Annotated in this window: 54 protein-coding genes, 1 tRNA gene and 1 pseudogene (1 of these 56 running past the window's edge); 38 read left to right on the top strand and 18 right to left on the bottom strand. The window is 49.8% G+C overall.

Going from position 1 to position 57671, the window contains the following annotated elements:
- Positions 1–218 carry the start of an ATP-dependent Clp endopeptidase proteolytic subunit ClpP gene (gene clpP / locus Q3970_RS05085; protein ID WP_303099523.1) on the bottom strand. The gene continues 406 nt to the left of window position 1, outside the view, so only the first 218 of its 624 coding nucleotides appear in the window; its start codon is at positions 216–218; the stop codon falls past the left edge of the window.
- Positions 219–241: 23 nt separating this feature from the next.
- Here clpP and Q3970_RS05080 point away from each other — a divergent pair.
- Positions 242–348: pseudogene (locus Q3970_RS05080) on the top strand (IS5/IS1182 family transposase); the annotation flags it as partial.
- Positions 349–416: 68 nt separating this feature from the next.
- Here the strand turns inward: Q3970_RS05080 and tig are convergent.
- Together tig and Q3970_RS05070 are read right to left on the bottom strand one after the other, a co-directional pair.
- Entirely contained in the window at positions 417–1727 is a 1311-nt protein-coding gene (gene tig, locus Q3970_RS05075) for a trigger factor (RefSeq protein WP_303099522.1), read from the bottom strand.
- A 243-nt stretch (positions 1728–1970) separates the two neighbouring features.
- Positions 1971–3098 (bottom strand): PilT/PilU family type 4a pilus ATPase, encoded by a 1128-nt coding sequence (locus tag Q3970_RS05070; protein ID WP_303099521.1) that lies wholly within the window; start codon positions 3096–3098, stop codon positions 1971–1973.
- Positions 3099–3409: 311 nt separating this feature from the next.
- Between Q3970_RS05070 and Q3970_RS05065 the strand changes: the two genes are divergently transcribed.
- Together Q3970_RS05065 and Q3970_RS05060 are read left to right on the top strand one after the other, a co-directional pair.
- A complete protein-coding gene (locus Q3970_RS05065) occupies positions 3410–4123 on the top strand; it encodes a 5'-methylthioadenosine/adenosylhomocysteine nucleosidase (RefSeq protein ID WP_303099520.1) in 714 nt (237 codons plus the stop codon).
- 173 nt (positions 4124–4296) lie between these two features.
- Positions 4297–5766, top strand: coding sequence for a DASS family sodium-coupled anion symporter (locus tag Q3970_RS05060; RefSeq protein ID WP_303099519.1), 1470 nt, complete (start codon positions 4297–4299; stop codon positions 5764–5766).
- Positions 5767–5859: 93 nt separating this feature from the next.
- Here Q3970_RS05060 and Q3970_RS05055 read toward each other — a convergent pair whose 3' ends face one another.
- Positions 5860–6879: a lysozyme inhibitor LprI family protein gene (locus Q3970_RS05055; RefSeq protein ID WP_303099518.1), complete on the bottom strand. Its 1020-nt coding sequence runs from the start codon at positions 6877–6879 to the stop codon at positions 5860–5862.
- Between the two features lie 96 nt (positions 6880–6975).
- Positions 6976–8214, bottom strand: coding sequence for a sodium/glutamate symporter (gene gltS / locus Q3970_RS05050; protein WP_303099517.1), 1239 nt, complete (start codon positions 8212–8214; stop codon positions 6976–6978).
- A gap of 247 nt (positions 8215–8461) precedes the next feature.
- Here gltS and truA point away from each other — a divergent pair, with 247 nt between their 5' ends.
- The 3 genes from truA to ispD all read left to right on the top strand — a co-directional run bounded on the left by truA (position 8462) and on the right by ispD (position 10887).
- Positions 8462–9298: a tRNA pseudouridine(38-40) synthase TruA gene (gene truA / locus Q3970_RS05045; protein ID WP_303099516.1), complete on the top strand. Its 837-nt coding sequence runs from the start codon at positions 8462–8464 to the stop codon at positions 9296–9298.
- 138 nt (positions 9299–9436) lie between these two features.
- The gene (gene dnaQ, locus Q3970_RS05040; protein ID WP_303099515.1) at positions 9437–10153 is read left to right on the top strand and encodes a DNA polymerase III subunit epsilon; all 717 of its coding nucleotides are present in this window, start codon (positions 9437–9439) and stop codon (positions 10151–10153) included.
- On the top strand, positions 10123–10887 hold the full coding sequence (gene ispD / locus Q3970_RS05035; RefSeq protein ID WP_303099514.1) for a 2-C-methyl-D-erythritol 4-phosphate cytidylyltransferase: 765 nt from the start codon (positions 10123–10125) through the stop codon (positions 10885–10887). The genes dnaQ and ispD overlap by 31 nt, the downstream gene beginning before the upstream one ends.
- Before the next feature lie 196 nt (positions 10888–11083).
- Here ispD and Q3970_RS05030 read toward each other — a convergent pair whose 3' ends face one another.
- The 6 genes from Q3970_RS05030 to Q3970_RS05005 form a co-directional block, all read right to left on the bottom strand.
- Positions 11084–13483, bottom strand: coding sequence for a DNA translocase FtsK (locus Q3970_RS05030; protein ID WP_303099513.1), 2400 nt, complete (start codon positions 13481–13483; stop codon positions 11084–11086).
- A 390-nt stretch (positions 13484–13873) separates the two neighbouring features.
- Positions 13874–14368: a DUF302 domain-containing protein gene (locus Q3970_RS05025; RefSeq protein ID WP_303099512.1), complete on the bottom strand. Its 495-nt coding sequence runs from the start codon at positions 14366–14368 to the stop codon at positions 13874–13876.
- Positions 14369–14463: 95 nt separating this feature from the next.
- Positions 14464–14931, bottom strand: a complete 468-nt coding sequence (locus Q3970_RS05020) for a low molecular weight protein-tyrosine-phosphatase (RefSeq protein ID WP_303099511.1) — start codon at positions 14929–14931, stop codon at positions 14464–14466.
- Complete coding sequence (locus Q3970_RS05015) at positions 14928–16019, bottom strand: conjugal transfer protein (protein ID WP_303099510.1); 1092 nt, start codon at positions 16017–16019, stop codon at positions 14928–14930. Before Q3970_RS05015 ends, Q3970_RS05020 begins: the two co-directional genes overlap by 4 nt.
- A gap of 345 nt (positions 16020–16364) precedes the next feature.
- On the bottom strand, positions 16365–16952 hold the full coding sequence (gene ribA, locus Q3970_RS05010) for a GTP cyclohydrolase II (protein ID WP_303099509.1): 588 nt from the start codon (positions 16950–16952) through the stop codon (positions 16365–16367).
- Entirely contained in the window at positions 16945–17613 is a 669-nt protein-coding gene (locus Q3970_RS05005) for a hypothetical protein (protein WP_303099508.1), read from the bottom strand. Before Q3970_RS05005 ends, ribA begins: the two co-directional genes overlap by 8 nt.
- Before the next feature lie 163 nt (positions 17614–17776).
- Between Q3970_RS05005 and Q3970_RS05000 the strand changes: the two genes are divergently transcribed.
- From Q3970_RS05000 to Q3970_RS04975, 6 genes are all read left to right on the top strand, one after another.
- Positions 17777–17861, top strand: a tRNA-Leu gene (locus tag Q3970_RS05000).
- A 314-nt stretch (positions 17862–18175) separates the two neighbouring features.
- On the top strand, positions 18176–18349 hold the full coding sequence (locus Q3970_RS04995) for a hypothetical protein (RefSeq protein ID WP_303099507.1): 174 nt from the start codon (positions 18176–18178) through the stop codon (positions 18347–18349).
- Positions 18342–18677, top strand: coding sequence for a type II toxin-antitoxin system HicA family toxin (locus Q3970_RS04990; protein ID WP_303099506.1), 336 nt, complete (start codon positions 18342–18344; stop codon positions 18675–18677). Before Q3970_RS04995 ends, Q3970_RS04990 begins: the two co-directional genes overlap by 8 nt.
- The gene (locus Q3970_RS04985; RefSeq protein ID WP_303099505.1) at positions 18674–19003 is read left to right on the top strand and encodes a type II toxin-antitoxin system HicB family antitoxin; all 330 of its coding nucleotides are present in this window, start codon (positions 18674–18676) and stop codon (positions 19001–19003) included. The genes Q3970_RS04990 and Q3970_RS04985 overlap by 4 nt, the downstream gene beginning before the upstream one ends.
- Positions 19004–19173: 170 nt before the next feature.
- Complete coding sequence (locus Q3970_RS04980) at positions 19174–19740, top strand: hypothetical protein (RefSeq protein WP_303099504.1); 567 nt, start codon at positions 19174–19176, stop codon at positions 19738–19740.
- A gap of 334 nt (positions 19741–20074) precedes the next feature.
- The gene (locus tag Q3970_RS04975) at positions 20075–20689 is read left to right on the top strand and encodes a phospholipid-binding protein MlaC (RefSeq protein WP_303099503.1); all 615 of its coding nucleotides are present in this window, start codon (positions 20075–20077) and stop codon (positions 20687–20689) included.
- A gap of 101 nt (positions 20690–20790) precedes the next feature.
- Here the strand turns inward: Q3970_RS04975 and Q3970_RS04970 are convergent, their stop codons facing one another.
- Together Q3970_RS04970 and Q3970_RS04965 are read right to left on the bottom strand one after the other, a co-directional pair.
- The gene (locus tag Q3970_RS04970; RefSeq protein WP_303099502.1) at positions 20791–21039 is read right to left on the bottom strand and encodes a hypothetical protein; all 249 of its coding nucleotides are present in this window, start codon (positions 21037–21039) and stop codon (positions 20791–20793) included.
- A 166-nt stretch (positions 21040–21205) separates the two neighbouring features.
- A complete protein-coding gene (locus tag Q3970_RS04965; protein WP_303099501.1) occupies positions 21206–22516 on the bottom strand; it encodes a sulfate adenylyltransferase subunit 1 in 1311 nt (436 codons plus the stop codon).
- Between the two features lie 359 nt (positions 22517–22875).
- Here Q3970_RS04965 and Q3970_RS04960 point away from each other — a divergent pair, with 359 nt between their 5' ends.
- On the top strand, positions 22876–24564 hold the full coding sequence (locus Q3970_RS04960; protein WP_303099500.1) for a glutamine--tRNA ligase/YqeY domain fusion protein: 1689 nt from the start codon (positions 22876–22878) through the stop codon (positions 24562–24564).
- Between the two features lie 108 nt (positions 24565–24672).
- Here Q3970_RS04960 and Q3970_RS04955 read toward each other — a convergent pair whose 3' ends face one another.
- Positions 24673–25329, bottom strand: coding sequence for an OmpA family protein (locus tag Q3970_RS04955; protein ID WP_303099499.1), 657 nt, complete (start codon positions 25327–25329; stop codon positions 24673–24675).
- A gap of 537 nt (positions 25330–25866) precedes the next feature.
- On the opposite strand from Q3970_RS04955, the gene Q3970_RS04950 reads away from it, so the two are divergent.
- The 21 genes from Q3970_RS04950 to Q3970_RS04850 all read left to right on the top strand — a co-directional run bounded on the left by Q3970_RS04950 (position 25867) and on the right by Q3970_RS04850 (position 50102).
- Positions 25867–26739 carry a diiron oxygenase gene (locus Q3970_RS04950; protein WP_303099498.1) on the top strand — a complete coding sequence of 291 codons (873 nt, stop codon included), beginning with the start codon at positions 25867–25869 and terminating at the stop codon, positions 26737–26739.
- 42 nt (positions 26740–26781) lie between these two features.
- The gene (locus Q3970_RS04945; protein ID WP_303099497.1) at positions 26782–27021 is read left to right on the top strand and encodes an acyl carrier protein; all 240 of its coding nucleotides are present in this window, start codon (positions 26782–26784) and stop codon (positions 27019–27021) included.
- Positions 27011–27679, top strand: a complete 669-nt coding sequence (locus Q3970_RS04940) for an RraA family protein (RefSeq protein WP_303099496.1) — start codon at positions 27011–27013, stop codon at positions 27677–27679. Before Q3970_RS04945 ends, Q3970_RS04940 begins: the two co-directional genes overlap by 11 nt.
- 4 nt (positions 27680–27683) lie before the next feature.
- On the top strand, positions 27684–29255 hold the full coding sequence (locus Q3970_RS04935) for an AMP-binding protein (RefSeq protein ID WP_303099495.1): 1572 nt from the start codon (positions 27684–27686) through the stop codon (positions 29253–29255).
- Positions 29248–30306 (top strand): aminotransferase class IV, encoded by a 1059-nt coding sequence (locus Q3970_RS04930; protein WP_303099494.1) that lies wholly within the window; start codon positions 29248–29250, stop codon positions 30304–30306. The genes Q3970_RS04935 and Q3970_RS04930 overlap by 8 nt, the downstream gene beginning before the upstream one ends.
- Before the next feature lies 1 nt (position 30307).
- Positions 30308–31210 carry a hypothetical protein gene (locus tag Q3970_RS04925; protein ID WP_303099493.1) on the top strand — a complete coding sequence of 301 codons (903 nt, stop codon included), beginning with the start codon at positions 30308–30310 and terminating at the stop codon, positions 31208–31210.
- A 17-nt stretch (positions 31211–31227) separates the two neighbouring features.
- The gene (locus Q3970_RS04920) at positions 31228–32409 is read left to right on the top strand and encodes a fatty acid desaturase (protein WP_303099492.1); all 1182 of its coding nucleotides are present in this window, start codon (positions 31228–31230) and stop codon (positions 32407–32409) included.
- A 75-nt stretch (positions 32410–32484) separates the two neighbouring features.
- On the top strand, positions 32485–33072 hold the full coding sequence (locus tag Q3970_RS04915; protein ID WP_303099491.1) for an O-methyltransferase: 588 nt from the start codon (positions 32485–32487) through the stop codon (positions 33070–33072).
- Between the two features lie 39 nt (positions 33073–33111).
- The gene (locus Q3970_RS04910) at positions 33112–33447 is read left to right on the top strand and encodes an EamA family transporter (RefSeq protein WP_303099490.1); all 336 of its coding nucleotides are present in this window, start codon (positions 33112–33114) and stop codon (positions 33445–33447) included.
- Between the two features lie 48 nt (positions 33448–33495).
- Complete coding sequence (locus Q3970_RS04905) at positions 33496–34014, top strand: DMT family transporter (RefSeq protein ID WP_303099489.1); 519 nt, start codon at positions 33496–33498, stop codon at positions 34012–34014.
- 504 nt (positions 34015–34518) lie between these two features.
- Positions 34519–35424 carry a glycine--tRNA ligase subunit alpha gene (gene glyQ, locus Q3970_RS04900; protein ID WP_303099488.1) on the top strand — a complete coding sequence of 302 codons (906 nt, stop codon included), beginning with the start codon at positions 34519–34521 and terminating at the stop codon, positions 35422–35424.
- A 79-nt stretch (positions 35425–35503) separates the two neighbouring features.
- Positions 35504–37354, top strand: a complete 1851-nt coding sequence (gene msbA / locus Q3970_RS04895) for a lipid A export permease/ATP-binding protein MsbA (protein WP_303099487.1) — start codon at positions 35504–35506, stop codon at positions 37352–37354.
- Between the two features lie 62 nt (positions 37355–37416).
- Positions 37417–38235 (top strand): glycosyltransferase family A protein, encoded by an 819-nt coding sequence (locus tag Q3970_RS04890; protein ID WP_303099486.1) that lies wholly within the window; start codon positions 37417–37419, stop codon positions 38233–38235.
- Between the two features lie 119 nt (positions 38236–38354).
- Positions 38355–39368 carry a UDP-glucose 4-epimerase GalE gene (galE, locus tag Q3970_RS04885; RefSeq protein WP_303099485.1) on the top strand — a complete coding sequence of 338 codons (1014 nt, stop codon included), beginning with the start codon at positions 38355–38357 and terminating at the stop codon, positions 39366–39368.
- Positions 39369–39395: 27 nt separating this feature from the next.
- On the top strand, positions 39396–40139 hold the full coding sequence (locus Q3970_RS04880; protein WP_303099484.1) for a glycosyltransferase family A protein: 744 nt from the start codon (positions 39396–39398) through the stop codon (positions 40137–40139).
- Between the two features lie 42 nt (positions 40140–40181).
- The gene (locus Q3970_RS04875; protein ID WP_303099483.1) at positions 40182–41777 is read left to right on the top strand and encodes a glycosyltransferase family 4 protein; all 1596 of its coding nucleotides are present in this window, start codon (positions 40182–40184) and stop codon (positions 41775–41777) included.
- A gap of 122 nt (positions 41778–41899) precedes the next feature.
- A complete protein-coding gene (locus Q3970_RS04870; protein ID WP_303099482.1) occupies positions 41900–44620 on the top strand; it encodes a glycosyltransferase in 2721 nt (906 codons plus the stop codon).
- A 31-nt stretch (positions 44621–44651) separates the two neighbouring features.
- Positions 44652–46715 (top strand): glycine--tRNA ligase subunit beta, encoded by a 2064-nt coding sequence (gene glyS, locus Q3970_RS04865; protein WP_303099481.1) that lies wholly within the window; start codon positions 44652–44654, stop codon positions 46713–46715.
- A gap of 57 nt (positions 46716–46772) precedes the next feature.
- Complete coding sequence (locus Q3970_RS04860) at positions 46773–47876, top strand: glycosyltransferase family 9 protein (RefSeq protein WP_303099480.1); 1104 nt, start codon at positions 46773–46775, stop codon at positions 47874–47876.
- A complete protein-coding gene (locus tag Q3970_RS04855; RefSeq protein ID WP_303099479.1) occupies positions 47863–48885 on the top strand; it encodes a hypothetical protein in 1023 nt (340 codons plus the stop codon). Before Q3970_RS04860 ends, Q3970_RS04855 begins: the two co-directional genes overlap by 14 nt.
- A 197-nt stretch (positions 48886–49082) precedes the next feature.
- Positions 49083–50102 (top strand): hypothetical protein, encoded by a 1020-nt coding sequence (locus tag Q3970_RS04850; protein ID WP_303099478.1) that lies wholly within the window; start codon positions 49083–49085, stop codon positions 50100–50102.
- 199 nt (positions 50103–50301) lie between these two features.
- Here the strand turns inward: Q3970_RS04850 and Q3970_RS04845 are convergent, their stop codons facing one another.
- Together Q3970_RS04845 and ybeY are read right to left on the bottom strand one after the other, a co-directional pair.
- Complete coding sequence (locus Q3970_RS04845; RefSeq protein ID WP_303099477.1) at positions 50302–51132, bottom strand: HlyC/CorC family transporter; 831 nt, start codon at positions 51130–51132, stop codon at positions 50302–50304.
- A 17-nt stretch (positions 51133–51149) separates the two neighbouring features.
- Positions 51150–51653: an rRNA maturation RNase YbeY gene (ybeY, locus tag Q3970_RS04840; protein WP_303099476.1), complete on the bottom strand. Its 504-nt coding sequence runs from the start codon at positions 51651–51653 to the stop codon at positions 51150–51152.
- A gap of 233 nt (positions 51654–51886) precedes the next feature.
- Between ybeY and Q3970_RS04835 the strand changes: the two genes are divergently transcribed.
- From Q3970_RS04835 to aspA, 4 genes are all read left to right on the top strand, one after another.
- A complete protein-coding gene (locus tag Q3970_RS04835) occupies positions 51887–52315 on the top strand; it encodes a hypothetical protein (RefSeq protein ID WP_303099475.1) in 429 nt (142 codons plus the stop codon).
- Between the two features lie 40 nt (positions 52316–52355).
- Positions 52356–53300 carry a hydroxymethylbilane synthase gene (gene hemC / locus Q3970_RS04830; protein ID WP_303099474.1) on the top strand — a complete coding sequence of 315 codons (945 nt, stop codon included), beginning with the start codon at positions 52356–52358 and terminating at the stop codon, positions 53298–53300.
- A 274-nt stretch (positions 53301–53574) separates the two neighbouring features.
- Complete coding sequence (locus Q3970_RS04825; RefSeq protein ID WP_303099473.1) at positions 53575–54222, top strand: HAD family hydrolase; 648 nt, start codon at positions 53575–53577, stop codon at positions 54220–54222.
- A gap of 121 nt (positions 54223–54343) precedes the next feature.
- Complete coding sequence (gene aspA / locus Q3970_RS04820; RefSeq protein ID WP_303099472.1) at positions 54344–55762, top strand: aspartate ammonia-lyase; 1419 nt, start codon at positions 54344–54346, stop codon at positions 55760–55762.
- Between the two features lie 69 nt (positions 55763–55831).
- Here aspA and Q3970_RS04815 read toward each other — a convergent pair whose 3' ends face one another.
- Complete coding sequence (locus Q3970_RS04815) at positions 55832–55975, bottom strand: FeoB-associated Cys-rich membrane protein (RefSeq protein ID WP_303099471.1); 144 nt, start codon at positions 55973–55975, stop codon at positions 55832–55834.
- Positions 55975–57671: ferrous iron transport protein B (feoB, locus tag Q3970_RS04810; protein WP_303099470.1), on the bottom strand; the 1697-nt coding region annotated here is incomplete at its 5' end. The genes Q3970_RS04815 and feoB, both read right to left, overlap by 1 nt.

Below are 57671 nucleotides of genomic sequence, written 5' to 3'. Positions count from 1 at the left end.
GAGTTGATATACAGAAAAATATCTTTATCGGGGTTTTCGCTTTCCAAAAACAGCAGTTGCGCCACCACCAGATTGGCGCTGTCGTCGTTTACCGGCCCCACCAGAAACACGATGCGCTCTTTGAGCAGGCGCGAATAAATGTCGAAAGCGCGCTCGCCGCGGCCGCTTTGTTCGATAACGGTGGGTACCAGGTAGCCGTTGCGGATATCGGGAATCATCTTGTTCTCCTTATCGGAATATTCAGTATAGAGGGTTAAATTTAAAATAGGACAAGGCGATGCGCCGCAGACAGTGCAGGTAGTACGGCAAGGCGAGGTAACGCCGTACTATTTTAAATTTAACCCGCTATAAAAAGCACCAAAGCGCGGAAGGCTGCTTCGGTGCTTGTTGCGGGGTTCAGACGGCCTCAGGCGCGGTTAGGCCTGTGCGCCCATCACTTCGTCGAACGACAAAACTTTTTCGTTTACTTTGGCTTTGCCTAATACGAATTCTACCACGTTGGCTTCAACGGCCAGGGAAGTGGGGCCTTGCAGACGCTGTTTGTCGGCGAAATACCAGTCGATAACTTCCTGCGGGTCTTCGTAGCTTTCGGCGAAATCGCTTACCACGGCTTTGATTTGCTCTTCGGTCGGTTCCAGCTTGTTGTCGTCGACCAGTTTGGCCAAAATCAGACCCAAAGCCACGCGGCGCTCGGCCTGTTCTTTGAACATGTCGGCAGGCAGATCCAATTTGGCGGCATCGGCCATGCCTTGGTTGGTGAAATTCTGTTTCATTTCATCGGCCAAGCGGGCGGCTTCGTCGTCAACCAACACTTTGGGCAGCTGCACTTCAGTGGCTTTCAGCAGGGCTTCCATCACCGAATCTTTGGTTTGGCCCTCGGTGCGGCGCGCCACTTCGCGGGCCACGTTTTTGCGTACTTCTTCGCGCATTTTGGCTACGTCGCCGTCGGCGATGCCCAAGGCTTTGGCAAATTGCTCGTCTACTTCGGGCAGGGTGGGGGCAGATACGTTTTTCAGGCTGATAGCGAATACGGCGGTTTTACCGGCCACGTCTTTGCCGTGGTAGTCTTCGGGGAAAGTTACTTCAACGTCTTTGCTTTCGCCTTCCTTCAGACCCAATACGCCGGCTTCGAATTCGGGCAGCATTTGGCCGTTACCCAAAACGAAGGGGTAGTTTTGCGCACTGCCGCCGTCGAACGGGGTGCCGTCGATTTTGCCTTCGAAGTCGATAATCACGCGGTCGCCGTTTTGGGCTTCACGCTCGACGTGGTCGAAGCGGGTGCGCTGCTTGCGCAGGATTTCAACGGTTTTGTCCACTTCTGCATCACCCACTTCTGCGGTTACTTTCTCCACTTCCTGGGCAGACAAATCGCCTACGGTGATTTCGGGGAACACTTCAAACACGGCGGCGATTTTGAAGCTGTTTTCGTCGTCTTGCTCTTCAATGCCTTCAAAGCGGGGGAAGCCGGCCACTTTCAGGTTTTGGGCGACTGCAACGTCGTAGAATGCTTTTTGCACAAGCTCGTTGAGCACATCGTTTTGCACGCTTGCGCCATACATGGAAGCCACCATTTTCAGAGGCGCTTTACCCGGGCGGAAGCCGTCGATTTTCACGCGGCGTTGGGTTTGCTGCAAGCGTTTGTCGGTTTCTGCGTTGATTTCGCCCCACGGCAGAGACAACACTACTTTGCGTTCCAGATTTTCTAAAGTTTCTACAGTTACGCTCATCGTAAGCCCTTATTGAATATAAGTTTGTTTGTTAATTGGCGAAACGGGCAGGGTGGCCTGTTTCGGATGTTCGGAAATCGGAAATGAAGTTCAGCCGATGAGTATATCACACACGGGGTGGGGTTAAAATAGCGGGGCGGTGAATTTGCGGCTGCGGGCGTTTGGGGCTGCCTGGAAAGAACAGGGTGTTTTTTCAGACGGCCTTTGCGGTGTTTACCCGTTGGCACGGATGCGGCAAACGGGTTAAATCAGCTCCAGATCCGGCCCTGCGTTTTGGGCGCGGCGGCTGCGCAGTTGGATGTCGAGGCGCAGGTCGTGGGCGGAATCGGCGTTTTTGACGGCGTCTTGAAAGCTGATATGGCCGTTTTCATACAGCTCGTATAAGGCTTGGTCGAAGGTTTGCATGCCCATGCTCTGCGATTTTTTCATGATTTCTTTAATCGAGTGCACGTCGCCGTTGTGGATCAGTTCGGCAATCAGCGGCGAGTTGAGCAGCACTTCCACGGCGGCTACGCGGCCTTTGCCGCCTTCGCGCGGAATCAGGCGCTGCGAGATGAAGGCTTGCAGGTTGAGCGAAAGGTCGGTTAAGAGCTGCACGCGGCGCTCTTCGGGGAAGAAATTGATGATGCGGTCGAGTGCCTGGTTGGTGCTGTTGGCGTGCAGGGTGGCCATGCACAGGTGGCCGGTTTCGGCAAAGGCGATGGCGTAGTCCATGGTTTCACGGTCGCGGATTTCGCCGATCAGTATCACGTCGGGTGCCTGGCGGAGGGTGTTTTTCAGGGCGGCGAACCAGTTTTCGGTGTCTACGCCCACTTCGCGCTGGGTGATGATGCAGTTTTTGTGCTGGTGCACGAATTCGATAGGGTCTTCGATGGTGATGATGTGGTCGTGGCTGTTTTCGTTGCGGTAGTCAATCATTGAAGCCAGCGAGGTGGATTTGCCCGAACCGGTGCCGCCCACGAAAATTACCAGGCCGCGTTTCTGCATGGCGATTTGCTGTAAAACGGGCGGCAGGTTGAGCGTTTCAAATTTGGGGATGTTGCTGGTGATGGTGCGGAATACGAGGGCGGTGGCGCCGCGCTGAACCATGGCGTTGACGCGGAAACGGCTGGTGTCGGGCAGGCTGATGGCGAAGTTGCATTCGTTGGTGTTCATGAATTCGTCCATCTGTTTGGGCGACATAATCGAAAAGGCGATTTCCATGCAGCGCTCGGGTGTGAGCGGGGTTTCGGTGATGCGTGTGATTTTGCCGTCGAGCTTCATGGCCGGCGGAAAGTTGGCGGTGATGAAAAGGTCGGAGCCTTTGTATTTGTTGAGTGTTTTCAGTAATGAATAGATTTCTTCTTTGGCCGGCAGCGGATTTTCGTTCATTTTTATCCTTTTAATTCTGTGTGAGCTTTAGGGCGTGCCGTCGACGGCATTGCGGCGGTATTTTTGGTTAAAATCCGCACCTGCGGCGTTAAAAATGCTCGCAAGATGTCCAATCTTGCTGTGCTTTTTGCCTTGCATCTGCGGATTTTCCCTCAAAAAAAAACCGCTTCACAAACCTGTCGACGACACGCCCTGTTAAATTTCGTAATTATAGCAAATTTCAGACGGCATGAAGCGGGTAACCGGCGCAGTAGTGCCGTGCGGTATTCGTCGGTATAATTCGCTGCCTTATCCCTTTGAAAGAGAAGAAAATGTCTGAAAAACAAGTATGCAACACTGTGGCGGTTATCGGTGCGATGGAGCAGGAAATCGAGCTGTTGAAAAACAGCATGGAGAAGGCTGTTACCGAAACGTTCGGCAGGTTTACGGTTCACCGCGGCACGCTGGGCGGCAAAAAGACGGTGCTGGCGTTGAGCGGCATCGGCAAGACCAATGCGGCGGCGGTTACGGCGCTGGTGGCCGGGCATTTTTCGCCCGGCTGCGTGATCAACACCGGTAGTGCGGGCGGTATCGGCGCGGGCTTGAAAGTGGGTGATGTGGTTATCGGCACGCAGGTGGCGCATCATGATGTGGACGTTACCGCTTTCGGCTACGCCTTGGGGCAGGTTCCGCAGCTGCCCGCCGTTTTCGAGAGCGATGCGGCTTTGGCGGAGGCGGCCGTTGCGGCGGCTGCGGCGTTTGAGGGGGCGGCGGTGTATCGCGGTTTAATCGTGAGCGGCGACCAGTTTGTGCACAGCAGCGAAAAAACGGCGTTTATCCGCCGGAATTTTGCGGGCGTGCAGGCGGTGGAAATGGAAGCGGCGGCCATTGCACAAACCTGTTTCCAACTGGAAGTGCCGTTTGTGGTGGTGCGCGCGGTGTCGGATGCGGCCGATGAAAAAGCCGACATCAGTTTCGACGAATTTTTGCAAACGGCATCGGTTAATTCTGCCCGTATGGTGATGGGCATTGTTAGCGGTTTGTAAATATATTCATATACATAAAAGGCCGTCTGAAAGTTTCAGACGGCCTTGGTATTATAAAATATTTTAAAAGAATATTTTTTGATATAATTTGTGTATAATCAATTAAAATTAAGCGAATAGTGCTAATATTTCTATGTTAAGTCTTTTTTACCTGCATTAATAAGGAACAAGCGATGAACGATAAACTCGGCTTCAAACCGCTGCCTGCTGCGATTGCGGTGGGCTTGGCGCTGTTGATTTGGTTTGTGGTGCCCGTGCCCGAAGGTGTTACGCCGCAGGCTTGGCATCTGCTGGCGATGTTTGTGGGCGTGATTGCGGCGATTATCGGCAAAGCCATGCCGATCGGCGCGCTTTCCATGGTGGCGATTATGCTGGTGGCGCTGACCGGCGTAACCGCCGAGAAGCCCGCCGATGCAATTAAAGACGCATTGAGCAGCTTTGCCAACCCGCTGATCTGGTTGATCGGCGTGGCGATTATGATTTCGCGCGGCATTCTCAAAACCGGCTTGGGTGCACGCATCGGCTATTATTTTATTTCGCTGTTCGGCAAAAAAACCATGGGCATCGGCTACAGTTTGGCGCTTTCCGAGCTGCTGCTGGCACCGGTTACGCCGAGCAACACCGCGCGCGGCGGCGGCATCATCCACCCGGTGATGAAGGCGATTGCCTCAAGTTACGATTCCGATCCGGAAAAAGGCACGCAGGGGCGCATCGGCAAATATCTGGCGCTGGTGAACTACCACAGCAACCCGATTACTTCGGCGATGTTTATCACCGCTACTGCGCCTAACCCGCTGGTGGTGGATATTATTGCCAAAGCCACCAATTCTGATATCCATTTAAGCTGGGGCACTTGGGCGCTGGCGATGCTGCTGCCGGGTTTGGCCGCGCTGGTGCTGATGCCGCTGGTGCTCTATTTCATCTACCCGCCCGAAATCAAAGAAACGCCCAATGCGGCGCAGTTTGCCAAAGAAAAACTGGCCGAGCAGGGGCCGATGAACCGCGGCGAAAAAATCATGCTGGCGATTTTTGCCGTGCTGTTGATTTTATGGGCGGGTGTTCCGGCGATGATTTTCGGCAAAGCCTTTGCCGTTGACGCCACCACTACCGCCTTTATCGGCTTGAGCCTGCTGTTGCTCTCGGGCGTGCTCACTTGGGACGACGTGTTGAAGGAAAAAAGCGCGTGGGACACGGTTACCTGGTTTGCCGCGCTGGTGATGATGGCCACTTTCTTAAACAAACTCGGTCTGATTACCTGGTTCTCCGGCGTGCTTGAAAGCGGTATCGAACACTTGGGATTAGGCTGGGCGGGCGCATCGGCGTTGCTGGTGCTGGCCTATATGTATGCCCACTATATGTTTGCCAGCACCACCGCCCATATTACCGCCATGCTCGGCGCCTTTTATGCCGCCGGCCTGTCGTTGGGCGCACCGCCGATGTTGTTTGCGCTGATTATGGCCGCCGCTTCCAGCATCATGATGACGCTTACCCACTACGCCACGGGCACATCGCCGGTGATTTTCGGCTCGGGTTACACCACGCTGGCCGAATGGTGGAAAGCCGGTTTTGTGATGAGCGTGGTTAATCTGCTGATTTTTGTGGTAATCGGCGGGATTTGGTGGAAGGTGTTGGGTTATTGGTAAACCAAACCGCAACCGTCCGGTAATAAAACAATACAGGCCGTCTGAAAACGTTTTCAGACGGCCTGTGTTGTTTTCAAGCATGGAACCTGCGGCTTAGTTAATCGTATAACTGCGCAGGTATTGGCTGCGTTCGCGGGTCATGCGCGTTTCGCATTGCAGGCGCAGGTATTCGGCCTGCAGGCTGCTTTCGGCTTGGGCGGCGGCTTTGCGGCAGTTGGTGCTTTTGCTTTGTATCCAGCTGCGCTGGTCATCGACCAGCCCTTGCTGAACGGTTTGATCGAGGCTGTTCCACACCATGTTGATTTCGCGGTCGGCAGATTGGCTGTTGTTCTTCGCCTGCTCCAGTTCGCCTGCCGAGAATGTGATTTCACTGCGGGGCGGTTCCGGTGTCAGGGTTTCGGGCGCGCTCACGCTTTCTTCGCCGAAAGTGCTGCTGGCGGCGTTGTTGTCGAGTATGTCCAAGGGGTCGGCTTGCGGCGGTTCGGGGAAGGCTTGCGAACCGGCATTCAAGGCTTCTTCAAGCCTGACGGGTTGTCCGTCAATCATCAGGATGCTTTTTACGCCGTAGGGCAGCAGCGCGCTGGTGATGTTTTGGGCGGTTACGGTGATGGCGTTGTCTTCATAATTAACGGTGGTTTGCCCGTCGGTTTCTGCGGTGGTGTAATGCAGCGGGCGGGTAAACAGGCCTTTGTCGTAGGTGAGGGTGCTGCCGGTGATGCGTTCCTGAATCAGTTGGGTGATGTTGCTGTTGGCGCCGTAAACCAGCGGGCTGTTGGTTTGGGCAATGTTCAGGATGTCGGCGGGAATCTGTATGCTCAGGTTGGCTTTGCATACGGGGCGGCCGTTTTGGTTTTCTTCGGCGGAACCGTCGAGCTGTATGTTGAGCTGGGTGGAGGCGGCAATGATTTTATCGGCATCGATAAACCGGCGGGTGTCGTTGCGGGCGAAACGCTGCGCTTCCTGTTTGATGATTTCTTGGATGTTGGTGCGCACGTTTTGAAGCACGGCAGGGCTGTCGCAGGCCAGCGGGGTATTTTCCTGTTTGGTGCCGCTCTCGCCGCAGGCTGCCAGAGCGGCGGCAATCAGGGAAAAAGTAATCAGCTTTTTATACATGGTACGGCCTTTGTAAAAAATGGTTTCAGACGGCATCATAACAAAAGCATCTGCAACGGGTAAGGTGCTGCAGATGCTTTTTAGTTTGCTTGCGGTTTATTTGAGGAAGTTTACAAAACCGGTGAGGATGAAAACGTTGATGAAGTCGACGAAAAATGCACCCACCATCGGAACAATCAAAAAGGCTTTGTGCGAGGGGCCGAAACGTTCGGTTACCGACTGCATATTGGCAACGGCGGTAGGCGTGGCTCCCATTCCGAAACCGCAATGGCCTGCCGCCAGTACGGCGGCATCATAATTGCGGCCCATCAAAACATAGGTTACGAAGGTGGCGTAAAGCATCATCACCAAAGCCTGAGCCAGCAGAATGACGGTTACGGGGCCTGCCAGGCCGGTAAGCTCCCACAGTTTCAGGTTGAGCAGCGCCATGGCCAGAAACAGCGACAGCGAAGCGTTGCCGAATACGTCGATGGCACGGTCGAACATATTGAATTTGAAAACGATGGTTAAAATGTTGCGCAGAATCACACCGCCGAACAGCGCCCACACGAATTTGGGCAGGTCGAGATAAAACGGTTTGAGGTATTCGCTGTCGAAGCCGTCCATGATTTCGGCGAAGGCCAGACAGGCGGCAAACATTGCCAGCGTTTCTACGGCCGAATTGGCGGTAATCAGGCGGGTTTGTTCGGGGTGTTCGAACAAATCGTCGGTGCTTTTGCCGGGATCGTCGTCGTCGTAAACGGCGGCTTGGGCTTTAACGGCGGCTTCGTCTAACGGTTTGCGCCCCATTTTGTTGATCAGGCGGCGGGCAACCGGGCCGCCGATCAGGCCGCCGGCAACCAAGCCGAACGTAGCGGCAGCCATGCCTAAGCCGGTTGCGCCGGTCAAGCCGAAGTTTTTCTCGAAATCCGGCCCCCATGCGCCTGCCGTACCGTGGCCGCCCGTTAAGGTAACCGATCCGGTAATCAGACCGAGCAGCGGGTCGAGGCCGAACAGGCCGGCCAGGCCGACGCCGACAGCGTTTTGAACCAAAATAAAAGAGCCGACAATGGCGGTGAATATCACCAGCGGGAAGCCGCCCGCTCTCAAGCGCGAAAAGTCGGCACTCAGGCCGATAGAGGTGAAGAAAATCAGCATAAACGCATCCTGCAGCGGCTTCTCGAATTTGAAGCTTACGCCGTAGATGGCGTGCAGCGCATACAGAACCATTGCAGCCACCAAGCCGCCTGCTACCGGCTCGGGAATATTGAAATCCTGTAAAAACTTAATTTTGCCTACCAGCAGCACAACGGCGGCGGCAATCAGTGTGTAATAACTGTTAAAAACCCATTCCATAAATCTATTCTTCTTTCTTCTTTCGGTTAATATTTCAGATGGGCGGGAGGCGGCCCCGCACGGGCGGATATTAGGCGATAGGTTAAAGTTTGTCAAAGGCGGTATCTGCTGCTTTTTGCACTTTTATTTTATATTTTCAATAGATTGGGCGGGTTTTGGGGTGGCGGAATAAGTTTGGCGATGTGAATTGGCTTATAATTGTGCGCTTTTGTTTTCAACATATTTTTACACTACCGCCGGAGCCACCATGCCAGCCGATACCGAACTTTCCAGCCCGCCGCCTTCAGCCGGAACGCAGCGCTGGGCATTGATGCTTGCCTATAACGGAAAAAGTTTCCACGGCTGGCAGAAGCAGAAACAGGCCGACGGCTTGGTTACGGTGCAGGACGCGCTCGAATACGCTCTCGGGCAGATTGCAGGCGAGCGCATCCGCACCGTGGTGGCGGGGCGGACCGATGCCGGCGTGCACGCGGCCGCGCAAGTGGTGCATTTCGACACCACGGCCGGGCGCCCCGCGCAGGCGTGGGTGCGGGGGGTGAACACACATCTGCCCAAAGAAGTGGCCGTTTGGCATGCACAACCTGTTGACCCGCGCTTTCACGCCCGTTTCGACGCATTCGGCCGCCGCTACCGTTATGTGTTGCTGTCGGCATCGGTACGCAACCCCCTGCTGGCTGGCAGGGTAGGTTGGGTATGCAGGCCGCTGGATATGGAAAAAATGCGGCAGGCTGCGGCCATGCTGGTGGGCGAACATGACTTTTCCAGTTTCCGCGCGGCCGAATGCCAGGCGAAATCCCCTGTGAAAACCCTGTATAGCGCCACCTTGAGCGGCACGCCCGAATTGATGAAGCTCGATTTGCACGGTAACGCCTTTCTGCACCATATGGTGCGCAACATCATGGGCGCGCTGGTGTATGTGGGCGACGGCCGCCTCAGCGTGCAGGGGTTTGCCGATTTGATGGCGGAGCGCAGCCGCAAACATGCTCCGCCCACGCTGATGCCCGACGGCCTTTATCTGACGGGGGTGGACTATCCGCCCGAATGGGGCATAGCCACCCCGCCTGTGCCTGAGTGGTTGTGGTAAATCATTGAAGTTAATGACATTTAATGCCGTCTGAAAAACCTAAACTGCTTTTCAGACGGCCTTGATCAGCCCCACAGCCGTTTTTACTTTCCCCGCCGCTTTTAGTATGATGCGGCAACCTTTTCAACAGCAAGCGTTATGAACACCCGCCAGATTATCCTCGACACCGAAACCACCGGCCTTTACCCCAACAGCGGCGACCGTATGGTCGAATTTGCCGGGTTGGAAATGGTTAACCGCCGGTTAACCAGCAACACACTGCACCTTTATATCCACCCCGACCGCGATATTCCCGACGAAGCCGCCGCCGTCCACGGCATCACCTTGGCTGTTTTGGAGGAAAAAAACGCCCCCAAGTTCGAGCAGGTGGGGCAGAAAATTGCCGACTTTCTGCGTGGTGCCGAACTCATCATTCACAACGCCAAGTTCGATGTCGGCTTTCTCGATATGGAGTTCGGCCGCATGGGGCTGCCAACAATAGAAGAGTTGGGCTGCAAGGTAACCGACACCCTCAGCATGGCACGGGAAATGTTTCCCGGCCAGAAATCCAGCCTCGACGCCTTATGCACGCGCTTCGACGTTGACCGAAGCAAACGCGTGTTCCACGGCGCCCTGATCGACTGCGAACTGCTCGGCGAAGTATATCTCGCCATGACGCGCGGCCAGTTCGATCTGATGGCCGATCACAGGGGAGAAGCCGACGGCAGCTATGCAGCCGCCAAAATCCAACGCCCGGCGCACCTGAAAGTGCTGGGTGCCGATGAAGCCGAACTGGCTGCACACGAAGCCTATCTCGACACGCTCGACAAAATCACCGAAGGCAAATGCGTGTGGCGCACGGAGGCGGGCGCGTGAAACGCAACATCGCCTTAATCCCCGCCGCCGGCACAGGAGAACGCTTCGGCGCAGGCAAGCCCAAGCAATATGTTGAAATCCACGGCAAAACCGTGTTGCAGCACACCCTCGACATCTTCACCGCCCACCCGCAAATCACCTGCGCCGCCGTGGTGCTGGCTCCCGGCGACCACACCTTCCAACCCGCCGAAACAGCAGGTTTTCAGACGGCCTCCGCCAAAACCGTTTTGCTGCATTGCGGCGGCGCCAGCCGTGCCGAAACCGTAAGAAACGGCGTGAACACCCTGCTTGAACGCGGCTTGGCCGCCCCCTGCGACAATATCCTTGTGCACGATGCCGCCCGCTGCTGTTTGCCTCAAGATGCCCTCAGCCGCCTGATAGACCTAGCCGGCAGCCACCCCAACGGCGGCATCCTCGCCGTGCCCGTGGCCGACACCCTCAAACGCGGCGGTTCAGACGGCCTGATCGAAACCACCGTGCCCCGCAGCGGTTTGTGGCAGGCGCAAACCCCTCAGCTTTTTCCTGCCGCCCTGCTGCAATGCGCCTTGACCGTGCCCGACCTCGGTGCTGTAACCGACGAAGCCTCGGCGGTGGAAATGCTGGGCATCCGCCCCCTGCTGGTGCAGGGCGACAGCCGCAACTTAAAACTGACCTTGCCGCAAGACGAATACATCGTGCGCCTGCTGCTGGCGGAAAAGTTTGCCGCAGCGGCATCTCAAACGCGCGCCGTCTAAACAATTACGTCATACTCGGGCTTGACCCGAGTATCTGTTATTTCTTTTGAACAACAAGATACTCGGGTCAAGCCCGAGTATGACGGATATGGTAGATAGTGAAGGCAATATAGGTTAAGACCTTTGCAAAAATACCTTAAGGCCGTCTGAAAACTATTTTCAGACGGCCTTGTTATACCGGAATCCTATCAAAACCTTAAAGATTATCTTTCTGCGCCAGAATCTTACGGCTGCCGCCCACATCGGCGGGAGAAACGATGCCGGCATCTTCCAGCGCCTGCATCAGGTTGGCGGCGCGGTTGTAGCCCACGCGCAGTTGGCGTTGCAGCGACGAAATAGAGGTTTTGCGGGTTTCCAGCACGAAGGCGACGGCTTGGTCGAAGAGTTCGTCGCTGTTGGCGTTGGGGTTGACGATGTTGGTGGTTTCCAGCGCGGCTTCGCCGCTGAGCAGCCCTTCGACATAATTGGCCGGGGCCTGGCGTTTGACGTGGTCGACGATTTGGTGCACTTCGTCGTCTGACACAAACGCGCCTTGCAGGCGGGTTGGCTCGGCGTTGCCCGGTTGCAGAAACAGCGAATCGCCGTATTTGAGCAGTTCGTCGGCGCCCATTTGGTCGAGAATGGTGCGGCTGTCGATTTTGCTCTGAACGGTGAAGGCCATGCGGGTGGGGATGTTGGCTTTAATCAGGCCGGTAACCACATCGACGCTGGGGCGCTGGGTGGCGACAATCATATGGATGCCGGCCGCGCGGGCTTTTTGCGCCAGGCGGGCGATTTGCTGTTCGACGGATTTGCGCTCGGTCATCATCAGGTCGGCCAATTCATCAATCACCACCACAATCATGGGCAGCGTTTCCAGCGGTTCGGGATCGTCGGGGTTGAGGCTGAAGGGGTTGAGCAGCGGCTTGCCTGCGGCTTTGGCTTCGGCCGCTTTTTTGTTGAAGCCTTCGATATTGCGCACGCCTGCGTGGGAGAGCAGGCGGTAGCGTTTTTCCATTTCGGCCACGCACCAGTTTAGTGCCTGCCCGGCTTCACGCATATCGGTTACCACGGGGCAGAGCAGATGGGGGATACCCTCGTAGATGCTCAGCTCGAGCATTTTCGGATCGATCATGATAAAGCGCACTTCGTCGGGCGTGGCCTTGAAGAGTATCGACAGAATCATGGCGTTCACGCCCACCGATTTGCCCGAGCCGGTCATGCCGCCCACCAACAGGTGCGGCATTTTCGCCAAATCGCCCACCACAGGGATGCCGGCGATGTCTTTGCCCAGCGCAACGGTGAGTTTGGATTTGGCGTCGGTGAACACGGGTGAGGAGAGGATTTCGCTCAGCATCACGTCTTGGCGGCGCTCGTTGGGCAGCTCGATACCCATGGTGTTTTTGCCGGCGATGGTTTCGACGATACGCACGGCCTGCAACGACATCGAACGGGCCAAGTCTTTGGAAAGGTTGACAATCTGGCTGCCTTTCACGCCTTGCGCGGGTTCGATTTCAAAGCGCGTGATAACGGGGCCGGAGGTGGCGGAGACCACTTGTGCGCCGATGCCGAATTCGGCCAGCTTGGCTTCAATGCGTTCGGCGGTTTGCTGAAGTTTGTCGGGGTTGATGGTAGGCGGTTCGCCCTGCGGCAGGCGCAGCAGATGCAGCGAGGGTTTGGTGTATTCGCCAGCGGGCGGCGGCTCGGCGGCTTCGCCTTTGCTGTCGAACAAGGCCGTCTGAACGGGGGCGGGCGGCGGTGCGATGGCCACTTTGCGGTTGCTGCTGGTGCCTTCGATCTGCTCTACCGGTTCGGCGGTGATGTTTTTGGCGTCGCGCACCATGCGGCGGGTGGTTTTGGCATCGGGCAGGTCGCGTACGTATTTGTCTTCTTTGCGCACCAGTTTCAGCCACATCCACTCGAGTTTGGCGCCGGTTTTTTCGAGCACGTCGAGCCACGACACTTGCGCCAGCAGCGACAGGGCGAGCAATACCACCACCAGCATAATCAGCAGGCTGCCCGAAGTGCCCAGCAGCCAGCTCAGGCCCGAGGCGGCAAACGAACCGATTAGGCCGCCCGCGCCGACGGGCAGGGCGTCGGCCAGTTGCGGTTTGAAAGCGAACACTTCCAAAATCGGGCTGCACAGCAGCAGAATGCCCAGCGCGGCGGCGGCAATTCTGTGGTTGTAGGGTTTGCTGTCGGGCGTTTTGAGGGGGCGGAAGTTTTTATACAGCCACACGCAGCCGGCAATCACCAGCCACCAAAACGACAGCCCGAACAGGTAATAGCCGATATCGGCCAGATACGCGCCGAACAGGCCGCCGAGGTTGCGTACCTGTTCCGAGGCGGGCACGCTGCGCGACCAGGCGGGGTCGTCCATAGTGAAGCTGGCCAGCGACAGGGCGGCGTAAACGGTAACCAACAGGGCAAACAGCCATAAGGTGTCGTTAATCAGGTTGGCAATATGCGGCGGGCGCTTGCGCTTGGCGCTGCCGGGCGTTACGCCTTTGGGATGGCGCGGCAGCTTGGTTTCAGACGGCCTGCCTGCTTTGGCAGCGGTTTGCGTGCGCGGCTTGGCGGCGGTTTTTTCGGGATTTTTCGGGGATTTGTTAGCCATAGTGTATCGCGTGGTCGGGCCGTCTGAAAAAAAGCGGGCAGGCGGCAAAAATGCGGTTCGGGCGGAAAGCCGGGGTGTTTCGGCGCGGAAAAGGCGAAATTATACAATATTATGCTGCATGATGCTGCGAAAGGCCCCGGAATGTTTCGGGAGCGGTTTGAAATTCAGACGGCCCGGCTTGGAAACCGCCGGGCCGTCTGAAAATACCGGGTATGAGGCCTTTGCAAAAAAAGCTGTTTTAGCCCTGAATTTAGTTATATTTCGTCATGCCCGGGCTTGATCCGAGTGTCTCCTGTTCTTCTAAAACAAACAGATGCTCGGGTCAAGCCCGAGCATGACGCAAGTGTTTTAAGGTATCGGAAAGAATTTTGCAAAGGTCTCGGTATGCCTTTATTCGGTAACGGTTTGGCGGATCAGCCCTTCGGTTTTGGCCAGCGTGTTTTCAACGTCGGCAAAACCGATACGGCTGTTTTCGATCAGGCTGCGGACGTTGTAGAACACAACCTGCACGTTACCGTCGGTTTCGGTAACCAGCACGCGCAGCGGCAGGTTGAAGGCGGATTGCGGGTCTTTGACCATCAGCGGCGTGCCGGCTTTGGGGTTGCCGAAAATGATCACTTTGGCCGGCTGCATGGTCAGGTTGTGTTTGCGGGCGGCGGCTTGATGGTCGATAACCGTGAAGATTTCCATGCCTTTGTCGGTGATGGCGGTTTCGAGGCGGCGCACGGTTTCGTTAAATCCGTAGCGGCTGGTTACGGTGTGGGTTTCCTGCATGGCGCTTTCCTTTGTTGCGGGCGCTGCGTGGCTGTTGTCTGCCGAGGTATGGGTGCAGGCGGCAAGAACGGCGGCAGCGAATATCAGCGGCAGGGTTTTCAAAAGTTTCATGTTTGCTCCTAACGGGGTTAAGAAGGGTTTTTCAGACGGCCTGTTACCTTTGCAAGTTGTTTAGGCCGTCTGAAAGCAGTTTAAGCCGGGGGAAATTATGGGGTTAGCCCCAGTTTGCGCAGCAAGGCGCGGCCGCCGTCTGAAACGAGGCGGAAGGTTTCGTCGAAATCGCCGGTATACCACGGGTCGGGCACATGGTTGTAGCCGCTTTCGGGTATCAGGTCGGTGAGTTTGAAAATTTGTTCGGGGCGGCGGCCGAACAGGCGTTCGAGTTCGGCGAGGTTGTTGTCGTCCATGGCGATGAGAAAGTCGTAATGGTTGCCGTCGCTCTGCCTAACCTGGCTGCTGGCGAAGCCCGAAGGGTCGATACCTTGCTGCTTGAGTTTTTTCAGGGTGCCGTTGTGCATGTTTTCGCCGTTGTGCCAGCCCGAAGTGCCCGAGCTGGCGGTTTCTATGCGGTGTGCCACGCCCGCTTCGGCGGCTTGGCTGCGGAAAACGTATTCGGCCATCGGCGAGCGGCAGATGTTGCCGAGGCACACAAACAAAATGCGGTAGGTTTTCATGATTGCTCTGCAAACAAAGGGTTGTGGCCGGGCAGCTTGAGCGCTTGGGCGTAGGTGGGCAGTTCGGCTTCTTCGGGCAGCGCGTCGTGCAACAGGCGGATGTTTTCTACTTGGCATTCAACCATCAGATCTAAAAAGTTCTGCTGTATAGTTTCGATGCGGTCGGCGGGAGAGAGCGGCCAGGTGAACACTTGGTCGGCCAGCTCGAAGGCGCTGTCGGTGGCGTTGAAGCCGAACAGGATTTTACCGCCCTGCTGCGCGGCCACCACTACGCCTGCGCGCGGGCTTTGCAGGCGCACGGCGCGCAGGGCGTTGGCGGCAAACACGTCCATCGCCATGCGCAAGCGCATATGGCTGCCGTCGGTGAGGGCTGCCGGCGGCGTGGCGGGGGCGAGCGGGTTGGTGAACAGGGTGAGGCCGGGGCGCGTGAGGGCGGTCTGCCACACCTGCATCAGCGGCAGCGCAGCTTCGCGCAGGTTGGGGGTTAGGGCCGTCTGAATGCTTTTTTTGCCATAGCCCAGCGCAAACACTACATGTACCGACTGCCCTTGGGGTATGTCCAAATCGGCTTGCGGCAGCTTGGCGGCAAGCACTTGAGCGGCGGCTTCGTTTTGTTTGGCGGCGAACCATTGGCCGGCGTTGACGGCAGCCAAATCGGCGGAGCGCACCAGTTTGGGCAGCCAGGTTGCCTGCACCAGCCCGCACAGGTGCGGATAATCGGCCAGGCAGGCGCACAGTTCTATCGCGGGGGTGTCCAGCGGCAGCGTTTGCGGCCGGTTGCAGCCGGCCACCAGCACCACGGGCAGGGCGAACCATTGGATTTCATCATCGGTTTTGGCTTGCAGGGTGTCGTTCAGGCCGTTTAACAGCGCGCGGTAGCTGTCGGAGTCGGGTGCCATGCTCATGGCCACGGAAAGGCCGAGATAATAGTTTTGCTGCAACATCATGTAGATTTCGGCCTGTAGCGATTCGGCGGAAAGTTTGCGCTGCGCGGCGGAAGTGCTGTGCGCGATTTGCGAGGCATAGGCGAGCAGGCTGTTTTTGACCGGATCGGTAGGGTAGGGGCGGGTGTCGGGCAGGGTAAACATGGTGTTGCTTTCGTGTGCGTGAGAGGGCGCATTATATAGTGAATCGGCTTGGTTCCGGTATTGTTGCCACTTAGGGGTGCAGCAGTAGGGTAGTTTGAGATCTTAGGGTCTGTTGACACAACGCAACGGCGGTGTTTTTGGCCGAAACACCCTGTTTGCGGCGTTAGGCAGCGTAGCGGACTTGAGAAGCTAAAATGCCCGCAAGGTTCAACCTTGCTGCGCTTTTTGCCTTGCATACGCGGTTTTTGCCTCAAAATGTAGTGGTCAACTAATTTAACAGTCCCCGATAGGTTGTTTTTACCAAAGCAGGGGGAAAACCCTGATTGTGGCTGTGTGGGCGTTTGTTTAAAACCAATGGCCGAGTTTTTCGGCTTTGGTGTTGAGGTAACGTTCGTTTTCTGTGTTTCCGCCCACCTGCAGCGGCACGCGTTCGGCGACCCTGATGCCTGCGTCGGCCAGCACCTGCACTTTTTCAGGGTTGTTGGTTAAGAGGTTGACTTCTTTCACGCCCAAATGCTCGAAAATATGTTTGGCCGGCGTAAAATCGCGGGCATCTACCGGCAGGCCCAGCGCCACATTGGCTTCCACCGTGTCCAAACCCTGATCTTGCAGCTGATAAGCGCGGATTTTGTTGATCAGGCCGATGCCCCGCCCTTCTTGGCGCAGATAAACAATCACGCCACGGCCTGCCTGCTGGATTACTTGCATGGCCGCCTGAAGCTGCGGGCCGCAGTCGCATTTTTGCGAAAACAGTGCATCGCCGGTTAGGCATTCGGAATGTATGCGCGCCAGCACCGGTGTTCCGTCGGTGATGTCGCCCATGGTTAACGCCACATGCTCCTGCCCGTTTGCTTCTTCAAACCCGTGCAGGGTAAACACTCCCCACTCGGTGGGCAGGCGGCAGGCGGCGATAAATTTCAACGGTTCAGTCATTTTGTTCCTCTTGGTGTTCGGATTGCAGCAAAGCGGACATCGGTTCGGCCAGCGCCAGTGCCAGCGCCACCCAATCAGCCTGAACGGCTTCGGTGAGCGCTGCTTTGCTTTCGTATTCTACATGCACGACACCGAGCACGCTGCCGTTTCCGGTGCTGACCGGCAGCGACATCTGGCTTTGGCTGCGGCCGTTGTGGCTACCTTCGAGTGCTTCCGAAGCGAGCCAGTGCGCCACATCTTCCGCCAGGTTCAGCCAGCCGGTTTGCGCCGAACGCACGGGCAGGTGGAAGCGGGCGTTTTCTTCGCTAACCGGCAGCCGTTGTGCCAACACCTGCCCCTGCTGCGCCAAACGCAGCAAAAACGGGCCTTGTTCGGACGGCAGCAGCGCATACACCACCGCGCTTTGTGCGGCGGCGGTGCGGCTGCAGGCCGAATCCAAAGCCATGAAAATCTGCTTGAGCAGGGTTTCGTTTTCGGGCGTGGGGGCGATATGCTCCGACAGCACGGCATCGTCTGCGGCATACCACAAAACCCCGCGGTCGATTTCGGCGCGGCCGTTATGCATCACCGTTTGCGCCGCCAGCACGCCCACGCGGATATCGTCTTCGGGCAGCCGCAAGCCTTGCGTTTGCAAATAATCGCGGATCAGCGAAACAGGCATATCGGTGCTTCCTTTTCTTGCGTTAATTCGGTATTGAGGCCGTCTGAACTTTTCAGACGGCCTGTTTATACGTTTTAGAAATGGGTGCATTATATCTTTTTTCAAGCGCGGCAGATTTGCATCTCCGTTAACTTTCGGTATAATCCCGCCTTCCATATTCTATGCGGAAGTGGCGAAATTGGTAGACGCACTGGATTTAGGTTCCAGCGCCGCAAGGTGTGAGAGTTCGAGTCTCTCCTTCCGCACCAAACTCAAAAAACAACAGCCTTTCGGGGGCTGTTTTTTTTACGTCTATACCTGTTTATCAAAATATAGTGGCTTAAATTTAAAACAGTACGGCGTTGATGCGCCTTAGCTCAAAGAGAACGGTTTTGTAAGCCGCTGAGGCGGCAACAGAACCGGTTCCTTACTACTTGCACTGCCTTGTATCGGAGTAATTGAATCCGCGATATGGCCTGACGGGTAGGGTTGATGTAATGGTATTCGGATTATTTACGCGCCCGCTGTGATGAATCGCGGGCGTTGGTTCAGGGCGGTTAAATGCCGCCTGAAAGGATACAAAATGCTACGGTTTGTTTTTTGGGTGCTTTGGCATTCTTTTATTGGCGGAATGACGGTGCTTTTTACTCTGTTGCTGTTACTGATTGCAGTGGGAGAATGGGGTGCTTGGGTATTGATTCCGCCGTTGCTGCTGGTATTCTATTTATTGAAGGTAAAGCTGCCTCGTGATGGATAAGAGGGTTAGGCTGTCTGAAAAGTTTATAACCATACCTAACCTGCGGTTAGCTACCAACGGCAAAAACAAGGCCATTCCCTACCTGCTGGTGTGGTTTCCCGATTTAATATTCAGCCGCCCCGTATCCGGCAGCATCAAATGGGCGGATATTGAAGCCCTGTTTATCGAATTGGGAGCGGAAGTTCAAGAAAGGGAGGGTAGCCGTATAGCGATCATCCTTTTCGGGCAAGTGAAAGTGTTTCATAGGCCGCATCCAAACCCTGATACGGATAAAGGCGCAGTTTCGATCGTGCGTAAATGGTTGGAAGAAAACGGAGTAAAGCCATGAACAATGTAATGGAAATCAACGGCCATAAAGCCATTATTCAATACGACCCCGAAACCGGGTTACTGCGCGGCGAGTTTGTCGGCCTTAACGGTGGGGCGGATTTTTACGCCGATAACGTGGCAGACTTGCACAAAGAGGGGGCGGCCAGTTTGGCGGTTTTTCTCGATGTGTGTAAAGAAAAAGGTATTGAGCCGTATAAACAGTATTCAGGCCGCTTTAATGTGCGGGTAAGCCCTGAAACCCATGCGGCGGCGGCAGCGGCAGCGCAAAATATCAGCTTGAATGAGTGGGTAAACCGTGTAATCAGCCAATCCGCCCATGCCTGAAAAATGATTTTCTACCCGCTTGCCATACCCGGCCGAAAAGGTAAAAAAATATCCTAAAACCGCTTTGTGTCTCTCCGTCATCCGGCGGGTGTTCTTCGGTCGATCGGTGCCCTGTTTGAAAAAGCGTTGATTGGCTATACAATGCACGCTTTTCCCGAAACGTATCTGTTATGCTGTATCACTTTCTAAGCGACATGTGGGACATTCTGCGCCTGCGTTATAAAAATCCCGCCGGTTACCGCTATTCGCCGGCCGTTTCCGCCGCCGTGCTGCTGCTGATCGGTTTGGTAAATGCGGCCGCTACGGCTCCTTTGTTCGGCAAAAGCCCGGCGGTAGTTACGCTGGCCGTGTTGCTGACGGCGTTGAAATGCGGTGTGTTGAGCCTGGTGATGGGGCGGATGCTGTCGAACGGTGCGGCCAGGTTGCCGCTATGGGGCTTTGTGCTGGCTTCCGAAGCGCTGTCGGTGCCGCTGCTGGCTTTGTTTTACGTGCCTTCTTTGGCGGCTGCGGGGATGTTTTGGCAGATTTGGATATTTGTCGCGCAGGCCGTGGGATTGATTAGAATGAGCGGCCGGCCGGGCTGGCGGGTGATGCTGGGCTACTTGGTTTATGTGGTGCTGACCGTGGTTGCCGGCAGTGTGCTGATGATGGTGCTGGCTCAGGCCGGCCTGATTGATTTGGGTGCGCTCACCGAGCAGGCGCGGGTGGTTTTGGAATCACGTCCGCAGATCCGTTAGGTTTTGATATGTGGTTTTGGGCAGGCCGTCTGAAAAATTGTTTCAGACGGCCTGCCTGTTTTTCAAACAAATGCGGCGATTGTTGAAGGAATATGCCTCATGCGGGCAAACTATCGGCCGGGCTGTTTGTATTTTGCGGTGTTTTTATAATGAATGTTTCAACATACAGGACGACATAAAGCGTCGCCCTATATGAAAGCCGTAACGCTTATTTTGCAGTTTTTAATGCAAGGTAACGCCGCTTTGTTGTTAAATACGGCCGTTTCATAAGGAAGCGGTGTTCCGATGCCTTGTGAAGTAACGGCACATTTTTTTATTTTCGAGAGAGAAAAACATGAACAAACTGATGGCTGTTTTGCTTGCCGCGCCTGTTGCGCTGGTGTCGCCTTATGCTGCCGCGCAAACCCAGCAGCACCCGGCACAAGTGCAGGCTCAGCAGAATATCGACACGGTGTTGAAGGTGGCGCGCAACGGCGGTTTGAGCGAACAGCAGAAAATCCGCCGGATCGAGCGTTATGCCGACGGTTTTTTAGATTACCAACGCATTTCGGCGCTGGCCGTAGGTTTGCCGTGGCGGGAGTTTTCGGCCAAGCAGAAAACCGATTTTATCGCGGCATTTAAAGAAATGATGATTTCGATGTATGCGCGCTCCGCCTTGATGGGCGCTGCCGATGCGCAGGTGAAGCTGCTGCCTAAAATTACCGATAACGGCAACAATAAGGTGGACGTGTTTTCTGAAATCCGCACCAAAAATGGCAAAAAATACGAGGTGGCATACCAGCTCTATAAAACGGGGCCGGTGTATAAGGTGTATAACATCCGTGTCGACGGGGTGAGCTTGGTTACGGTTTACCGGAACCAGTTCAATGAGTTAATCAAGCAGAAAGGCATCGACGGCGCGATAGAAACCGTGCGTGCCAAAGGCTTGAAAAAAGTAGAGTCGTTGTGATGCTCTGATGCGGAAACGATAGGGTATCAAAACAAGAGCCGTCTGAAACATTTCAGACGGCCTTTTTGCGTTGTAATAAATTTGAAATAAAATTGCCTGAATCAGCAGGCGGTTTTGGTGCGGGCAGTTTTGCCGTCCGCAGGCTTGGCCGGGGCTTGGAAAGCGCGTTTGGCTGCCTGGAAGATAGCTTGACGTCTGCGGTGCTGCATCATCGTCTCCTTTCGTTGTTGTTGTCGTGACGTGAGATTCAAGCAATATAATGGCTTTAGCTGTTTATTACAAGCCTTGTTTTGATAAACATTGTTTATTCCTGCTAAGAGCGCGTGCTTTGCAACGGTTTCAGACGGCATAATCAACCGTGGTAAGGCTGCCGGAAATGTGCCGGACCGTACCTGCTTCAACGGCACTGTTCCGGCAGGTTTCGGCAGCCGAAACGGCTGTACCCGGATTGCTGTGCCGGCAGAGAGGGTGCGGTTTGTATTTCAGGCGTGATTGGAGCAGGCCGGAAATGCCGGCTTAAATTTCGAAGGTGCCCTCTTGGGCGCTGCTGCGTATCATGCCGGCGGCTACGGTGTGGTTGGTGGCTTCGTCTATCAGGATAAACGCGCCGGTGGCGGGGTTTTCGGCATAGGTGGTGGCGGCCAGCGGCTGCTGGGTTTTGAAGCTGACGCTGCCGATGTCGTTCAGCTTCAACTCGGCCGCCGACTGCACGCGGCTTAAGGTGTGCACGTCCCACACGTAGGCGATTTCGCCGATGCGGGCTGCGGTGGTTCGGGTGCCTTGTTTGAGCAGGTATTTGCGGCGCAGGTTGAGCGGGGTTTCGTCGAACCAGCACAGTGAGGCTTGGAAGTTTTGCTGCGGCTCGATGGGGCTGTTTACCGAAACTATGCTGTCGCCGCGCGAAATGTCGAGGTCGGTGTCGAGCGTGAGGGTGATGACTTCTCCTGCTTCGGCTTCGCCGGTGCGGCCTTTGGGGCTGAAGATGCCGGCAATTTTGGCGGTTTTACCGCCGGGCAGCACTTTGATTTCGTCGCCGCTTTTCAGACGGCCTGCTTCCAAACGGCCTTGATAGCCGCGGAAGTCGTCGCTGCTGCTGCCGTCTTGGCGTGCAACGCGCTGAACGGGAAAGTGGGCGGGCTGGGCGGCGGCGTTGTTACGCGTTACGGGCAGGCTTTCTAGCAGGGGCAGCAGGGGCAGGCCGTTATACCACGGTGTGCGGGTGCTGGGGTTGACGATGTTGTCGCCGTTCAGCGCGCTGATGGGCAAAAAATACACTTGCGCTTCCAGCCCGATTTGTCCGGCCAGTTTCTGATAGGCGCGGGTGATGGCTTGGTATTTGTTTTCGTCGAAATCGAGCAGGTCGAGTTTGTTGACGGCCACGATGATGTTGGGGCAGCCGAGCAGTTTCAGAATGGCGCTGTGTCGTTTGGTTTGCGGCAGCAGCATGGGCCCGGCACTGCTGAAATCGACGCGGGTGGCATCCACCAGCACGATGGCGGCATCGGCGGTGGAGGCGCCGGTAACCATGTTGCGGGTGTATTGTTCGTGCCCCGGGGTGTCGGCGATGATGAATTTGCGCGCGGGGGTGGCGAAATAGCGGTAGGCCACATCGATGGTGATGCCTTGTTCGCGTTCGGCGGCCAAGCCGTCGGTGAGGCCTGCGAAGTCGGGCGTTTGGCCGTTTTGCGCGGCTTGGTCGAGTTTGGCTAGCTGGTCGGTTAACAAGGTTTTGCTGTCGTAGAGCAGGCGGCCGATCAGGGTGGATTTGCCGTCGTCAACGCTGCCGGCGGTGATAAAACGGAGGAGGGGGGCGGTGGTGGCGGTCATGACGGGCTCCTGATTGAAATGCGTGCTACTTTAATCAGGCCTTCTGAAAAAAGGAAAGAATGCTTGGTTTTAATATAAGATGTTTTTGTTATAACAGGTTGTTTGAAAGCTTTCGCGGCAGTTCCGGACGGCCTGCATTCCGTTGGCGGCTTTCTGAAAAACAGCCGGCGGGCAGGAGGGTACGGAAAAGCGCCGGATGCCGCAACAGGAAACCCTAGGCTGCGGCGGGGTCTGTTCCTGCCCGGGCAGCCGGCAACTGTAAACAATGCCGAAATAAGGTACAATCGCTTTTTTCGCCAACGCATTATTTCAGACGGCCTTACTGCTTGTTGGCCGTTGTTCCCGTAAAGCCGAACATCATGATGAACAAAGACCAATTCGCCGACAACCATTTTATCCGCACCGTTATCGAAGAAGACCTCCAAAGCGGCAGACACAACGCCGTCCACACCCGCTTCCCGCCCGAGCCCAACGGCTACCTGCATATCGGCCATGCCAAATCCATCTGCCTGAACTTCGGGCTGGCCTATGTTTACGACGGCCTGTGCAACCTGCGTTTCGACGACACCAATCCCGAAAAAGAAAACCAGGAATATGTTGATTCGATTAAGGAAGACGTGCGTTGGTTGGGGTTTGAATGGGCGGGCGAACCGCGCTACGCTTCCGACTATTTCGACCGACTCTTCGATTACGCCGTCGGCCTGATTAAAGACGGCAAAGCCTATGTGGATGACCTTTCTGCCGAAGAAATGCGCGAATACCGCGGCACGCTCACCGAGCCGGGCAAAAACAGCCCCTACCGCAGCCGCAGCATCGAAGAAAATCTGGATTTGTTTTACCGTATGCGCGACGGTGAATTTGCCGACGGCAGCAAAACCCTGCGACTGAAAATCGACATGGCTTCGGGCAATGTGAACATGCGCGACCCCGTGATTTACCGAATCCGCCGCGCCCACCACCATAATACCGGCGACAAATGGTGCATCTACCCGATGTACGATTACACCCACGCCATTTCCGATGCGATTGAAGGCATCACCCATTCGCTGTGCACGCTGGAATTTGAAGCCCACCGCCCGCTCTATGACTGGGTGCTCGACAATATCCCCGCGCCGCACGCCACCCGCCCGCGCCAGTATGAATTTTCGCGTTTGGAACTCTTATATTCCATCACTTCCAAACGCAAACTCAGCCAACTGGTTTCAGACGGCCATGTGTCGGGTTGGGACGACCCGCGCATGCCCACCATTTCGGGAATGCGCCGCCGCGGCTACACCCCCGAAGGGTTGCGCCTGTTTGCCAAACGCGCGGGCATTTCCAAATCGGAAAACGTGGTGGATATGAGCGTGTTGGAAGGTGCGGTGCGTGAAGAACTGGAAAATACCGCCCCGCGCCTGATGGCCGTGTTGAACCCGCTGAAAGTAACCCTCACCAATTTTTCAGACGGCCTCACCCAAAGCCGCAGTGCCCCCTTTCACCCCAATCACGAAGAGATGGGCGGGCGCGAAGTGCCGATTTCCAAAACGATTTACATTGAAGCCGACGATTTCGCCGAAACACCCCCGAAGGGCTGGAAGCGCCTCACCACCGGCGGCGAAGTGCGCCTGCGCCACGGTTATGTGATCAAATGCGATGAGGCGGTTAAAGATGAAAACGGTCAAGTGGTGGAACTCAAATGCAGCATCGACCACGACACGCTGGGCAAAAATCCCGAAGGCCGCAAGGTGAAAGGCGTGATTCACTGGGTTTCCGCCGAACACGCCGCCGAAATCAAAGTGCGCCTCTACGACCGCCTGTTTACGGTGGAACGCCCCGATGCCGTGCGCGGAGAAGACGGCGGATACCTGCCGTTTACCGATTTTCTCAACCCCGAATCGGTGAAAGAAACCACCGCCTACGCCGAACCCGCCGCCCTCGGCCTACCGCCCGAAAGCCGCCGGCAGTTCGAACGCTTGGGCTATTTTGTAACCGACCGTTACGACCACCACCCTGAAGCCCCTGTGTTCAACCGCACAGTGGGTTTGAGGGATACCTGGCAGGCCAAATAAGCTTGGTGGTGTTTTGCGGGTCTTAAAAACCCGCAGACCGTTTGAAAACACAGTTAAACAAAAAGCCCGGATGTGAAAACCGGGCTTTTTTGTAGAAGGAAAAACTGCTTATTCCAGTACCACTTCTACGCGGCGGGCTTCGGCGTTGTTGCCGCTGCCTTCTGCGTTTTCAGGTTTGCGCAGCTCGATTTGCGACTCGGGCACACCCAGCCCCAGCAGGGCGTCGCGCACGGCAAAAGCGCGTTTTTTCGACAGTTCTTCATTTTTCATGCGGTTGCCTGTGGCATCATGAAAGCCTGAAATTACAGCCTTTCTGCCTTCTTTCACCCCCGCCAGCACATCTTGCAGGGCTTCTTCGGTATCGGCGGCCAAATCGGCTTTGCCGGTAGCAAAGTAGAACTTCACAATGCCGTTTTCAACCACTGTTTGCGCACCGTCGCCCGCCGTAACGGTTTGAGTGTCGGCCAGAATCTGTTCGGCGGCGGCGCCGGAAGCGGAAGATTCTGCAGCAGACGCGGCGGCAGTATCGTTTTCCGAGGCCTCCGAAGTTTCGTGAGCCTGGGTTTCGTGAGCGGAAGCCGCAGCGACGGTTTCTTCAACTACTGCCGCCGAAGCTTCTTGGCCGTAGCCGGGCGAACCTTCGATTTTGCCGTTTTCCCAACCCCAAACGGCGTAAAAAAGAATCGACAATACCGACAGCGCCGCTGCGCCGCCGGCAATCCATAAACCGATGCGCTGTTCTTTGTGGTCGTTGTTGTCCGACATTTCCTTTTCCTTTAATAGATTATGTTTCAACATGGGGCGGCACATAAAGCGTTGCCCTGATTTGAAAGAGGCTGAGCCCCTGCAGATAAAACCAGATTTTACCGCCACAAACGGGGGGGGGCAACCGCAAGGAATTTTGATGCAAAGACTTTTCAATTATAGAGGAAATGTGAGTTATGCAGTTAATACTTAATACTGCTTATTTTGTGGAATCTCTTAAAAATTCAGATTAGTCACGAGTAAGTTGGATATTAGGGGGGGGGAATACAAAAGGCAGCCTCATCGTATTTATAGGGGATAGGAATTACATTATGCTAAAAATACTTTTAAGTAGTAGCATGTGATCTTTGTGATTGCACAAATTTAAATATGAAAAATGTGTATTAACCTTTGAAAGAACAAGAATGTTGATCCAAGTTTTGAAATAAATTCATTTTATAATCAAATAGTTATAAATTAATTTGAACTTTCTAGGGGGGGGGGCATACATTAAAAATTATTTTTAATCTTAAAAAACATAAAGGTACTAAATATCCCATGTCAATACGCAAAGATAATATCATCGAAAACCTTTTAAAAGCTTCTATTAAGCGAAGATTAAACCCATTTGACGATTTGCCTTGGAATAAGGCTCCTGATATGGATAGCTTTTGGATTTCACCTGAGCTTATAACAATTTATGGCCAGCCTGAATATGATAAATTATCTATTGAACAACAAAAACGGTTGTCGCAATTAGAATTTTGTCTTTTATGCTCAGTATCTGCATCTGGAGAAAAAGAAGTTGTAGCCAATATGGTTAGGCGTATGTTCAAATCAAGATATTCAGCATTTAGAAAATATTTTCATTTTTTTATAGAAGAAGAAAATAATCATATGAGAATGTTTGCAGATTTTTGTGAGAAATACGGTAAATTTTACCCAATTCTTTATTCTTACGCACAAGGAGATATGTGGGAGTATGCTGAAACTGAAGATTTATTAACATTTATTCATGTTTTAATTTTTGAAGAATTAGGGCAGGGGATTAATGAAACTCTAATGAATGATGATAGGTTACCTGAGTTGGTTCGTGCTATTAATGCCTATCATGTAGCAGATGAAGGACGGCATATATCATTTGGCAGGCTGTTAGTACGTGAACATGTGGAATTTGTAAAACAGTTAGTTGGTTCATTTGAGTGGAAAAAGTTACAAGATCATGTTCTTAATTATTTAAAAACAAGGCATATTGATTACCATAATATAAAGATTTATCAAGAGATTGGAATTAAAGAAGCCTTTTTATTAAGAGAAAAATTGATATCGTATTCAAATGAGAGTTTTTTTGCTAAAAGTCCAAAATCTATAAAAAGGGTTAATTCTCTAATTAACTTTTTAGGAGAAATGGATTTATTACCAGCTAAATAGTATTTTAGATTTAAACATTAATTGAATATGGGAAGGAAAATCATGATATATGAAAAATTTACTTTTGAGGTAAAAAAATTCATTTCAGAAAAAGCAGGAATTGATTCTAGTTTGATTCAAGAAGATACTCTTATTATTGAATCGGGATATGTTGATTCTTTAATTCTTGTTGAATTAATTATTTTTATTGAAAATTTAACAGGAAACTCTATTGATATAGATGATTTTAAAGTATCAAAATTTTCAACTATTAAATCAATATATAAAAATTATGGAAATTAATATTATAAATCAAATGCTAAGTGAAGCAAAAAGGCTTGGAACTGCTGTGGTTTGGGATAAGGGCATGGGATATGTCAAAATTATAAAACAACATAGTCTACAAAATTTTACACCTAATTTATTTTTAGCTGGCCCAGTGTTTCCAGTAGAAACAAAAGGTGAGATTCTTCCTGTATTACAAGGGCTAAATAAAGTACCTGAAGGAAGCGTTTTATTAATTAAAGATTATTGTCAAAAAAAAGCATTATTAGGTGATATTGTTATGCTAGCTGCTAAGCAAAAAAATCTTAGTGGAATTGTTTGCCTTGGGGGGGTGAGAGATGTTGCGGAGGCTAGTATATTAGAATTACCTGTTTGGGCTTTATTTTGTTCTCCAATGGCTGCTTCTTTAGGAAAGATAAATAGAGATACCCATTATACAAAATCTATATCAATTGGTGATGTTAGCTTTGATTTAGGTGATTGGATTTTTGGAGATATGGATGGAATGTTGTATGTACCTAAAGAGCATGCAAGGTTAATTATTAAATCAGCATCTATTAAAAATAAGAAAGAAGAAATGTATAAAAAACGTATAATTGCAGGTGAGGATATCATAAAAATGATGAATATTGAAGGACATATATTAAGAGATGAACCTATTATAGTGGAGTTTTAGTATTATGGAATTTCTTCATGATTTATGGCTTAATGAAAAATTTAATAAAAGAAGTAATGACTCATATGCAATTATAGATCCTTATGGAAGTTATACTTATAATACATTAAAACATAGTTCATATCAATGTGCCATTTGGTTAAAAGATATGGGTATTAAAACTGGTGATAGAATAGTTATTGTTGCAGACTCAAGTTTCTATAGTATTTGTTTTTTATTGGCATCATCAATTGTAGGATCAATATTTACAGTTATTTCTCCTGAAACTCCTCAATCCAGATATCATAGTATTATTGAAGAGTTAGATCCTGTGTTAATCTTATTTGAAGATAATCATGTGCTGAATCAACATTTAAATGAAAACTGTATTGAGCCAATATTCAATAGATTCTGTATACATATTCAAAAAAATCCTAGTATTATGATCCCAGCTGAAAAAAAATCATTAGAAACTGATGCTGTATGGATTATATTTACGTCAGGAACAACTGGAAAACCTAAAGGTATTGTGATGAGTCATGTTGCAGTAGTTTCTTTTTTCAAAGGATTAATTGATCATATTAAAATTCCTCTTAGATCTAGATATGCAAGTTTGTCTCCATTGCAATTTGATTTTTCATTATTGGATATCGGTTTATGTTTAAGTACGGGGACAACTTTATATTTACCTAATAAATTATTGTTAAAACGACCTGAAAAATTAATTGATTTATTAGTAAAGTGGGAAATTACTCATTTAAGTAGTGTCCCAACTGTATGGAAATTAATACTTAAAGTGTGTTATGAAAAAATAAGTCAATTTGTAACACTAAAGCAAATAATTTTTGCAGGTGAACATTTTCCTGTTGCCAATATGAGAAAAATCTATGAAAAATTACCAGAAATAGTTTTTTATAATATATATGGACAATCAGAGAGTATTGCCTGCACATTTGAAATTTTAGATACTAATTATTTTTTATCTAATGAAATATCTCACGCCCCTGTTGGTAAAGGGCATAGTGCTATAGAAATGATGTTATGGGATGAAAATAATAATAGAATATATGAATCTGATCGGATAGGAGAGCTTGTAATTAGGGGATTGCCATTGTTCAGTGGATATTGGAAATTGCCTGAAGAAACATCCAAAAGACTTATAAATGATCCAAATCAACCTATGGATTTAAATAAAGTTTTCAAAACTGGAGATAATTGTTTTTTTGATAAAAATGGATGTTTTTATTTTGTAGGAAGATTAGATAATCAGGTAAAAATTAATGGAAACCGTATTGAAATAGAAGAAATCGAAAAACATATTAATTCTTTTAAGTATATATCAAACTGCTGTGTTTTTACGATAGTTGAAGAGGAAAATGAAATTTTATGTGCAGCATTAGTTTTGAATGATCAAGGTAAATCATTGATTTCAGGTTCAGTAGAATCTGATCTTAGATATTATCTTTCACAGATATTACCAAGATATATGTTGCCTAGGCGTTATTATTTTCATGAGAGTATTCCTGTTACGGAAAATGGAAAAAATGATAGAAAGAAGATGATTAAATCATTGATAGGAGGAAGTAAAATTGACTAAATTTGAGGATATAAAATTATTGAAAGATAATCTGCCTTCAGAAAATTTGTTTGAAGGGTGGGCTCCTAAGATATCTGTTGCAAGATCTAGTAATAATATATGGGATATACCTTCATTATATGATTTTCATGAACTTCAACTTAATCCGGGTGCTATGGCATTGCAATTTGGTGCAAGTATTTTTGAAGGGATGAAAGCATATCGTATAGGTTCAAAAGTAAATTTATTTCGTTTATCATTAAATTATAGACGATTTCAAAAATCTGCTCAGCGATTATGTCTAAATTTCCCTTCATTTGATATTTTTATTAAATCTGTTTATCAAGTTTGTTCAGAGTTAGAAAATTGGAATAATCCATTTCCAAGCAAATGGATGTATATACGTCCTGTATTAATTGGTTTGGATAGCCATATGTTACCAATCATAAGCAAAGAATATTTATTTTATGTTTTAGCAGCTCCTATCCGTGAATTTAAACCAAAAGAATTTACACTTTCTGTCATAAATCATTTTCATCGTGCAACTCCTGGGGGATTAGGGTTTGCAAAAACTGGAGCTAATTATGCTCATCAATTTTTAGCTACAGAACAAGCTCAAAAACAGGGGGCGGATGCTGTGCTTTGGTTATCTTCTATTCATGATGGTATGATTGAAGAGGCAAGCACAATGAATATTTTTTTTCGTATAAACAATAAAATAATTACGCCTAAGCTTAGAGATACAATTTTATCAGGAGTTACTAGACAAAGTGTTATTGAACTTATCCAAAGTAATACTGGATTAGAAATGGAAGAACGAGATGTTTTTATTGAAGAGATTAAAAATGCTATTTTAACAAGGTCCCTAAAAGAAATTTTCATAACATCAACTGCTTTAGGAGTTAAAACAGTAGATAATTTATTGATTGAAGGAGAAAAATTTAATGTTTCTATTGATCCAACTCTTTCTAATTTAATGTCATATAGATTAAAAAAAATTTTTTCTTCTGGAAATAAAACTTATTCAAGTTCTGAATCTTGGATTCAATCTATTGAGTTAAAAGGAATTTAATTTGGCTTATTTGCTGGATATTACTCATACTTTAGGTTCTATACATCATATATCTGATCTAGGGTTAGATCGATACTCAACATTGCAATTGCTTGCAAAAGGATCTAGCCATTATTGTAAAAATAATCAGGATATTCTTCATCTTGCACTTAGTGCTGCGAATAAATGTCTAAAGAAAAATCAAATTGATTTGATGGATATTGATGTTGTCCTTTTTGGATCAAATTCTATTAATTTATTGGATTTTAAAAGAGATATTGGTCATGATTTGATATCAAACTTAGGATTGTATCATTCTTATATTCAATTTATTGGGTTCCAAAATTGTGGAGATCTGACCCCTATTTTGAGAACAGCACAAGCGATGATTAATTCGTCACTAGCTGAAAATATTTTGGTTATTATTGCTGATGATATAGAGGATGCTCATCTCGCACGAGTTGTAGGTAATAATGCATATTTGCATAGTGATGCAGCTACAGCCTGCTTAATCAGTAAAAATGAAGGGCCGTTTCAAATGTTAGATAGTATGATTCGACATATTAAATCTGAAGTACCTTTGGATTTTAATCCTATGGATTTAGATAGTAATCTTGATGAGTTGTTGAGTGCTGCCAGGAAGTTTTTAGATAATTTACTGTTTATAGATTTGCATAGTAGTAATACCTATATAATCACTCATAATATGAGTACAATATTTAATGCTCGAGTTGCTAAGATTCTAAAAATTCCACATCAACAGATTTATACACAATATAAATTAGGGCACTGTATGGCTTCAGATGGATTAATTAATTTGTCTGAAATTATTGTAGGTAAAAATTTAAAGAAAAATGATATTATTGCTGTGGTAGTTCCAAGTAGGCGTAGTATCGGTGTTACTGTTTTTAGATATTGTAATTAATGAATGAGTAAATAATTATGATCAAATCTTATTATGAAAAAGGTGTTCGTGAGTCTATGTTGGTTTTACCAAATTGGCTACAACCTATTTTAACAAGAATAACAGGAAAAGCCCTAGAAGGTAAGAGGTTTAATGTTATAAGCCCATCGATATATCTATTCACAACCGTATTATATTTGTTTTTTAGCTTCTTATTACCTTTTTTAGTATTCTTATTTGGTACTAGTTATTGGTATTGGGTTCTTGGAATTTTGTGCCCTATTTGTTGGCTTGTAGCTATAGGACAAATGCGAAAATTACAAGTAGTAATTGGCCATCACTGTGTACATAAAGCTTTTTTACCTAGATATTCAAAATATAATGATTTAATTTTAGAATTTATTAGTACTTTTATTTTAGTACAAAGTGCTGTTGAGTATAGACGAGATCATTTACGACATCATAGTAAGAATCGATTTACAACAATAGAAGATGCAGATGCAGCATTTCTGTTTTCACTGGGATTTAAGCCAGGTATTTCTATTGAAAATTCTTGGAAGTTATTATGGAAAACTATTTTTTCTCTAAACTTTCATTTTTCATTTTTTTTCACTAGACTGAAATCCTCATTAGGAAATGAGAGAACAATATGGTGGAAGATTATTACATTTGTTTGGGTTGTATTTTTATTTATTGGATTGCCTTTAAAGCTAGGAGTATTGCCAGTCTTAATAGTGGTTTGGTTACCTGTTATCTTTGGTTATCAATGTAGTGCATTATTACAATTTCTTACTGAGCATGCTTGGTTAACATCAGAGAAAGCACCTGAAGGTAAAAATAATTATGCTCTTTATTCTTGGGGAAGGTTTATAGGTGAAAGATGTCCTATTACAGTGAATTTAAATGTAATATCGTCTTATTATCTATGGTTTAAATGGTATATTAGGATGATTTTTATTCATACTCCTGTACGAATATCTTGTTTAGTGGGGGATTTACCTGTACATGATTGGCACCATTTGGCGGGATTTATAGGAGGGGATCCTTCAAATTGGCAATGTTCTCTTTTTGAAAGGCAACTAATGATTGATGATCTTTCGTCTCCACCTTTAGCAAAAAATATGGCTAACCAGGAATTATGGGGGTTAAAAAATATGTTGAATCACTCATTTTCTATATTAGAAAGTAGAGATGTTCCTAGGAGTCATTTTTGTATATAAATATGATTATTTATTAGAATTAAAATGTTTTGTTATATTTATTACTTCATTTATCATTTGTTTTAGGTTATTTGTATGGAACATTTAAATATTAATCAACTGCCGAAAAAATTTAATGAAATACTATTAGAATCTAAAAAATTAGATTTTGATATGCCTAGTGAGATTAATGTGAATGCTTTACTTCGTATGCTGGCTGCCATCAAACCAAACGGCCGCTGCCTTGAACTGGGTACAGGAACTGGCCTTGCAAGTTCTTGGATTATAGATGGGCTCAATATAAGTGGTCATCTAACAACTGTTGATAATGAACAAAAATGGTTAGCTGTTGCTCGGAAATATTTAGGCGATGATCCGCGAATAACTATTGTTCATTCGGATGGTAATGATTTTTTAATTAGTGAAACTGAAAAATCTAGTCGTTACGATTTAATATTTGCTGATACGTGGGCAGGAAAATATCAATCCTTGGATTTGGCACTAGGCTTGCTAGCTCCAGGAGGAGTATATGTAATTGATGACATGTTGCCTCAAAAAAACTGGCCCGAGGGTCATGCAATAAAAGTGAGAAATTTGATAAAAGATCTCAAATTTAGGAATAGTTTAAAAATCTGTTCATTGATTTGGTCGTGTGGTGTTATTATTGCAACTAAACATGATTAGTATATTGCATTTTTATTATGGTTATTATTAGAGGTGATTATGAAGCTAATACACTGGATAATTTTGATATTTTTATCGATAATTTCAGGTTCTTCTTTTATTTTTACAAGAACATTAGCCCCTGTTTTAGGGGTTATTGGCACGGCTGATTTCAGATTATTTTTAGCTGGCATATCACTTGTTATATATGCTATTCTTATAAAATTTGATTTGCAATGGAAACAAAACTGGAAGTTGTACTTTGGAATAGGAATTGTAAATTCAGGATTACCATTTTTATTTTATTCCTTTTCAGCTTTACATCTACCTGCTGCATATCTTGCGATTATTAATGCTAGTTCTCCGTTATTTGGTGCCTTGTTTTCTGCGATTTAGTTAGAAGAACATTTATCAGCAGATAGAATTTTTGGTCTTTTTTTAGGAATGTTGGGTGTTGGGCTGGTTAGTTATACTGGAATGATAAATATAGGAGTAAATTATAATGTAATATTAAGTATATTCATTTGCTTAGGAGCGGCATCATGTTATGCATTATCTGGTGTGTATATTAAGAAAAAAGCAAAACATATTAAACCATTAGCATTAGCTGCGTGTAGTCAATTAGGGGCTAGTATCGTTATTTCTCCTTTTTTGCTTATGGATGCACCTTCTGGCCCCTTCACGGTAATTAATTTTCTACAACTTATTGCATTATCTTTAATTTGCAGCGCAATAGCATATTTAATTTATTTTAAGCTAATTAGTGATATAGGACCAACACGCACATTAACTGTAACATTTTTAAGCCCATTGGCTGCGATGATAGTTGGAAAAATATTTTTAGATGAACCCATTCGAATTTCAATGATTGTTGGAGCAATTATTGTTATAATTTCTATAATGTTGGTAAATAAAGTTGTTAGGCCAGCTGATCTAATCAAAAAACGAAAGCAACAACTCTAGATCACACGGTATCAGGTACTGGATATCGTTCTGAGTGAAAGGCCGTCCGTTAAAGGTATTTTTTCAGGAGGCCTTTCGCCTGTTTATACGATTTACTTCAATTAATTGAATGGTTGTGCAGTATTGGTAACGTTTTCAAGTTATATTGAGTGTTGGCATTGTGCATGTATCAAATATGTGTGGCGTTAAGAAATCTTAGCGTTGTTTACACTTTTCCTTTTCTGCTTGAAGACCTATTTTGGGATTTTTGGGTGTTGTCAAGAATGCCGAAAGGTACAGCAAAGCCGCATGGTTCTTGATAATACCCAAAAATCCTAAAGCAATCGTTCAGACAGAAAATAAAAGCTGTTTCGCATAAAAAGTGTAAACAACCCGACGATTTCCTACACTCCGATGCCGTTTCCAAATCTTGTTTTTCTTTGAGGGAGCCGAAAGCCTATCCAAAACCCCGCCGAAACAGTAAAATGCAGGCTTTTCTTGATTATCTGAACTCCGGCAACCATCATGCTCACCTTCCAACAAATCATTTTCAAACTGCAAACCTTCTGGGCAGACAAAGGCTGCACCCTGATCCAACCGTTCGACATGGAAGTGGGCGCGGGCACCAGCCACCCGGCCACCTGCCTGCGCGCGCTCGGCCCCGAGCCGTGGTTCGCCGCTTATGTACAGCCTTCCCGCCGCCCCAAAGACGGCCGCTACGGCGACAACCCCAACCGCCTGCAGCACTATTACCAATTTCAGGTGGCCTTGAAGCCGGCGCCGGCAGATATTCAGGATTTATATCTGGATTCGCTGCGAGAGCTGGGCATCGACCCCAAAGTACACGATATCCGCTTTGTGGAAGACGACTGGGAAAACCCCACCCTCGGCGCATGGGGTTTGGGTTGGGAAGTGTGGCTCAACGGCATGGAAGTTACCCAGTTCACCTATTTCCAGCAGGTAGGCGGTATCGACTGCTCGCCGGTGTTGGGCGAAATCACCTACGGCATCGAACGCTTGGCCATGTATCTGCAAGGCGTGGAAAACGTGTATGACTTGGTATGGAACCGCACGCCCGACGGCCAAACCGTTACCTACGGCGATGTGTACCACCAAAACGAAGTGGAGCAGTCAGCCTATAACTTTGAATACAGTGATGCCGAATGGCTGCTGCGCCAGTTTAACGACTACGAAGCCCAGGCCAAACGCCTGCTCGAGGTGGAAGACGAGAGCCTTGCGCTGCCCGCCTACGAATTGGTGCTCAAGGCAGGCCACACCTTCAACCTGCTGGATGCGCGCGGTGCGATTTCGGTAACCGAACGCGCCGCCTATATCGGCCGTATCCGCGCCTTAAGCCGCGCCGTGGCGCAGAAGTTTGTGGAAAGCCGCGAGAAACTGGGCTATCCGCTGATAAAAAACCAAGCGGCCTAAGCCCTGCTTTTCAGACGGCCCCACTGTCTGTGCGGCGTTTGAGGCCGTCTGAAAAACCAATCCGACAACCGCCAAACCCATGATAGAAAAACTTACCTTCGGCCTGTTCAGCAAAGAAGACACCCAAAGCTTTATGCGCCTGCTGGATTATGTTCGCCCGTATAAAGCCCGTATTGTCTGGGCACTGCTCGCCATTTTCGGCGTGGCCGCCACCGAAAGCTATCTGGCCGCCTTTATCGCGCCTTTGGTCAACCAAGGCTTCGCCCCGCCTTCGGCACCGCCCGAGCCGGACACTGCCGAAGGCATTGTTGCCGTTTTGAAAAACTGGAAAGACCAGTTTACCTATATGATTTGGGGTAAGCCCGAAAAAGTGTGGGCGGTGCCGCTGTTTTTCATCGTGTTGGTAATGATACGCGGCGTGTGCCGTTTTGCCAGCACTTATCTGATGACCTGGGTTTCGGTAATGGCCATCAGCCATGTGCGCCGCGACATGTTCAAACACATGCTCACGCTATCTTCGGATTACCATCAGAAAACACCTTCCGGCACCGTGCTGATGAACATGGTGCAGATGGCCGAAGCCTCCATCAGCAACGCCAGCAACGTGTTTATCATATTGACCCGCGATACCATGATCGTTATCGGGCTGGTGTGCGTGCTGCTTTATCTCAACTGGCAGCTCAGCCTCGTGGTCGCCCTGATGTTTCCCCTGCTGTCGCTGCTGTCGCGCTACTACCGAAACCGCCTCAAAGGCATCATCTCCAGCGCACAGCAAAGCATAGGCACGCTCAACAACGTGGTTAACGAAACCCATCAGGGGCACCGCGTGGTCAAACTCTTCGGCGGCCAGCAGCAGGCAGCGGGCCGTTTCGCCGAAATCAACAACACCATCGTGCGTTTGGGCAAAAAAATCACCCAGGCTTCCGCCGCCCGCTCGCCGTTCAGCGAGCTTATCGCTTCTTTTGCGCTGGCGGTGGTGATTTTTATCGCACTGTGGCAGAGCCAGCAAGGCTACACCACCATCGGCGAATTTATGGCCTTTATCGTTGCCATGCTGCAAATGCTCACCCCGATTAAAAACCTTGCCAACATCAGCATTCCCATGCAGACTATGTTTCTCGCCTCTGATGCGGTATGCGGGTTTCTTGACGAACAGCCCGAAAAAGACAACGGCACGCAAACCCTGCAAAACGTTTCAGGCCGTCTGAAATTCGAACACGTCGACGTGCGCTACAGTGAAGACGGTCATAAAGCCTTGGCCGATTTCAACCTCGACATCCGCCCCGGCGAACGCGTGGCCCTAGTCGGCCGCTCCGGCAGCGGCAAAACCACCGCCGTCAACCTTTTGCCGCGCTTTGTCGAGCCCGCCGCAGGCGCTGTCTACCTCGACGGCGTGAATATTGCCGATGTCAAACTGGAAAACCTGCGCAGCCAGTTCGCCCTCGTGTCGCAAGACGTGTTCCTGTTTGACGGCACCCTGCTGGAAAACGTGCGCTACAGCCGCCCCGAAGCCACAGAAGAAGAAGTGGCTGCCGCCCTCGAAGCCGCCAATTTGAAAGACCTGGTCGAACATTCGCCCCACGGCCTGCACCAACCCGTCGGCGCCAACGGCAGCCAGCTTTCAGGCGGCCAGCGCCAGCGCGTATCCATCGCCCGCGCCATTTTGAAAAATGCCCCGATACTGCTGCTCGACGAAGCCACCAGCGCGCTCGACAACGAATCCGAACGCCTCGTCCAGCAAGCCTTAGAGCGCCTGATGCACGGCCGCACCAGCATTATCGTCGCCCACCGGTTAAGCACCGTCGAGCAGGCCGACCGCATCATCGTGATGGACGGCGGCCATATCGTCGAGCAGGGCAGCCACCAAGAATTAATGGCCAAAGAAGGCTATTATGCGGCTTTGCAGAAAATGCCCAAAAACCATTCATAGTTTTTCAGGCGGCCTCAGTAACAGGCCGTCTGAACGAAAACCGAAAATCAGGAATAATCAAAATGAATGATGCGAAAAAACCTCTGGTTTCCGTAATGATCCCTTATTACAACTGCGAACAATATATTGCCGAAACCATCGCTTCAGTAGAGCGGCAAAGCTACCCAAATATCGAAATCATCATTATCGACGACGGTTCGCTTCCTGCTTCTGCCGCTTTTCTGGCAGAACTGCTGCAAAACAAACCCGCCATCCGCTTTGCATCGCAAAGCAACCAAGGTGTTGCCGCCGCCCGCAACCATGCAGCCCGCTTGGCCAAAGGCGAATATTTTCTGTTTCTCGACGCCGACGACCAAATCCTGCCCGACTATATTCAAAAAAGCGTAGCCGTTTTAGAAAAAAAAGCGGAGTACAAGTTGGTTTATTCTCTAGGCGAAGTGTTTGGGGTACAAACAGGTACATGGAATTTACCGGCCTATGAAGGGTTGGCAATGCTTCTTAAAGGAAACCATATTCCGGCAGTAGCCATGCATAGTTCTGAAGATTTTAAAAATGTGGGAGGTTTTGACGAAAGCCTTAAAACACATGAAGATTGGGATCTTTGGATACGGATATTGAGCAGAGGAGGGGAAGCAGTCCGTATCCCGAAGATATTGTTCCGTTACCGAAAACGGCAAAACAGTTCATCATTAACTGACAGCCTTACTAAACACGGTATGGCTGTCAGACAGAGTTGGCAGAAAGTGTATTTGAAGCATAGTGAAATTTTTGTCAAACATGGTTTGGGCTATTATGATTTAATCTGTAATATTGATACAAAAAAACAGAAAAATCAAAAAAATCAATTATATAAGCTAATAAGCTGTTTTAAATGGCAATAACTGAAACTGTATTTTCAACTGTAGGTTATAACAAGTTGCACATATTGGTTCGGGTGCTGGGATTGCGATCTAAATATTTAAATTTATTAGGAATTTAATTTAAAGAAGGGAGCTCAAATATGGGAATACTGGTTACTGGAGGGGCCGGATTTATAGGCTCGCATACTGTAATAACGTTAATTCAATCAGGGTATGAGGTGGTAATAATTGACAATCTCTGCAATTCCAATCCGAAAGTATTATTAAAAATTGAAGAAATTTGTGGAAAATCCGTACCCTTTTATCAAGGTGATGTTAGAGATAGAAAGTTGCTACAAAAAATTTTTAACACCCATGATATACACACCGTAATGCACTTTGCCGGGTTAAAAGCAGTTGGAGAAAGTACACAACATCCCATTAAATATTATGATAATAACGTAAATTCTACGTTGGTTTTAGCAGAGGAAATGGCAAAAGCCGGAATATTCAATATTGTTTTCAGCTCATCAGCTACAGTGTACGGTAACGCTGATCGTGTTCCCTATACAGAAAATATGCCTGTAGGAGGAACAACAAACCCTTACGGCACTTCAAAATATATGGCAGAAAGGATTTTATCCGACCTGCAGAATTCGGATTCGCGCTGGAGTGTAATTATTTTGCGCTATTTTAATCCGATAGGGGCACATAAAAGTGGTTTGATAGGTGAATACCCGAAAGGAACGCCAAATAATTTACTTCCTTTTATTTGCCAAGTCGCATCAGGAAAGCTCGACTGTCTTTCCGTTTTTGGCAATGACTACCCCACACCCGATGGCACTGGTATACGTGATTATATTCATGTGATGGACTTGGCTGAGGGGCATCTGAAAGCAATGCAGATAAAAAATAAAGAATCTGGAGTGCATATTTATAATTTAGGTACTGGAGTTGGTTATTCTGTATTGGATATTGTTCAGTCATTTGAAAAAATATCCGGGATAAATATTCCTTACCAAATCAAACCGCGGCGTTTGGGAGATATTGCATGCTGCTATGCAGATCCAACTTTTACTTTTCAGCAGATAGGTTGGAAGGCCAAATATAATTTGCAAGAAATGATAAAAGATTCATGGAACTGGCTGTGCAAGAATCCCAATGGTTATGAATAACATACTTGTAAAACGAGAAAATATGATATGAAAAATCCGCATATATCTCTGCCTCCTGCAACAATAATCATGACTTTTCATGGTGAAGATGTCTATGCACATAAAAGCCTGTTGGGATTTCAACGGATTAGGAATTACTCTGCGAAATATGGAAACCGTATCGATTTAATCTGTATATTGGACTGTGCCAATGCTTTTACTTCTCAAACGGTGAAAAATTATCTGAGCAGATATGGAAGCAGTAAAGATCAAGTTATTGAATCGTCGAACGGTTCTTTGAGTGCGTCGCGCAATATTGGAATTGACCACACTCGTACCGAGTATGTAGGTTTTTTAGATGGTGATGATTTTTTCAGTTCAAATTGGGTTAGTGCGGCACTCCGCCAGTCAATCCAAAGCGGTTCCCCTATATTGTGTATGCCCGGGCATGTATTGAGCTTCGGGCGCCATATCGGGATACAGGCTATTCTCCCTTCTAGGAAAATTCCGCAGGCACAAATGATGAATAGCCATTATTGGGTATCTTCTGTATTTTCGCAAACAGATATTTTCAAGCAATTTCCATACAATGAAAAAATCGGCAGGCAAACGAAGTTTGCTTTCGAAGATTGGGATTTCAATCTACGTTGTATTGCAGCAGGAATAGAAATAGTCCCTGTTCTGCAAACTTATCTGTTTTACCGCCGTCGCGATAATTCCATGCTGCAGGAGCATATACAATATAACTCCCTTATTCCTCCGTCTGGCTTTTTTTCACAGCTGAGCCTGTAATGGAAAGGGACTGATTGAAATTGTTGGGAAAAGAAATAACAAATGAAAAAAAATCCTGTTAAATCTATGGTTAAATCCATTGTTCGGGCTGTTTGGAAAATCATTTTCAAACCATTGGTCAAAGCTTTTCCAAAAAGCCGCCTGAAACAGCGGCTGTTGCGTGCCGGAGGAAAGATCGAACGCAGAGAATGGTGGCCGAAACCGCCCAAACACAATACAGCCGATCATAGTCATCCTTTTAATTCTTTTTTGATGGGGGAGCTGAAAGCGCTGGGTGTCATTGAGCCGGCACTGCAACCGAGCAAAGATTTCCTCAACCAGCTTTCCCAGCACAGCTATCAACCTTCTCCTAATCTGGAGCATAACAGCTACGGTGAAGCTTACGGTCTCCTTATGCGTCATTTGAAACATTTGGATTTTGATGTGGTTTTTCTGGCTCCTTGGCTTAAGCGCGGCGGCGCGGATTTGGGTTTGTTGCACCATATTAATGCCCAGCATGAAAAAGGTATGAAGATTCTGCTGGTTACTACCGAAAATGCTGAATCCCCTTGGCTTGACAGGCTTCCTGCATCTGCAATCCATTTGAATTTTTCAGGATTTTCAGAGAAGCTCAGCCCGCACAAGTCGGCAGAATTGTTGGTCCGCCTGCTTCTTCAGACTCCTGCGCAAACCATACACAATATTAATTCCGCTCTCGGTTGGGATGTTTATAAAAAATATGGCCTCCAGTTAAAATCTATGGATAAAAAACTTTTTGCCAGTGTTTTTTGCGAAGACGAATACGAGCCTGGTATTTATTTTGGCTATGCACGCTATTTGCCCGAGACTTTTCATTTTATAGAAAGTGTGTTCTGCGACACCCGCTGGTACCCCGATGAGCAAAGTCAGTTAACGGGTTTGGACGGGTTAATGAAAACGGTCTACTTTCCTTTTTTAGGCAACCTGAAACCTTATGCCGCTGCAGGAAAATCGGCACCGGTTCTGTGGGCCAGCCGGATTGCCAAGCAAAAACGCCCGGAGCTGCTGTATCAAATTGCCAAAGCCATGCCTGAATTGGAGTTCCACGTTTACGGAGAGTCTGAACGTGTCTGCCGAAAAGAATTAGAACAGCTCCAAACTTTGAAAAATGTAAAATATTTCGGAAAATACAATTCGTTTTCGGAAATCGCAGGCAAACAGCAATATGCTGCTTTTCTTTATACCTCACAATATGACGGACTGCCTAATGTATTAATTGAGGCAATATCCAACGGTCTGCCGGTTATCTCTTATGATGTGGGCGGTATCGGGGAATTAATCCATCCGGATGCATTACTTATTGATAATGATGTTTTAGAAAAAAATATAATAAAAATCAAAAATATAACTTCAGATAAGATATTGCTGGAGAATACATGGCGGTATAGTCGGGAACTTTTACAAGAACGCCATAGCTGGAATAGTTTTATCCATGTTCTCGAATCAGTGAACGGTTATTTTCCCCAAGTGGAACAAGAAGTTTATAAAGCACGTTGTTCCGAGGTTCGTGTGTTATCAAAACCAGAATCTCTGATGAAAATAGATGGCAATGCTACTGATTTTCCAATACTTGGAAATGCTCATCAGATTCAGACTGATTTTCATTCGGCAGGAAATTAAACCTATCCTTGAAAAGGTGTAGGAGAATATCTTATCGGTCGGCTACCATGTCGATTCTAAAACGGGAACACAATTTCACATTTGGGCAGCCGGCTGTTTGAAAAATAAAAAGAAACCGTATTATGAAGCACAACCTCCTTCCTCTTGTTTCTGTGATGATTACCTGCCGTCATGGCGGGCAGGATTTGGTGGAAACCCTTGCATCCGTAGGGCTGCAGGATTATGCCGGTATTGAAACGGTTGTTACCGGTTATGGTTCGGGTGAAAACAACGTATCGTCATTATTGGCAGATTCGGCAAACGCCAGCCCCGATACCCGCTTTATCTGCGAGGGCCATCCCACTGCAGCCGCCGCGCGCAATCATGCCGCGCGTTTGGCAAAAGGACGGTATTTTCTATTTTTGGATGAAGGCGATATCCTGCTGCCCGGTTATGTGGCAGAGTGTGTGGCGGTATTGGAAAACCGCCCCAACTGTAAATTGGTTTATTCTGAAACGGAATATCCCGATTCGGAATCGGAAAGCAGGCAGCCTGCCATTCCCTTAACGGCTGTGCACCGTGCTGCCGATTTCACCGCATTAAACGGATTTGATGAAAAAAGCACTGGGGGCGAAGTCGGGGATTATTGGCTTCGGCTGTTGGCTGTCGGTGGGGAAGCCGTGAGGCTTTCCGGGGTTTTAATCCGCCGCAAAAAAACTGTGTTTGTTTCTGACGGGCGGAATCATCGCGGTTCTGAAGAGCTGCCCGAAAACGGACAGCCGCAGCAAAACAGGCTGTTTCAATTGGAACAGGCCTATCTCAGGCTGCATGAAACCAACACGGGATTAGCCCGCCGGCTCTCCCAATGGGAGCGTTATCATAAAAAATACCAAACTTTATATACTGTTCAGGCAGCAAAACCCTTTATTAAAATCGAACAGGCAGTTAGTGCAGCCAACAGCTACCGCAAAGCTTTCCGTTTTTTAACGCGGGAGCAGGGCGGGGTGGGTAAAACGTATAAGATACTCAAAAAATCATATCAAAATCTCGGCTGGAAAGGTGTAAGGCAGGTATTGCAACATGTTTTTTCCGAACAGCAGGCCTTGTGCCATACAAAAATCGACGATAGAAGCTACGCCAATTGGATAGAGTGTTACGACAAACTGGTGCCTGATGAAATCCGCCTGATGAAGAAGGCCGTATCGGCAATGAAAAACAGGCCGCTGATTTCCCTTGTGATGCCGGTTTACAATCCGCCTGTGAAGATGCTCGAACAGGCGATCCAATCCGTGCGCAGGCAGATTTATCCGGATTGGGAGCTGTGTATTGCCGACGACGCTTCGACAAACCCTGAAGTGAAGAAAGTTTTGGAACACCATGCCGGGGAAGATGCCCGGATTAAAGTGGTTTACCGAAGGGAAAACGGCCATATCTCTGCTGCGAGCAATTCTGCCGTCGGTTTGGCAACGGGGGAATTTATTGCTTTATTCGATAACGATGACCTCTTGCCCGAACATGCTTTGTTTTGGGTGGCCCGTGCCATTATCGAAAATCCGCATGTTGATTTGATTTATTCTGATGAAGATAAAATCGACGAAGAAAATAACAGGCTGAACCCGTATTTCAAGCCGGATTGGAATCAGGATTTGTTTTATGCCCATAACCTGATTACGCATCTGGGCGTATACCGGGCTTCAATCGTACGTGAATTGGGCGGTTTCCGTTTGGGGTTTGAGGGCGCGCAAGATTATGATTTAGCCCTGCGTTTCATCGAAACCGTTCCTCATGAAAACATTCTGCATATCCCCCGAATCCTCTATCATTGGCGCATTCATGCCTTGAGCACGGCGGGGGGGGCGGAGGCCAAGCCGTATGCCATGATTGCGGGTGAACGTGCTTTAAACGAGCATTTTGAAAGAATGGGTTTCAACGGTTCGGTAAAACTTTTGGAAACCAGTTACCGCGCCCATTACCGCCTTCCTGAGAAGCAGCCCAAAGTTTCCGTTATCATTCCTACCCGAAACGGCTTTAAATTGGTAAAACAGTGTATTGAAAGCATTTTTAATTTAACCACCTACAAAAATTTTAATGTTGTTTTGGTTGATAACGGTTCCGACGACGATGCGGCCCTGTGCTATTTCGACGAAATAAAAGAAAAATATCCGGTTACCGTTTTAAGGGATGATTCGCCGTTTAATTATTCTGCCCTGAACAATCGTGCTGCAGAAATTGCCGACGGAGAGTTTTTATGCCTTTTAAATAACGATATTGAGGTAATCACCCCCGGGTGGCTGGATGAAATGGTGTCCCATATCCTGAGGCCGGGTGTAGGCATTGTCGGTGCGAAACTGCTGTATCCCGACAATACCATCCAGCATGCTGGCGTTATAGTCGGTATGGGGGGGGCTGCGGGCCATATATTCTGCCGCCAACCGAACGGTTTTCCCGGCTATGCGGGGAGGGCAAACTTCATCAGCAATTTTTCTGCGGTTACTGCCGCCTGCCTGCTGGTGTCGAAGGAAATTTACTGCCGGGTGGGCGGTTTGGACGAAGAAAACCTCAAAATCGCATATAACGATATCGACTTCTGCCTGAAGGTGATACAGCAAGGCTATAGAATTGTCTATACCCCGTATGCAGAGCTGTATCATTATGAATCTGCAAGCAGGGGCTACGAAAATACCCCGGAAAAAGAGGAGCGTTTCAAGCAGGAATACCGGTATTTCCAATCAAAATGGAAAGAAATTATCAGGCATGATCCTGCCTATAACCCTAATCTGACCGTCGAACCGGGCGCTTATGGTCTGGCCTGGCCGCCAAGGCTGCCTTCTGTTGAGCAAATCCTGAAATCCGAACAAGCATAAACCCCACATTTTATTGACGAAGCCGAAAACTATGACAACCCCAACCCTCTTGATCGAACTTTTAACCGAAGAGCTGCCGCCCAAAGCCCTGAATAATCTCGGCAGCCATTTTGCCGCCGCCGTGGCCGAAGGCTTGGAAAAAAACGAGCTGATCGAAGGCGCGGCTCAATACACTGCTTATGCCTCGCCGCGCCGTTTGGCCGTGCAGGTGAAAAACGTGAAGCCGGTGCAGGCCGACTGTCAAATCGTGAAAAAAGGCCCGGCCGTGGCCAGCGGTATGAAAGACGGTGTGCCCACCAAAGCCTTGGAAGGTTTCGCCCGCAGCGCCAGTGCCAAAATCGAAGATTTGAAAATCATCAACGACGGCAGGCAGGACGTGTTTGCCTATGAATACACCCAAACCGGCAGGCCTTTGGGCGAACTGCTGGAAGACATTCTCAATCAGGCGGTGAAAAAACTGCCGATTCCGAAAGTGATGCGCTGGGGCAGCAGCACCCACACCTTCGTGCGCCCCGTGCACGGTTTGGTGGCGCTGCACGGCAGCGAAGTGGTGCCGGTAAACGTATTGGGTTTGCAGAGCCGCAACTTCACCCTCGGCCACCGCTTTCTTTCAGACGGCCACATTGTGTTGGCCAACGCCGATGCCTACGCCGAACAACTGAAAAACGAAGGCAAGGTGATCGCTTCGTTTGCCGAGCGCAAAACCGCCATTCAGACGGCCTTAAACCAACACGCAGGCCGTCTGAACGCCACAGTGGCCGCCAATGAGGCCCTGCTCGACGAAGTAACCGCGCTGGTGGAATGGCCGGTAGTGCTGGAAGCGGGTTTTGAAGAGCACTTTCTCGCCGTGCCGCAGGAATGCCTGATTCTCACCATGCAGCAAAACCAGAAATACTTCCCGCTGCTCGACCAAAACGGCAAACTGATGAACCGCTTCCTGCTGGTTTCCAACCTGCAGGCCGAAGACCCGTCGCACATTATCCGCGGCAACGAGCGCGTGTTGCGCGCGCGGCTGGCTGATGCCGAGTTTTTCTACAAGCAAGACCAGAAAGCCACGCTCGAGAGCCGTTTGCCGAAATTATCGCAAGTGGTGTACCACAACAAACTGGGCAGTCAGGCCGAACGCATCGAACGGCTGGCCGCCATCAGCCGCCACATCGCCGCCGCCTTGGGCGCCGATGCCGGCACCGCCGAGCGTGCCACCCGCTTATCCAAAGCCGATTTGGTTACCGAAATGGTGGGCGAATTCCCCGAGCTGCAAGGCACCATGGGCAAATACTACGCCCGCTTGGACGGAGAGGGCGAAGAAATCGCCAACGCCGTCGAGCAGCATTACTGGCCGCGCTTTGCCGGCGACAAACTGCCCGAAGGCAAGATAGCCACCGCCGCCGCGCTGGCCGACAAACTGGAAACACTGGTCGGCATTTGGGGCATCGGCCTGATTCCCAGCGGCGACAAAGACCCCTACGCATTGCGCCGCTCCGCCTTGGGCATCTTGCGCATGCTGATGAACAGCGATTTAAGCATCAGCGACGTGCTGCAAGCCGCCTATGCCACCTTCCCTGCCGGCAAACTGGCCGACAACACGCTTTCTGAAGTGGCCGAATTTATGCAGGCGCGGCTGGCGGTGCTGCTGCAAAACGACTACCCGCAAGATGTAGTGGCCGCCGTGCTGGCCAAGCGCCCCGACCGCCTCAACGACCTGCCCGCCAAACTGCAAGCGGTAGAAGCATTTAAAAAACTACCCGAAGCCGCCGCGCTGGCCGCTGCCAACAAACGCGTGCAGAACCTGCTGAAAAAAGCCGGTGCCGAACTGGGTGCAGTCAACGAAAACCTGTTGCAGCAGACCGAAGAGCAGGCGTTGTTTGCCGCTTCGCAAGCCTTGCAGCCGAAAATCGATGCCGCGCTGGCCGCGCAGGATTTTCAGACGGCCTTGACCGGGCTGGCCGCCATCAAACCGCAGGTCGATGCGTTTTTCGACGGCGTGATGGTGATGGCCGACGATGCTGCAGTAAAACAAAACCGCCTCAACCTGCTCAACCGGCTGGCGGGGCAAATGAACGCAGTGGCCGATATCGCGCTGTTGGGCGAATAGCCGGAATCGGTATACTTGTGAATTTTCAAGATTGATTGTGTTTTCAGACGGCCTGATATGTTTCTCAAAACCTACCATACCAAATTAAGGGATGCATTAAAGGCGCAACGGTTGAAATGGAGCAAAGCTTTTTTCGACCGGGTGCCCGCAGCATCTGCTGTCGGGCTTAATCCGCAAAGCCTGGCTTCGATATTGTTCTTACGGCAAGACGGGAAAATAGGCGATTATATCGTCAGCTCGTTTGCTTTCAGGGAAATCAAACTGGCTAATCCGGATATTAAGATCGGGGTGGTATGCAGTTCGAAAAACCGCCGGTTATTCGACGATAACCCTTATATCGATGCTGTGCATGAAGTGAAGGCAAAGTCTGCCGCCGCCTATTGGAAACTGGGAAAATCATTGGCGGGGCAATATAACGTAACCATAGAACCCACGCTGTTTCTGCGGGACCGCGATTTGGTTTTGCTCAATGCGTTGAACAGCCCGTATAACGTCGGCTTGGATAAGGCCGATTACCGCCTGTTTAATCTGAATATCACCAATAAGCGGCAGCACTATGCAGATATTTATGCAGAGGCTTTGAAGCTTTTGGGTTTTACACAGATAGATACTGCCCCGGCTCTGCCTGAAAGCACTGCATCTGCCGAAGGGGTGCGGCGGTTTCTGCAGGAAAATGCCTTGAAAGACTATATTGCACTTAATTTTTTCGGGGCTTCCAAATCACGCACATTTGATAATGCGGCCATTGGGAAAATGCTGGCTGCATTGCAGGAGGCGTTTCCCCTGCGGCAATTTGTATTGCTGACCTACCCTGAAGCAACCCCTGCATTAACGGCATTATGCCGGCCAAGAAAAAACTGCTTTGTGTATGCGGACACACAAACAATCAATGACAGTATAGAAATTTTGCGTTTTGCCGATACCGTTGTTTCACCGGATACCGCCATTATTCATATTGCTGCCGCATTAGACAAACGGATTATCGGCCTTTATCACAAAAATCCGCAGAATTTCGAGAACTGGTATCCGAGAAGCAGCAAAAGCGATTGTTTGTTTTTTAAAGGAACAGTTAATGAAATCAGCCCTCAGGCCGTTATCGGGCTGATGAAGCGGGAAAAAAGCCCTCCAACCGACTTTGGCAAACAGCATGAGCAAACCTAGACCCACTTTACTGCTGGGCATGATAAATGATGCAGGCCTGGCGAAAATTGTTGCGGAATGCCTTGAATATCATAATTTCGAAGTTATTGATTTTTCATTGGACTCTCTTGATTTTCACTATCCCGGGCTGTGGTCGCGGCTATCGGTTCAATGGCAGAAACTGCTTGGAAACAAAGAAGCAAAAAAAGAGCTGATGATACGTTTGAAGCAGAAAGAGCTTTCCGCACAGTTGGCACGAAATCTCCAGTTTGATTATGCTTTGTTTATCCGTTCCGACATTTATCCCGCAGGTTTTCTTCAAAAAGTTAAAGCAGACAGCGGCATAATGGTAAATTATCAGTGGGACGGTATCGGGCGTTTTCCTGCGGCGGCAGGACATATTCCGTTATTCGACCGCTATTATGTTTTTGATCCCGATGATCTCGGTAAGCATCCGGCATTACTGCCCGCTACCAGTTTTTATTTCGATCATTTCCCCACAGGCGAGCCTGACGAGCCTGATACCGTTTATTTTGTCGGGGCGCACCGCAGCGACCGAATCGAAGCTGTTAACCGGTTCTGTCTTTACGCAGAACAAAACGGCATCAAACTTGATTTTCAGATTGCCTATGACAACAATTATGGGGCAGAGAAAGAGTATACTGCGAACAATATCCGTTTCCATAACGGAATCAGTTACCGTCGGCATTTGCAAAACACATTGCGCTGCGGAATACTGGCCGACTTCGTTATCAGCACGCATAAAGGCCTGTCGCTTAGGGTTTTCGAAGCTGTGGGTTATCATAAAAAACTGATTACAACCAACAGTGAAGTTGCTAAATACGATTTTTACCACCCCGACAACATATTTATCTGGAACGGTAAAACATTCGACGGTTTAGATGATTTCTTAGCCCGGCCGTATTGCAGAATCGATGAAGCCGTCCGCAGAAAATACAGTTTCGGCAACTGGATACGCTATATTCTGCAGATTGAGCCCCACCAGCCCGTTTTACTGCCGGAAAAGTAAGTATTACGTTATTGCGGTTTGAAACGGCCCGGCCGTAAAACACCCCGATGGGGTTTCATGATATAAATTTTTTCTGCCGCAGGCTGCCGCCTGTGCTGCAGGAAAAGGACAGGAAAAATTAACAATATCTATTTGTTCCGGCTTTCAAGCCAAAAAGACGAATGATGAACAGAGCACAAAAAAGCGTTATATTGGCAATGCCGCCGATTTTCAAAATCCACCAGGTTATTGCAGAAAACTTAAGGTTCCACGGGTTCAACGTGGTGGAAATTATTTATGAAGAGCAAAAGTTTGTTTATACCGGCCTGTGGCAGCGGGTAAAGAAGCTGTTTTACCGCAACCTGCTCAGACAGCGGGAGTATAAAAAAAACCAGCTTTTTCAGCCATATCACGATTCCTTTATGCAGAAAATCAATGAAATACCGGGGCAGGCGGATTATTGCCTTATGATTTGGCCGGGTGTGTTTCCGAGCCATTTTTTGCAGACGCTGCGGGAGAAGAGCCGCCTGATGGTGCACTATAACTGGGAAACCTTGGAGTTTTTAGAACACGAATTTTATAAAATCCGTTATTTTGACAAATTCATGTTTTTTGATCCCTACGATATCGGCAAGCGCCAAGAGTATGCCGACAAACTCCTTCCGATTACCAGTTTTTGGTTTGATTGTTACCCTGTTGAAGAAAAAACCGACAACAGCCTGTTTTTTATAGGTTCCCATGCCAAACAGAGAATAGGCGACATTCGTCAGTTTTATCATGCCGCCGAAGAAGTAGGGCTGCCTGTGGATTTTCATATCGGGGCGAAAAAACCTGAAGAAGCCCGCAAAGAGCTCGGGTTGCCCAAAGTGCGTTATTTTTCTTTTAATGAAGCCCTGCCTTATCGCGAAAATTTAAAAATGGTGCAGAAAGCCGGCATTCTGGTGGATTTTCTCAACAACAAACATCACGGGTTGTCGTTACGCATCTTTGAAGCCATAGGGTATGATAAAAAGCTGATCACAACGAATCCGACCGTTACATTTTATGATTTCTACCATCCCGACAATATTTTTGTTTGGAACGGCAGCAACACGGAAGAGTTGAAAGCATTTATGCAGAAACCTTATGTGCCGTTACCCGAAAAAATAAAACAAAAATACAGCTTTGGAAACTGGTTGAACTATGTGTTCGAGATAGAGCCGAATATTCCGATTGATCTGCCCAGGCTGGTTAAATAAACACGCCGTTGCCCAAGAGTCGGCAGCCCGCACTTTTTTGCTTTTATAGCGGATTAACTTAACTTCCGATACGTCGTTGCTGCGCCTTGCCGTACTATTTGTACTGTCTGCGGCTTGCTGTCTTGTATCGAAAATTAATTTAATCCGCTATACCATGCGGCGGAAAGCAAAAAAGTTCGGGCATATTGCCGTTTGGATGCTACTCTTTCACCCGAATCGCCATCAGCGTGTGCAGCCTGCGGTTGTCGGCGCGGGCAACGGTGAATTGCAGGGGGCCGATAACTACTTTTTCGCCGCGCACGGGCAGGTGGCCGATTTCCTGAATCACCAGCCCGCCTATGGTGTCGGCTTCTTCGTCGCTGTAGTCGGTGCCGAAATATTCGTTGATGTCTTCGATTTCGGTAACGGCGTTGATGCGGAAGCGTTCGGCGGAAACGGGAAAGATGTTGTCGGCGCTTTCGTCTTCGTCGAATTCGTCTTCGATGTCGCCGATAATCTGCTCGATGATGTCTTCAAACGTTACCAGGCCGGAAATGCCGCCGTATTCGTCTACCACCACCGCCATATGGTTGCGCTGCTCGCGGAATTCTTTCAAGAGGGCGTTGAGCGGTTTGCTTTCGGGCACGAACACGGCGGGGCGCAAGATGCTTTGCAGGTTGAACTGTTCGGGGCTTAAGGCGTATTTGAGCAGGTCTTTGGCGTGCAGGATGCCCAGCACGTTGTCTTTGTCTTCGCCGATAACGGGAAAGCGCGAGTGGGCGGTTTCGATGATATAGGCAATGATGCGCTCCATGCTCTCGCCGGCTTTAATCACATCCATCCGGCTGCGGGTAATCATGGCGTCGCGTACTTCAAGTTCGGCAAAATCCAGCGTTTTTTCAAGGTGTTGTAGGGTTTCGCCGTCAAATACTTCCTGCTCGTGCGCTTGGCGCAGCAGGTTCAGCACGTCTTCGGCGGAATCGGGGGCATCGCCCGAGATGCGGGAGATGATGCGTTCGAAAAAAGAAGGTTTCGACTGGCTGTCGTCCATTTCGCATTTAATCCTAATCAAATATAAGGGTCGGGGTATCCTAACTGATTCAGCAGGCGGGTTTCAAGTGTTTCCATAATTTCGGCTTCGGCTTCACCGATGTGGTCGTAGCCCATCAGGTGCAGCGTGCCGTGCAGGGTGAGGTGGGCGAAATGCTGTTCGGGCGTTTTGCCTTGTTCGGCGGCTTCTTTCAGCACCACTTGCGGGCAGATAACCAAATCGCCGTAAAGGCCGTCTGAAAGCTGTTCGGGAAAGGTTTCGCCTTCGTTGAAGGCAAAGCTCAACACGTTGGTGGCATAGTCTTTGCCGCGGTAATCGCGGTTGCAGGCACGGGCTTCTTCTTCATCAAGCAGGATCAGGCTGATTTCGGCACGGCGGAAACGGTGTTTGAACGCATGCCATATCCAGCGGTAGAAATCTTTTTCAGACGGCATACCGGCCATGCCGCTGCGGTTGTCGAAATGCAGCGAAAAGCGCTGCCGCTGCAAGGTTAAAAAAGGGTATTGTTTGGCACGTTTCATGAAATTAAGCGTTTTAAAATAAAGTTAATCCGGCAACAATAAGGAACTTTTCAGAGGGCGGGGGCGGTCAAATGGCTGTAACTGCCGTTTAATAACATTTGCACAGTACGCGATATATTTTAGTGCGGCTGCAGGCTGTTTGCATTCTTATTAAATAACTATTTGAAACTAAAAGGGTTAAATATTTGTCTGCCGTTTTGAAAGGCAGGACTTCAACCGGAAAGGAAAAATTGGTGAAAAAAATTCTTTGTTCCGCTCTAGTTATCTTAGCAGCCTGTTCTCCGAACAACAAAACGGAAACCGCAGCAGATAATGATTCGGCAGCAAGCACTCACACGGAAACCGTAGCCACTTCATCTGCTTCAGCCGGAATTCCACCCCAGGCAGAAGGGGATAGTAGTGTGGTTAAAATGACGGGAACCGTTCATTTTTCATTTGAGCAGGCGGAGTTTGTTGCTCAGGGAAAACACTATTTCATCCTTAAAGGCCAAGGTTTGATTGGCAAGGTTCAGGAAAAGCGGCAGTCCGGTGCTGCATATAACGTTACCTTGGACAATATCTGCATTCAGGGGAAAGTGCTCACCAAAGAGCAGAATAAAGGCAACGGGTTCGGCCCGCTGGAACGGTATGAACAGGCGGTGGAAGTGGAGGGTTTGTGTTAGACTTGCCTGATTTGGATTCCCCTTTTTTCTAAGGCAAACCATGACCCCGAAAAAACTCGTTATCGCCAGCCGAGAAAGCGCGCTGGCCATGTGGCAGGCCGAGCATGTCCGAGGCCGTCTGAAACAGCTTTACCCCGGTTGCGAAGTGGAAATTCTCGGCATGACCACGCGCGGCGACCAAATTCTCGATAAAACCCTGTCGAAGATCGGCGGCAAAGGGCTGTTTATCAAAGAGTTGGAGCAGGCCCTGCAAGAGGGGCGCGCCGATTTGGCCGTGCATTCGATTAAAGACGTGCCGATGGAGCTGCCGCCCGGCTTTGCGCTGGCCGCCGTCTGCGAGCGCGCCAATCCGTTTGATGCGTTTGTTTCCAACCGCTTCGGGCGACTGGAAGACCTGCCCGCAGGTGCGGTGGTCGGCACATCGAGCCTGCGCCGCGAAGCGCAACTGCGCGCCCGTTTCCCGCATTTAACCGTCAAACCCCTGCGCGGCAACGTACAAACCCGTTTGGCCAAGCTGGATAACGGCGAATACGATGCCGTCATCCTTGCCGCCGCCGGTTTGCAGCGCTTGGGTTTAAACGAACGCATCCGCCTGATTCTGCCGCCTTCCGAAAGCCTGCCTGCAGCCGGGCAGGGCGCATTGGGCATAGAAATCGCCGAGAACCGTTACGATTTGCTCGAAGCGCTCAACCCGCTCAACCACCCGGTTACCAATGCCTGCGTTACCGCCGAACGCGCGCTCGCCCGCGCGTTGGACGGCAGCTGCCAAGTACCGCTGGCCGCCTATTGCACCGAAGAAAACGGCCTGCTGACCCTGCGCGCACTGGTCGGCCATCCCGACGGCTCGGTGGTGTTGCAGGCACAAGCCGAAGCCCCGCTGGCCTATGCCGACGCGCTCGGCCGCGCCGTCGCCAAAAAACTGGCCGACGACGGCGCCGTGGCGCTGATTCGGGCGGTTTTGAACGAACAGGATATGCCTGAATAAACTAGGGAGTGTAGTCAGAAGGCGTTGCGGCGGTATTTTTGGTTAAAGTCCGCAACTGCTGCGTTAGGTAGCGTAGCGGACTTGCGAAGCTAAAATGCTCGCAAGATGTTCAATCTTGCTGCGCTTTTTGCCTTGCATCTGCGGATTTTCCCTCAAAAAACCGCTTCACAAGCCTTCTGACTACACTCCCTAGGCCGTCTGAAATATTTCAGACGGCCTTAAGTATTTTTGCAAAGGCCCCGGCCTGCCTTACACAATAAAGGAATTATTCATCATGACCGAAGCCGTATTATTCGATTTGGACGGCACACTTGCCGACACCGCGCTTGATTTGGGCGGCGCGCTCAACACCCTGCTGCGCCGCCGCGGCCTGCCCGAAAAAAGCATGGCCGAAATCCGCCCCGTTGCCAGCCACGGCGCCGGCGGCCTGATTTTAATGGGCGCGGGCATAGACAAAAACCACCCCGAATACGGTGCATGGCGGCAGGAATACTTGGCCGAATACGAACACTGTTTCGATAAAGAAACCGTTTTATTTAACGGAATAAACGGGCTGATTGCCGAACTGAACGAGTGCGGCATCCAGTGGGGCATCATTACCAACAAACCGCACACCTTCACCCACCGCCTGGTGCCCAAACTCGGCTTTACCGTGCCGCCTGCCGTGGTGGTAAGCGGCGACACCTGCGCCGAAGCCAAACCCAGCACCCTGCCCATGTTTTATGCCTGCGAACAAATCGGCGTGAAGCCCGGCAACTGCATTTATGTGGGCGATGCCGAACGCGATATGCAGGCGGGCAGAAACGCAGGCATGAAAACCGTGCTCGCCAACTGGGGCTACATCGCCGCCGATGACGACACCGCCCGGTGGCCGTATGATGCGGCGATTGATACCCCTTTGGATTTGCTGGAACATATTTGATGGAGAAGCCGAATGGCCAAAGGCCGTCTGAACCAACCGTTCAGACGGCCTTTTTATGCCCGAAAATGGTAGAATAAATGCAGCCGTAAACGGCTGTAACCTGAAGAAACGGAGAACAAAGATGAAAGAACGCACGGAAACCGATTTGCTCGGCGGGCGCCAAATCCCGAACGACGTGTATTGGGGTATACACACTTTGCGGGCGAAAGAAAACTTCAATATTTCCACCCAAAAGATTTCCGATATTCCCGAACTGGTGCGCGGCATGGTGATGGTGAAAAAAGCCGCCGCCCGCGCCAACGGCAGCTTGGGCGTGATTGCCGCAGAAACCGCCCAAGCCATTGAAACGGCCTGCAACGAGGTGCTCGAAAAAGGCCGCTGCCTCGACCAGTTTCCTTCCGATGTATATCAGGGCGGGGCGGGCACTTCGGTAAACATGAATACCAACGAAGTGATTGCAAACCTCGCCTTGGAGGCTTTGGGCTATGAAAAAGGCCGCTACGACATCATTCACCCCAACGATCATGTCAACGCCAGCCAATCCACCAACGATGCCTATCCTACGGGGTTGCGCATTGCCGTATATAACAGCATGGCTGCGCTGGTGGGGAAAATAGGCCGTCTGAAACAGGCGTTCCGGCAAAAGGCAGATGAATTTCAAGATATTCTGAAAATGGGGCGCACGCAGCTGCAGGATGCGGTGCCGATGACGCTGGGGCAGGAATTCGCCGCCTTTGCCGAGTTGCTTGAAGAAGAGGAGCGCAACCTGTTGTACACTGCCGGGGTGCTGCTGGAAGTCAATCTCGGCGCAACCGCCATTGGCACGGGTGTTAACGCACCCGAAGGCTATGCCCGCCTGGTTGTTGAGAAACTGGCCGAAGTGGGCGGCCTGCCTTTTACACCGGCGCACAACCTGATCGAAGCCACTTCAGACTGCGGCGATTATGTAACTGTGCACGGTGCATTGAAACGCACGGCGGTGAAGTTGTCGAAAATCTGCAACGACCTGCGTCTGTTGTCGTCCGGTCCTCGTGCGGGGTTAAACGAAATCAACCTGCCCGAAATGCAGGCCGGCTCTTCGATTATGCCCGCCAAAGTCAACCCTGTGATTCCCGAAGTGGCCAACCAGGTGTGTTTTAAAGTAATCGGCAACGATACCGCCGTTACCTTTGCCGCCGAAGCCGGGCAGTTGCAGTTAAATGTGATGGAGCCCGTAATCGGCCAGTGCCTGTTTGAAAGCATTTCGCTTTTGGGCAATGCCTGCACCGGCCTTGCCGGAAAATGTGTGGAAGGCATTACCGCCAACCGTGAAGTATGCGGGCAATATGTGTCCGATTCAATCGGGCTGGTAACCTACCTGACCCCGTTTATCGGCCACCACAACGGTGATTTGGTAGGCAGAATCTGCGCCGAAACCGGCAAGGGCGTGCGCGAAGTGGTGCTGGAAAAAGGCTTGCTGAGCGCGGAAGAGTTGGACGATATTTTATCGCCGCAAAACCTGATGAAGCCGCAATATAAGGCGAAGCGGTTTAAACCTTAAGCGTTGCTTGGCAGATTCAAAAAACAAGGCCGTCTGAAAAACTTTCAGACGGCCTTGTTTTTGGTAAAGTTAATGACAACCGCCCTTGCTGCCCCCGCAGCGGTCGCATCCGCCGCAGGCGGAATTGCTGTTTTTGGGCTTGAACACAAATTTGCGCAGTATGTATAGCACGCATAAAGCTACGATGATGCCTGCGATGATATATTGTCCCATCATAGAATCCTCGAACTTACCTGATAAGCAATAAAGGCGAACAGATAGGCCAGCGCGAACAGGTAGGCCGTAATCATAAAGGTTTTGAGGGTGGATTTGGTTTCGCGCTTAATCACCGCCAAAGTAGCCATGCACATCGGTGCATAGATATACCAGGCCAAAAAGGCAAACGCCGTCGGCAGGCCCCAGTTGCTGCTCACAATCGGTATCAGAGCGTTTTGCACGGCATCTTCGGAGCTTGCGCCCACGGCATAAACAGTACCCAAAGCAGCCACCACCACTTCGCGGGCGGCAATGCCGGGAATCATGGCGATGCACATCTGCCAAGTGAAGCCCAACGGTGCGAACAGCGGTTCGATAAGATGGCCGATGGTGCCGGCAAAACTGTAGTCGATGGCAGCCCCCGTTGCGCCTTCGGGCGGAGAGGGGAAGCTCACCAATGCCCACAACACCACGCTTAAGGCGAAAATCACCGTGCCGGCGCGTTTTAAAAACGCTTTCACGCGGTCCCACAGGCTGGTGATGATGTGTTTGAAGTTGGGCATACGGAATGTGGGCAGCTCCATCAGCAGCGGAAACTGGCTGATGCCGGACTGTCTGCGGGCAAAACGTTTCATCACGAAAGCTGTCAGTGCCGCCGAGGCGATACCCGCAATATACAGGGCGAACAGGGTCAGGCCCTGCAGGTTGAACACGCCCCAAACGGTTTGTTGGGGAATCACCGCCGCAATAATCAGCGCATAAACGGGCAGCCGCGCCGAGCAGGTGAGCATGGGCGCAATCATAATCGTTACCAAACGTTCGCGGGGATCTTGAATGGTGCGTGCCGACATCACGGCAGGCACGGCGCAGGCGAAGCTGGAGAGCAGCGGAATGAAAGAGCGGCCGGAAAGCCCGCTTTTCGAAAGCAGGTTGTCGAGCAGGAAAGCCGCGCGCGGCAGGTAGCCCGAATCTTCGAGCAGCAGGATAAACGCAAACAGAATGGTAATCTGCGGCAGAAACACCAACACGCTGCCCATACCGGCAATCACGCCGTTAACCAGCAAATCCTGCAGCACGCCGGCCGGGATAACGGCGGCAACCCATTCGCCCAAAGCCCCGAAGCCGCCTTCGATGGCGTCCATCAGCGGCTCAGACCACGAATAAACGGCTTGGAAAACCAGCAGCAGGATCACCGCCAGAATGATAAATCCCCAAACAGGGTGCAGCACCAGCGAATCCAGGCGGCGGTGCCATTCGGGCAGCTTCATTTCGGTGCGCACCACTTGGCGCAGAATATCTTCCACCTGCTCGTAAAGCGCGTTGCTGTCGAGATTGTTGAGCAGGCGTTCGGCTGCTTCCATATCGACCGGTTTGTCGAGGCGGCGCGGCAGTTTCGCCACCGCCTCGCGCACACCGCGGATGCCGTCTTTGCTCACTGCCACGGTTTCCAAAACCGGCACGCCCAGCAGTTTGCTGAGTTTGGCCGCATCAATCTGCAACCCCCTCGAACGGGCAACGTCGCTTAAGTTGAGCGACACCGCCATCGGCAGCCCCAGTGTTTTCAGCTCCAGCATCATGCGCAGGGTCATGCGCAGGTTGGTGGCGTCGGCCACGGCGATAATAGCATCGGGCTGTTGGCCGAGTTTGCCCAACACCATATCGCGCGCCACCGCCTCGTCGGGGCTGGTGGTGCGCAGGCTGTAGGTGCCGGGCA

The organism is Neisseria sp. (genome assembly GCF_030530745.1).
Taxonomy (GTDB): Bacteria; Pseudomonadota; Gammaproteobacteria; order Burkholderiales; family Neisseriaceae; genus Neisseria.
The sequence above is the reverse complement of the archived record's forward strand: the minus strand, read 5'-3'. Positions and strand labels throughout refer to the sequence as shown.

What these genes read in the sequence shown, in the direction of transcription:
- tig (WP_303099522.1), bottom strand. Translation starts at nt 1,727, where the DNA reads ATGAGCGTAACTGTAGAAACTTTAGAAAATCTGGAACGCAAAGTAGTG.
- Q3970_RS05070 (WP_303099521.1), bottom strand. Translation starts at nt 3,098, where the DNA reads ATGAACGAAAATCCGCTGCCGGCCAAAGAAGAAATCTATTCATTACTG.
- Q3970_RS05065 (WP_303099520.1), top strand. Translation starts at nt 3,410, where the DNA reads ATGTCTGAAAAACAAGTATGCAACACTGTGGCGGTTATCGGTGCGATG.
- Q3970_RS05060 (WP_303099519.1), top strand. Translation starts at nt 4,297, where the DNA reads ATGAACGATAAACTCGGCTTCAAACCGCTGCCTGCTGCGATTGCGGTG.
- Q3970_RS05055 (WP_303099518.1), bottom strand. Translation starts at nt 6,879, where the DNA reads ATGTATAAAAAGCTGATTACTTTTTCCCTGATTGCCGCCGCTCTGGCA.
- gltS (WP_303099517.1), bottom strand. Translation starts at nt 8,214, where the DNA reads ATGGAATGGGTTTTTAACAGTTATTACACACTGATTGCCGCCGCCGTT.
- truA (WP_303099516.1), top strand. Translation starts at nt 8,462, where the DNA reads ATGCCAGCCGATACCGAACTTTCCAGCCCGCCGCCTTCAGCCGGAACG.
- dnaQ (WP_303099515.1), top strand. Translation starts at nt 9,437, where the DNA reads ATGAACACCCGCCAGATTATCCTCGACACCGAAACCACCGGCCTTTAC.
- ispD (WP_303099514.1), top strand. Translation starts at nt 10,123, where the DNA reads ATGCGTGTGGCGCACGGAGGCGGGCGCGTGAAACGCAACATCGCCTTA.
- Q3970_RS05030 (WP_303099513.1), bottom strand. Translation starts at nt 13,483, where the DNA reads ATGGCTAACAAATCCCCGAAAAATCCCGAAAAAACCGCCGCCAAGCCG.
- Q3970_RS05025 (WP_303099512.1), bottom strand. Translation starts at nt 14,368, where the DNA reads ATGAAACTTTTGAAAACCCTGCCGCTGATATTCGCTGCCGCCGTTCTT.
- Q3970_RS05020 (WP_303099511.1), bottom strand. Translation starts at nt 14,931, where the DNA reads ATGAAAACCTACCGCATTTTGTTTGTGTGCCTCGGCAACATCTGCCGC.
- Q3970_RS05015 (WP_303099510.1), bottom strand. Translation starts at nt 16,019, where the DNA reads ATGTTTACCCTGCCCGACACCCGCCCCTACCCTACCGATCCGGTCAAA.
- ribA (WP_303099509.1), bottom strand. Translation starts at nt 16,952, where the DNA reads ATGACTGAACCGTTGAAATTTATCGCCGCCTGCCGCCTGCCCACCGAG.
- Q3970_RS05005 (WP_303099508.1), bottom strand. Translation starts at nt 17,613, where the DNA reads ATGCCTGTTTCGCTGATCCGCGATTATTTGCAAACGCAAGGCTTGCGG.
- Q3970_RS04995 (WP_303099507.1), top strand. Translation starts at nt 18,176, where the DNA reads ATGCTACGGTTTGTTTTTTGGGTGCTTTGGCATTCTTTTATTGGCGGA.
- Q3970_RS04990 (WP_303099506.1), top strand. Translation starts at nt 18,342, where the DNA reads ATGGATAAGAGGGTTAGGCTGTCTGAAAAGTTTATAACCATACCTAAC.
- Q3970_RS04985 (WP_303099505.1), top strand. Translation starts at nt 18,674, where the DNA reads ATGAACAATGTAATGGAAATCAACGGCCATAAAGCCATTATTCAATAC.
- Q3970_RS04980 (WP_303099504.1), top strand. Translation starts at nt 19,174, where the DNA reads ATGCTGTATCACTTTCTAAGCGACATGTGGGACATTCTGCGCCTGCGT.
- Q3970_RS04975 (WP_303099503.1), top strand. Translation starts at nt 20,075, where the DNA reads ATGAACAAACTGATGGCTGTTTTGCTTGCCGCGCCTGTTGCGCTGGTG.
- Q3970_RS04970 (WP_303099502.1), bottom strand. Translation starts at nt 21,039, where the DNA reads ATGCCGTCTGAAACCGTTGCAAAGCACGCGCTCTTAGCAGGAATAAAC.
- Q3970_RS04965 (WP_303099501.1), bottom strand. Translation starts at nt 22,516, where the DNA reads ATGACCGCCACCACCGCCCCCCTCCTCCGTTTTATCACCGCCGGCAGC.
- Q3970_RS04960 (WP_303099500.1), top strand. Translation starts at nt 22,876, where the DNA reads ATGATGAACAAAGACCAATTCGCCGACAACCATTTTATCCGCACCGTT.
- Q3970_RS04955 (WP_303099499.1), bottom strand. Translation starts at nt 25,329, where the DNA reads ATGTCGGACAACAACGACCACAAAGAACAGCGCATCGGTTTATGGATT.
- Q3970_RS04950 (WP_303099498.1), top strand. Translation starts at nt 25,867, where the DNA reads ATGTCAATACGCAAAGATAATATCATCGAAAACCTTTTAAAAGCTTCT.
- Q3970_RS04945 (WP_303099497.1), top strand. Translation starts at nt 26,782, where the DNA reads ATGATATATGAAAAATTTACTTTTGAGGTAAAAAAATTCATTTCAGAA.
- Q3970_RS04940 (WP_303099496.1), top strand. Translation starts at nt 27,011, where the DNA reads ATGGAAATTAATATTATAAATCAAATGCTAAGTGAAGCAAAAAGGCTT.
- Q3970_RS04935 (WP_303099495.1), top strand. Translation starts at nt 27,684, where the DNA reads ATGGAATTTCTTCATGATTTATGGCTTAATGAAAAATTTAATAAAAGA.
- Q3970_RS04920 (WP_303099492.1), top strand. Translation starts at nt 31,228, where the DNA reads ATGATCAAATCTTATTATGAAAAAGGTGTTCGTGAGTCTATGTTGGTT.
- Q3970_RS04915 (WP_303099491.1), top strand. Translation starts at nt 32,485, where the DNA reads ATGGAACATTTAAATATTAATCAACTGCCGAAAAAATTTAATGAAATA.
- Q3970_RS04910 (WP_303099490.1), top strand. Translation starts at nt 33,112, where the DNA reads ATGAAGCTAATACACTGGATAATTTTGATATTTTTATCGATAATTTCA.
- Q3970_RS04905 (WP_303099489.1), top strand. Translation starts at nt 33,496, where the DNA reads ATGTTGGGTGTTGGGCTGGTTAGTTATACTGGAATGATAAATATAGGA.
- glyQ (WP_303099488.1), top strand. Translation starts at nt 34,519, where the DNA reads ATGCTCACCTTCCAACAAATCATTTTCAAACTGCAAACCTTCTGGGCA.
- msbA (WP_303099487.1), top strand. Translation starts at nt 35,504, where the DNA reads ATGATAGAAAAACTTACCTTCGGCCTGTTCAGCAAAGAAGACACCCAA.
- Q3970_RS04890 (WP_303099486.1), top strand. Translation starts at nt 37,417, where the DNA reads ATGAATGATGCGAAAAAACCTCTGGTTTCCGTAATGATCCCTTATTAC.
- galE (WP_303099485.1), top strand. Translation starts at nt 38,355, where the DNA reads ATGGGAATACTGGTTACTGGAGGGGCCGGATTTATAGGCTCGCATACT.
- Q3970_RS04880 (WP_303099484.1), top strand. Translation starts at nt 39,396, where the DNA reads ATGAAAAATCCGCATATATCTCTGCCTCCTGCAACAATAATCATGACT.
- Q3970_RS04875 (WP_303099483.1), top strand. Translation starts at nt 40,182, where the DNA reads ATGAAAAAAAATCCTGTTAAATCTATGGTTAAATCCATTGTTCGGGCT.
- Q3970_RS04870 (WP_303099482.1), top strand. Translation starts at nt 41,900, where the DNA reads ATGAAGCACAACCTCCTTCCTCTTGTTTCTGTGATGATTACCTGCCGT.
- glyS (WP_303099481.1), top strand. Translation starts at nt 44,652, where the DNA reads ATGACAACCCCAACCCTCTTGATCGAACTTTTAACCGAAGAGCTGCCG.
- Q3970_RS04860 (WP_303099480.1), top strand. Translation starts at nt 46,773, where the DNA reads ATGTTTCTCAAAACCTACCATACCAAATTAAGGGATGCATTAAAGGCG.
- Q3970_RS04855 (WP_303099479.1), top strand. Translation starts at nt 47,863, where the DNA reads ATGAGCAAACCTAGACCCACTTTACTGCTGGGCATGATAAATGATGCA.
- Q3970_RS04850 (WP_303099478.1), top strand. Translation starts at nt 49,083, where the DNA reads ATGCCGCCGATTTTCAAAATCCACCAGGTTATTGCAGAAAACTTAAGG.
- Q3970_RS04845 (WP_303099477.1), bottom strand. Translation starts at nt 51,132, where the DNA reads ATGGACGACAGCCAGTCGAAACCTTCTTTTTTCGAACGCATCATCTCC.
- ybeY (WP_303099476.1), bottom strand. Translation starts at nt 51,653, where the DNA reads ATGAAACGTGCCAAACAATACCCTTTTTTAACCTTGCAGCGGCAGCGC.
- hemC (WP_303099474.1), top strand. Translation starts at nt 52,356, where the DNA reads ATGACCCCGAAAAAACTCGTTATCGCCAGCCGAGAAAGCGCGCTGGCC.
- Q3970_RS04825 (WP_303099473.1), top strand. Translation starts at nt 53,575, where the DNA reads ATGACCGAAGCCGTATTATTCGATTTGGACGGCACACTTGCCGACACC.
- aspA (WP_303099472.1), top strand. Translation starts at nt 54,344, where the DNA reads ATGAAAGAACGCACGGAAACCGATTTGCTCGGCGGGCGCCAAATCCCG.
- Q3970_RS04815 (WP_303099471.1), bottom strand. Translation starts at nt 55,975, where the DNA reads ATGGGACAATATATCATCGCAGGCATCATCGTAGCTTTATGCGTGCTA.